This is a genomic window from Terriglobales bacterium (assembly GCA_035573675.1).
Classification (GTDB): domain Bacteria; phylum Acidobacteriota; class Terriglobia; order Terriglobales; family Acidobacteriaceae; genus DATMAB01.
On record DATMAB010000027.1, the window covers coordinates 1 to 55,996 of the forward strand.

General features: G+C 64.7%; 53 protein-coding genes and 1 pseudogene. 21 read left to right on the forward strand and 33 right to left on the reverse strand.

Annotated features, from left to right (window positions below; genetic code table 11):
• A pseudogene (locus VNK82_12505) lies at positions 1 to 140 on the reverse strand (transposase).
• A gap of 190 nt (positions 141 to 330) precedes the next feature.
• Here VNK82_12505 and VNK82_12510 point away from each other — a divergent pair.
• On the forward strand, positions 331 to 1,044 hold the full coding sequence (locus VNK82_12510; protein ID HXE91770.1) for a tetratricopeptide repeat protein: 714 nt from the start codon (positions 331 to 333) through the stop codon (positions 1,042 to 1,044).
• A 91-nt stretch (positions 1,045 to 1,135) separates the two neighbouring features.
• Here VNK82_12510 and VNK82_12515 read toward each other — a convergent pair whose 3' ends face one another.
• The gene (locus VNK82_12515; protein HXE91771.1) at positions 1,136 to 2,266 is read right to left on the reverse strand and encodes an aldo/keto reductase; all 1,131 of its coding nucleotides are present in this window, start codon (positions 2,264 to 2,266) and stop codon (positions 1,136 to 1,138) included.
• Positions 2,267 to 2,563: 297 nt separating this feature from the next.
• Between VNK82_12515 and VNK82_12520 the strand changes: the two genes are divergently transcribed.
• The 5 genes from VNK82_12520 to fabD all read left to right on the forward strand — a co-directional run bounded on the left by VNK82_12520 (position 2,564) and on the right by fabD (position 6,033).
• Positions 2,564 to 3,046 (forward strand): prepilin-type N-terminal cleavage/methylation domain-containing protein, encoded by a 483-nt coding sequence (locus tag VNK82_12520; GenBank protein HXE91772.1) that lies wholly within the window; start codon positions 2,564 to 2,566, stop codon positions 3,044 to 3,046.
• A gap of 119 nt (positions 3,047 to 3,165) precedes the next feature.
• Entirely contained in the window at positions 3,166 to 3,714 is a 549-nt protein-coding gene (locus VNK82_12525) for a DUF177 domain-containing protein (protein HXE91773.1), read from the forward strand.
• Between the two features lie 47 nt (positions 3,715 to 3,761).
• Positions 3,762 to 3,944 (forward strand): 50S ribosomal protein L32, encoded by a 183-nt coding sequence (gene rpmF / locus VNK82_12530; protein HXE91774.1) that lies wholly within the window; start codon positions 3,762 to 3,764, stop codon positions 3,942 to 3,944.
• A 21-nt stretch (positions 3,945 to 3,965) separates the two neighbouring features.
• Complete coding sequence (gene plsX, locus VNK82_12535; GenBank protein ID HXE91775.1) at positions 3,966 to 4,991, forward strand: phosphate acyltransferase PlsX; 1,026 nt, start codon at positions 3,966 to 3,968, stop codon at positions 4,989 to 4,991.
• A 100-nt stretch (positions 4,992 to 5,091) separates the two neighbouring features.
• Positions 5,092 to 6,033, forward strand: coding sequence for an ACP S-malonyltransferase (fabD, locus tag VNK82_12540; GenBank protein HXE91776.1), 942 nt, complete (start codon positions 5,092 to 5,094; stop codon positions 6,031 to 6,033).
• A gap of 16 nt (positions 6,034 to 6,049) precedes the next feature.
• Here the strand turns inward: fabD and VNK82_12545 are convergent, their stop codons facing one another.
• From VNK82_12545 to VNK82_12625, 17 genes are all read right to left on the reverse strand, one after another.
• A complete protein-coding gene (locus VNK82_12545; GenBank protein HXE91777.1) occupies positions 6,050 to 6,493 on the reverse strand; it encodes a hypothetical protein in 444 nt (147 codons plus the stop codon).
• A 128-nt stretch (positions 6,494 to 6,621) separates the two neighbouring features.
• Complete coding sequence (locus tag VNK82_12550) at positions 6,622 to 7,734, reverse strand: ABC transporter permease (protein HXE91778.1); 1,113 nt, start codon at positions 7,732 to 7,734, stop codon at positions 6,622 to 6,624.
• Between the two features lie 13 nt (positions 7,735 to 7,747).
• Entirely contained in the window at positions 7,748 to 8,785 is a 1,038-nt protein-coding gene (locus VNK82_12555; protein ID HXE91779.1) for an ATP-binding cassette domain-containing protein, read from the reverse strand.
• On the reverse strand, positions 8,782 to 9,861 hold the full coding sequence (locus VNK82_12560) for an efflux RND transporter periplasmic adaptor subunit (protein HXE91780.1): 1,080 nt from the start codon (positions 9,859 to 9,861) through the stop codon (positions 8,782 to 8,784). Before VNK82_12560 ends, VNK82_12555 begins: the two co-directional genes overlap by 4 nt.
• Positions 9,858 to 10,571 carry a TetR/AcrR family transcriptional regulator gene (locus tag VNK82_12565; GenBank protein HXE91781.1) on the reverse strand — a complete coding sequence of 238 codons (714 nt, stop codon included), beginning with the start codon at positions 10,569 to 10,571 and terminating at the stop codon, positions 9,858 to 9,860. Before VNK82_12565 ends, VNK82_12560 begins: the two co-directional genes overlap by 4 nt.
• Positions 10,572 to 10,648: 77 nt before the next feature.
• Positions 10,649 to 11,923: an anion transporter gene (locus tag VNK82_12570; GenBank protein ID HXE91782.1), complete on the reverse strand. Its 1,275-nt coding sequence runs from the start codon at positions 11,921 to 11,923 to the stop codon at positions 10,649 to 10,651.
• A gap of 3 nt (positions 11,924 to 11,926) precedes the next feature.
• Entirely contained in the window at positions 11,927 to 13,117 is a 1,191-nt protein-coding gene (locus VNK82_12575; protein HXE91783.1) for a D-alanine--D-alanine ligase family protein, read from the reverse strand.
• A gap of 149 nt (positions 13,118 to 13,266) precedes the next feature.
• Positions 13,267 to 14,964 (reverse strand): ATP-dependent DNA ligase, encoded by a 1,698-nt coding sequence (locus VNK82_12580; GenBank protein ID HXE91784.1) that lies wholly within the window; start codon positions 14,962 to 14,964, stop codon positions 13,267 to 13,269.
• 31 nt (positions 14,965 to 14,995) lie between these two features.
• Positions 14,996 to 15,946 (reverse strand): arginase, encoded by a 951-nt coding sequence (gene rocF / locus VNK82_12585; GenBank protein ID HXE91785.1) that lies wholly within the window; start codon positions 15,944 to 15,946, stop codon positions 14,996 to 14,998.
• A 12-nt stretch (positions 15,947 to 15,958) separates the two neighbouring features.
• On the reverse strand, positions 15,959 to 16,474 hold the full coding sequence (locus VNK82_12590) for a GxxExxY protein (GenBank protein ID HXE91786.1): 516 nt from the start codon (positions 16,472 to 16,474) through the stop codon (positions 15,959 to 15,961).
• Positions 16,422 to 17,777: an asparagine--tRNA ligase gene (gene asnS / locus VNK82_12595; GenBank protein HXE91787.1), complete on the reverse strand. Its 1,356-nt coding sequence runs from the start codon at positions 17,775 to 17,777 to the stop codon at positions 16,422 to 16,424. The genes VNK82_12590 and asnS overlap by 53 nt, the downstream gene beginning before the upstream one ends.
• 6 nt (positions 17,778 to 17,783) lie before the next feature.
• Positions 17,784 to 18,596, reverse strand: coding sequence for a sugar phosphate isomerase/epimerase (locus VNK82_12600; GenBank protein HXE91788.1), 813 nt, complete (start codon positions 18,594 to 18,596; stop codon positions 17,784 to 17,786).
• Positions 18,597 to 18,607: 11 nt separating this feature from the next.
• Positions 18,608 to 20,374, reverse strand: a complete 1,767-nt coding sequence (ggt, locus tag VNK82_12605) for a gamma-glutamyltransferase (GenBank protein HXE91789.1) — start codon at positions 20,372 to 20,374, stop codon at positions 18,608 to 18,610.
• A 101-nt stretch (positions 20,375 to 20,475) separates the two neighbouring features.
• Positions 20,476 to 22,137 carry a hypothetical protein gene (locus tag VNK82_12610; GenBank protein HXE91790.1) on the reverse strand — a complete coding sequence of 554 codons (1,662 nt, stop codon included), beginning with the start codon at positions 22,135 to 22,137 and terminating at the stop codon, positions 20,476 to 20,478.
• A 345-nt stretch (positions 22,138 to 22,482) separates the two neighbouring features.
• A complete protein-coding gene (locus tag VNK82_12615) occupies positions 22,483 to 23,634 on the reverse strand; it encodes a trypsin-like peptidase domain-containing protein (protein ID HXE91791.1) in 1,152 nt (383 codons plus the stop codon).
• Between the two features lie 98 nt (positions 23,635 to 23,732).
• Positions 23,733 to 24,440: a dephospho-CoA kinase gene (gene coaE / locus VNK82_12620; protein HXE91792.1), complete on the reverse strand. Its 708-nt coding sequence runs from the start codon at positions 24,438 to 24,440 to the stop codon at positions 23,733 to 23,735.
• 3 nt (positions 24,441 to 24,443) lie between these two features.
• Positions 24,444 to 25,385, reverse strand: coding sequence for a bifunctional 5,10-methylenetetrahydrofolate dehydrogenase/5,10-methenyltetrahydrofolate cyclohydrolase (locus VNK82_12625; GenBank protein HXE91793.1), 942 nt, complete (start codon positions 25,383 to 25,385; stop codon positions 24,444 to 24,446).
• Positions 25,386 to 25,504: 119 nt separating this feature from the next.
• Between VNK82_12625 and VNK82_12630 the strand changes: the two genes are divergently transcribed.
• Positions 25,505 to 25,672 (forward strand): Trm112 family protein, encoded by a 168-nt coding sequence (locus VNK82_12630; GenBank protein ID HXE91794.1) that lies wholly within the window; start codon positions 25,505 to 25,507, stop codon positions 25,670 to 25,672.
• 93 nt (positions 25,673 to 25,765) lie between these two features.
• On the opposite strand, the gene VNK82_12635 is transcribed toward VNK82_12630, so the two are convergent.
• Both VNK82_12635 and VNK82_12640 read right to left on the reverse strand, forming a co-directional pair.
• The gene (locus VNK82_12635) at positions 25,766 to 27,124 is read right to left on the reverse strand and encodes a zf-HC2 domain-containing protein (GenBank protein ID HXE91795.1); all 1,359 of its coding nucleotides are present in this window, start codon (positions 27,122 to 27,124) and stop codon (positions 25,766 to 25,768) included.
• A gap of 5 nt (positions 27,125 to 27,129) precedes the next feature.
• The gene (locus VNK82_12640; protein ID HXE91796.1) at positions 27,130 to 28,053 is read right to left on the reverse strand and encodes a sigma-70 family RNA polymerase sigma factor; all 924 of its coding nucleotides are present in this window, start codon (positions 28,051 to 28,053) and stop codon (positions 27,130 to 27,132) included.
• 257 nt (positions 28,054 to 28,310) lie between these two features.
• Between VNK82_12640 and VNK82_12645 the strand changes: the two genes are divergently transcribed.
• Both VNK82_12645 and VNK82_12650 read left to right on the forward strand, forming a co-directional pair.
• Entirely contained in the window at positions 28,311 to 29,459 is a 1,149-nt protein-coding gene (locus VNK82_12645; protein ID HXE91797.1) for a DUF6569 family protein, read from the forward strand.
• 649 nt (positions 29,460 to 30,108) lie between these two features.
• The gene (locus tag VNK82_12650) at positions 30,109 to 30,333 is read left to right on the forward strand and encodes a hypothetical protein (protein ID HXE91798.1); all 225 of its coding nucleotides are present in this window, start codon (positions 30,109 to 30,111) and stop codon (positions 30,331 to 30,333) included.
• A gap of 112 nt (positions 30,334 to 30,445) precedes the next feature.
• Here the strand turns inward: VNK82_12650 and VNK82_12655 are convergent, their stop codons facing one another.
• The 3 genes from VNK82_12655 to VNK82_12665 form a co-directional block, all read right to left on the reverse strand.
• Positions 30,446 to 31,126, reverse strand: coding sequence for a hypothetical protein (locus VNK82_12655; protein HXE91799.1), 681 nt, complete (start codon positions 31,124 to 31,126; stop codon positions 30,446 to 30,448).
• A gap of 19 nt (positions 31,127 to 31,145) precedes the next feature.
• Positions 31,146 to 31,685, reverse strand: a complete 540-nt coding sequence (locus tag VNK82_12660) for a hypothetical protein (GenBank protein HXE91800.1) — start codon at positions 31,683 to 31,685, stop codon at positions 31,146 to 31,148.
• Between the two features lie 615 nt (positions 31,686 to 32,300).
• Complete coding sequence (locus VNK82_12665; GenBank protein HXE91801.1) at positions 32,301 to 33,620, reverse strand: M20/M25/M40 family metallo-hydrolase; 1,320 nt, start codon at positions 33,618 to 33,620, stop codon at positions 32,301 to 32,303.
• 346 nt (positions 33,621 to 33,966) lie between these two features.
• On the opposite strand from VNK82_12665, the gene VNK82_12670 reads away from it, so the two are divergent.
• Positions 33,967 to 34,458, forward strand: a complete 492-nt coding sequence (locus VNK82_12670; protein HXE91802.1) for a methylated-DNA--[protein]-cysteine S-methyltransferase — start codon at positions 33,967 to 33,969, stop codon at positions 34,456 to 34,458.
• A 75-nt stretch (positions 34,459 to 34,533) separates the two neighbouring features.
• Positions 34,534 to 35,457 (forward strand): cation diffusion facilitator family transporter, encoded by a 924-nt coding sequence (locus tag VNK82_12675; protein HXE91803.1) that lies wholly within the window; start codon positions 34,534 to 34,536, stop codon positions 35,455 to 35,457.
• Between the two features lie 111 nt (positions 35,458 to 35,568).
• On the opposite strand, the gene VNK82_12680 is transcribed toward VNK82_12675, so the two are convergent.
• Together VNK82_12680 and VNK82_12685 are read right to left on the reverse strand one after the other, a co-directional pair.
• The gene (locus tag VNK82_12680) at positions 35,569 to 36,003 is read right to left on the reverse strand and encodes a hypothetical protein (protein ID HXE91804.1); all 435 of its coding nucleotides are present in this window, start codon (positions 36,001 to 36,003) and stop codon (positions 35,569 to 35,571) included.
• A 52-nt stretch (positions 36,004 to 36,055) separates the two neighbouring features.
• Positions 36,056 to 36,448 carry a hypothetical protein gene (locus VNK82_12685; GenBank protein ID HXE91805.1) on the reverse strand — a complete coding sequence of 131 codons (393 nt, stop codon included), beginning with the start codon at positions 36,446 to 36,448 and terminating at the stop codon, positions 36,056 to 36,058.
• Between the two features lie 109 nt (positions 36,449 to 36,557).
• Here VNK82_12685 and VNK82_12690 point away from each other — a divergent pair, with 109 nt between their 5' ends.
• From VNK82_12690 to prmC, 3 genes are all read left to right on the forward strand, one after another.
• Positions 36,558 to 37,541, forward strand: a complete 984-nt coding sequence (locus VNK82_12690) for a DUF1385 domain-containing protein (GenBank protein HXE91806.1) — start codon at positions 36,558 to 36,560, stop codon at positions 37,539 to 37,541.
• Positions 37,542 to 37,679: 138 nt separating this feature from the next.
• Positions 37,680 to 38,759: a peptide chain release factor 1 gene (prfA, locus tag VNK82_12695; protein ID HXE91807.1), complete on the forward strand. Its 1,080-nt coding sequence runs from the start codon at positions 37,680 to 37,682 to the stop codon at positions 38,757 to 38,759.
• 98 nt (positions 38,760 to 38,857) lie between these two features.
• Positions 38,858 to 39,697, forward strand: a complete 840-nt coding sequence (gene prmC / locus VNK82_12700) for a peptide chain release factor N(5)-glutamine methyltransferase (GenBank protein ID HXE91808.1) — start codon at positions 38,858 to 38,860, stop codon at positions 39,695 to 39,697.
• 148 nt (positions 39,698 to 39,845) lie between these two features.
• Here the strand turns inward: prmC and purF are convergent, their stop codons facing one another.
• The 6 genes from purF to VNK82_12730 all read right to left on the reverse strand — a co-directional run bounded on the left by purF (position 39,846) and on the right by VNK82_12730 (position 46,234).
• Positions 39,846 to 41,288, reverse strand: coding sequence for an amidophosphoribosyltransferase (gene purF / locus VNK82_12705; protein HXE91809.1), 1,443 nt, complete (start codon positions 41,286 to 41,288; stop codon positions 39,846 to 39,848).
• 16 nt (positions 41,289 to 41,304) lie between these two features.
• The gene (gene purL, locus VNK82_12710) at positions 41,305 to 43,611 is read right to left on the reverse strand and encodes a phosphoribosylformylglycinamidine synthase subunit PurL (protein ID HXE91810.1); all 2,307 of its coding nucleotides are present in this window, start codon (positions 43,609 to 43,611) and stop codon (positions 41,305 to 41,307) included.
• 71 nt (positions 43,612 to 43,682) lie between these two features.
• On the reverse strand, positions 43,683 to 43,931 hold the full coding sequence (locus tag VNK82_12715; protein ID HXE91811.1) for a GlsB/YeaQ/YmgE family stress response membrane protein: 249 nt from the start codon (positions 43,929 to 43,931) through the stop codon (positions 43,683 to 43,685).
• 41 nt (positions 43,932 to 43,972) lie between these two features.
• Positions 43,973 to 44,200: a hypothetical protein gene (locus VNK82_12720; protein HXE91812.1), complete on the reverse strand. Its 228-nt coding sequence runs from the start codon at positions 44,198 to 44,200 to the stop codon at positions 43,973 to 43,975.
• Positions 44,201 to 44,236: 36 nt separating this feature from the next.
• Positions 44,237 to 44,482 carry a GlsB/YeaQ/YmgE family stress response membrane protein gene (locus tag VNK82_12725; GenBank protein ID HXE91813.1) on the reverse strand — a complete coding sequence of 82 codons (246 nt, stop codon included), beginning with the start codon at positions 44,480 to 44,482 and terminating at the stop codon, positions 44,237 to 44,239.
• Between the two features lie 201 nt (positions 44,483 to 44,683).
• Positions 44,684 to 46,234: an MBL fold metallo-hydrolase gene (locus VNK82_12730; protein HXE91814.1), complete on the reverse strand. Its 1,551-nt coding sequence runs from the start codon at positions 46,232 to 46,234 to the stop codon at positions 44,684 to 44,686.
• A 127-nt stretch (positions 46,235 to 46,361) separates the two neighbouring features.
• Between VNK82_12730 and selB the strand changes: the two genes are divergently transcribed.
• From selB to VNK82_12745, 3 genes are all read left to right on the forward strand, one after another.
• A complete protein-coding gene (gene selB / locus VNK82_12735; protein ID HXE91815.1) occupies positions 46,362 to 48,260 on the forward strand; it encodes a selenocysteine-specific translation elongation factor in 1,899 nt (632 codons plus the stop codon).
• A gap of 100 nt (positions 48,261 to 48,360) precedes the next feature.
• Positions 48,361 to 49,707, forward strand: coding sequence for a methylenetetrahydrofolate--tRNA-(uracil(54)-C(5))-methyltransferase (FADH(2)-oxidizing) TrmFO (gene trmFO, locus VNK82_12740; GenBank protein HXE91816.1), 1,347 nt, complete (start codon positions 48,361 to 48,363; stop codon positions 49,705 to 49,707).
• 157 nt (positions 49,708 to 49,864) lie between these two features.
• Positions 49,865 to 50,935: a hypothetical protein gene (locus VNK82_12745; protein HXE91817.1), complete on the forward strand. Its 1,071-nt coding sequence runs from the start codon at positions 49,865 to 49,867 to the stop codon at positions 50,933 to 50,935.
• A 3-nt stretch (positions 50,936 to 50,938) separates the two neighbouring features.
• Here the strand turns inward: VNK82_12745 and der are convergent, their stop codons facing one another.
• A complete protein-coding gene (gene der, locus VNK82_12750; protein HXE91818.1) occupies positions 50,939 to 52,312 on the reverse strand; it encodes a ribosome biogenesis GTPase Der in 1,374 nt (457 codons plus the stop codon).
• Positions 52,313 to 52,350: 38 nt separating this feature from the next.
• Here der and VNK82_12755 point away from each other — a divergent pair, with 38 nt between their 5' ends.
• From VNK82_12755 to VNK82_12770, 4 genes are all read left to right on the forward strand, one after another.
• Positions 52,351 to 54,363 (forward strand): ATP-dependent DNA helicase, encoded by a 2,013-nt coding sequence (locus VNK82_12755; GenBank protein ID HXE91819.1) that lies wholly within the window; start codon positions 52,351 to 52,353, stop codon positions 54,361 to 54,363.
• Positions 54,364 to 54,463: 100 nt separating this feature from the next.
• Positions 54,464 to 54,841: a 6-carboxytetrahydropterin synthase QueD gene (gene queD / locus VNK82_12760; protein HXE91820.1), complete on the forward strand. Its 378-nt coding sequence runs from the start codon at positions 54,464 to 54,466 to the stop codon at positions 54,839 to 54,841.
• Positions 54,842 to 54,878: 37 nt separating this feature from the next.
• Complete coding sequence (locus tag VNK82_12765; GenBank protein HXE91821.1) at positions 54,879 to 55,148, forward strand: four helix bundle protein; 270 nt, start codon at positions 54,879 to 54,881, stop codon at positions 55,146 to 55,148.
• A gap of 143 nt (positions 55,149 to 55,291) precedes the next feature.
• The gene (locus VNK82_12770) at positions 55,292 to 55,972 is read left to right on the forward strand and encodes a radical SAM protein (protein HXE91822.1); all 681 of its coding nucleotides are present in this window, start codon (positions 55,292 to 55,294) and stop codon (positions 55,970 to 55,972) included.
• The last annotated feature ends 24 nt before the right edge of the window (positions 55,973 to 55,996 follow it).

Consider the following 55,996-nt stretch of genomic DNA (forward strand, 5'->3'; position numbering starts at 1 on the left):
AGACTGCTGTGCGGCCGTTGCTCGTTGTACTCCTTCCGCCAGGCCGCGATCTTCCGCCGCGCCTCGAACAGGTTCTGGAACCAGCTTAGGCGCAAGCACTCTTCCCGCAGGCGTCCGTGGAAGCTCTCCACCCGCGCGTTCCGAGCCAAGCGGCGAATCGGCGCAAGTTACCAAAGTGATGCGGCCTGTGGAAAAAGTTGCAGGCCTGCTGCTGCCGTTTTTGCCGAGCGTTGCGCGCAAGGCGCTTTGACGTCCGCAAAAAGCGCCTGTTAGACTAACTTTCTTGAGTTTCCTCCATTGTGAGTCACTGAAGCATCCCCAAGGACATTCGTGCCCGGGTACACACGACATCAACTGAAGCAAGACAAGTTTGCCGAAGCGGCGGCGGAGACGCTGCACTGGACGGTGGTGCATCGCAAGACCATCGTCACCGCCTCGGGCATTGCCGGCGTGGTTCTGGCCGCGGTGCTGGGAGGCTGGCTCTACCTGCGCCACCAGGACGGCAAGGCCTCGGAAGAACTGGGCGCGGCGGTGCGCACGCTTACGGCCCCGCTGGGCGCTCCTGATCCCAACGCGCCCGGCATCCAGACTTTCCCGACGGCCAAAGAGCGGGCGCAGGCGGCGCAGAAGAAGTTCCGCGAGATCGCGGAGAAATACCGTTTCACCAAGACGGCCGAGATCGCGCACTACCTGGCGGGGGTGACGGCGGGGGAGCTGGGCGACGTGGCCACGGCGGAGCAGGAGCTGGCCAAGGTGGCGGGCTCGCGCAACAAGGACCTGGCGCCGCTGGCGAAGCTGGCGATGGCGGCCATGTATCACGGCCAGGGCCGCGACGCCGACGCCATCAAAATCTACAAGGAACTCATCGACCATCCGACGCCGGCCGTGCCCAAGACCCTGGTGCAGCTCGAGCTGGCGGCCCTCTACGAGGAGAGCCAGCCAGCGGAAGCGGTGCGGCTCTACCAGCAGATCAAGATTGAGGACCCGAACGGGCCGGCGGGGCAGATTGCGTCTTCGCGGTTGGAATTGGTGATGCAGCCGTAGGGTTTTTGTACCGCCCCTCCGGGGCTCGCGTGCCCCTCGCCCTCGTCAACCCAGCGCTGCGCGGGCTCACACAAATTCCGCCCTTTCGGGCTTATTCGGCTTCCTCGCGGAAGAGGCTTTTCCACGTTTCGGCGGAAAGCGGCGGGTGGATCGCCACCTGCAGGTTGGCGGCGACGTGCTCCGGGGCGCTCATGCCGATGAGCGCGGTGAGGAGGCCGGGGGCGGAGCGCGCGAACTGCAGGGCGGCGTGGGTGTCTTCGGTCGCGCCCAGGCTCTGAACCAGCGACGCCGGCAGGCCGGCGGTGAGCTGTCCCTGATGCAGGGAGGCGCTGCCCACCACGGCCACGCCGAGTTGCTGCGCCAGCTCCAGCAGGGAGAGCGACCTCTCGCCGTCGCGCTGGTTGCGAAAGGCCCAGGCCTCGATCATGGCCAGGTTGAACGGCATCTGGACGAAGCGGAAGTGATGGGCGTCGCCGGCGACTTCGCGGGCGATGGCCACCGTCTCGGCCAAACTCATGCTGCCGTGCTCGGCGGGCGGCAGGCGGAAGGCGTTCCAGGTGGCGCAACCGTAGTAGCGGATGCTGCCGGCACGCACGGCGTCCTCGAGCATGGTGAAGGCGTCCTTCAGCCGCTGGCGGAAGGTGGAGCGATCGACGGCGCTGAGTTGCGTTTCCGGGTTGTGCAGGTAGAAGACGTCGAGGGTGGCCAGGCCGAGGTTGCGGCGGCTGCGTTCGAGCTGGTCGGCGAGATACGTGGGCGCCATGCAGTGCATGCCGCCGGCGATATCGGAGACGCGGAAGACGCCCCGGTCCAGGTATTCGCGCACGAAGTAGGCGCGCGGGTCGGCAGGCATCTCGGCGTCGAAAGGCAGGTAGCCGGCCTTGGTGCAGACGACGACTTCGTCGCGCTGCAGGCGCTCCTCCGCCACCAGCCTGGCCAGCGCCGCGCCCAGATTGCGCTCCGAACGCTGGTGGCGGTAGTTGATGGCGGTATCCAGCAGGTTGATGCCGGAGCCCAGAGCGTGCTCGGCGGATTCCGTGTAACGGCGGTCGGTGGCGGCATCGGGCTCGCCCAGGTAGGTGCCGAGGCCGAGGGAGGAGACCCAGAGTTCTCCGGCTCCGGGAACCGCATCCGCACGGCGGAAATGCGCGGCGTCTCTCAGGTTCGGGAAACGGTCGCGATAGCGGGCGGTTCCATCCAGGGTAGCGTAGCCGGGGAGCACAGCCCGAGTGTATCAGCCGCAGCGCGGACGGTTACCCAAGGCTGGCTGACCGGTGACCGCCGGACATGTCCCGACGGACATGGAGAGGCAAGGTTTCCTTGTTGCCGGGCGAGCCAGGTGTGCTATATTCAAGCCCTCCCTGAGCATCGCTGCATCTCTGCCCGTGAGGGGGATAGGGGTGAGTCGATCGAGCCAGCGCTGCGGTCGATGCGAACGCCGCCGATGTTCCCAAGTTCAGGTCGTACCCTCCCCAGGTGTCGCCGAAAACCGGTCCCATGGGACTTGAACGGGCGAACTATGCGAAAAGAACACGGGTTTTCGTTGATTGAGCTGCTGATCGTGGTAGCCATCATTCTGATTATCGCGGCCATCGCCATCCCCAACCTGCTGCGCTCGCGTATTTCCGCCAACGAAGCTTCGGCGGTGGCCTCCATTCGGGGCATCAACACGGCGCAGACCACCTACTCCATCAATTACCCGTCCATCGGCTATGCCGATACGCTGACCAAGCTGTCGCTCCCCCCACCGGGCACACCGGTGAGCCCGAACGCCGCCGGGCTGCTGGACTGGGTGCTGGGCTGCGCCGCGCAGCCCTGCCGCAAGAGCGGCTACGACTTCGAGATCATCAACGTGAGCGGAACCCCGGCCTACACCTACGACGTGACCGGCCGGCCGGCGGCGCCGGGCCAGACCGGAGTGCGCGGCTTCTGCTCCAACCAGTTGACGGTCATCACCTTCGACCCCAGCGGCGGCACGACCTGCACCGCCACCATTCAGTAGAGCGCATACGCACGCTGCGGTTGACACTGCGCGACGCGGGCCTTTATTCTTAAAATCTGCCCTGCCTGGAACAGGCCCTCCGGCGGTCCTGGAGGGCTTTTCAGCGACTGGATTCCAACATGCTCATCCGCATTGCAGACTTGGAAGTCCGGGAACTCGTGTTTCAGGAGGGGTTCCAGCCGGGCGCCATCGATCTGGGGCCTGAACTGGCCCAGCAGGGAGTACTGGAGACCTCCGGGCGCGCGGAACTGGTGGAGGAGCACCAGGGCCGGCAGGCTCCCATCCAGGACATCCGCGTCGTGGGCCAGTACGCGGCGCGCATCGGAGCGCACTGTGCCCGCTGCCTGGAGCCGGTGGAACACCGGCTGCAAGGCAGCTTCGACCTGCTGTACCGGCCCACGGGGTCGGACTTCCGGGCTCCGGAAGTCTCCATCAGCGAAGCCGAGACCGAGATCGGCTACTACCGGGGCGAGGGCTTGCTGCTGGAAGACGTGCTGCGGGAGCAGATCCTGCTGGCGCTGCCGGCGCGCTCCACGTGCTCGGACGGCTGCAAGGGGCTGTGCCCGCGCTGCGGGCGCAACCTGAACCTGGAACGCTGCGCCTGCCCGGAGCCTCCGCCGGATGCGCGCTGGGCGGCGCTGGAGGAGATCCGGCGCAAGCTGGAGTAGATTGCTGAGACCGGGAGCTGCGGCTCCCACGAACCGAGGGTTCTGCCATGGCCAATCCGAAACGGCGGCATTCCAAGTCGCGCTCCAGCAAGCGGCGCGCGCACGACTTTCTGCACGCGCACTCGCTCTCCGAGTGTCCCAACTGCCACGAGCGCAAGCTGCCCCATCGCGCCTGTCCCAAGTGCGGCTATTACAAGGGCCGCGAAGTGCTCGAGATCAAAGGCGAGTAGGGTCTCTGCTGACCACCCGCGATGCCGACGGTCATAGCCGTAGATGCGATGGGCTCGGACCGGGCGCCCAAGCCGGAAGTGGAAGGCGCCATCCTTGCCGTGCGCGAATATGACGTGCGTGTGCTGCTGGTAGGCCAGGAAGAGCGCCTGCGCGCCGAACTCTCTCTGCACCCGGCGGCGGGACGAATGCCCATCGAGGTGGTGCATGCCTCCGAGGTCATCTCCATGGACGAGAAGGCCTGGAAGGCGGTGCGCGGCAAGCGCGATACCTCCATGCGCGTAGGATTGCGCCTGGTGCGTGACGGCAAGGCCGCCGGCTTCGTCACCGCCGGCAACACCGGCGCCGCCATGGCACTGGCCAAGGTGGTGCTGGGCGCGCTGCCGGGCGTGGATCGTCCCGCCCTGGCGGGTGCATTCCCCACCGAGAAAGGCCACGCCGCGCTGCTGCTCGACGTGGGCGCCAACGTCGATTCCAAGCCCCACAACCTGGCCCAGTTCGCCATCATGGGCGAGATCTACGCGCGGGTGATCTTCGGCGTGCGCCGGCCCCGCGTCGGCTTGCTCTCCATCGGCGAAGAAGAAGTCAAGGGCAACGAGCTCACGCGCGAAACGCTGCCTCTGCTCAAGCAGCTTCCGCTGCACTTTGTGGGCAACGTCGAAGGACGTGACCTGTTCCGCGGCACGGTGGACGTCATGGTCTGCGACGGCTTCACCGGCAACGTGGCGCTGAAGATCTCCGAGGGCGTAGGACAGATGGTGCGCAGCATGCTGCGCGAGTCGCTGGAGTCCACGATTGCGTCGAAGGTCGGTTACCTGCTCTCGCGCCGCGCCTTCGAGGACTTCCGCCGGCGGCTCGACCACGCCGAGTACGGCGGCGCGCCCCTGCTGGGCGTGAAAGGCGCCTGCATCATCACCCACGGCTCGTCCAACAACAACGCCATCAAGAACGCCATCCGCGTGGCGGCGGAGTTCGTCAGCGGCGGCGTCAATGCTCGCATCGAACGCGAGATCGCGGCGATGGCGGGCAAGGCCGCGGTGACACATTGACGAATTGCCGGAGTTTCGAATTGTCGCATCTGAAGGGCACGTCCTGGGGCGTTTTCAATTCGGCAATTCTGCAATTCCCCAATCCACGAGGGACACTGATTTGAACCGGCGCATCGCCTTCCTCTTCCCCGGCCAGGGCTCGCAGCAGGCAGGCATGGGCAAAGACCTGGCCGAACGATATCCCGTGGCTCGACGCACGTTCGCGGAGGCCGACGACGCCCTGGGCTACGCGCTCTCCACGCTCTGCTGGGAGGGTCCGGAGGAAAAGCTGCGCATGACGGAGGTCACGCAGCCGGCCATCCTTACCGTCTCGGTTGCGGCGCTTCGCGTGCTGGCCGAGAAGGGCGTGCGCCCGGCGCTGGTCGCCGGGCACAGCCTGGGGGAGTACTCGGCGCACGTCGCCGCCGGGACGTTCTCCTTCGCGGACGCGGTGCGCACGGTGCGCAATCGCGGCCGCTACATGCAGGAGGCCGTGCCCGCCGGCAAGGGCGCTATGGCGGCCGTTCTGGGGATGCCGCTTGCGGCGCTGCAACAGGTCTGCGAGGAGGCCGCGCACGGCGAAGTCGTCTCGCCGGCCAACATCAACTCCCCGGAGCAGATTGTGATCTCCGGGGAAAAAGGTGCGGTGGAGCGCGCGGCCGAACTGGCCAGGCAACGCGGCGCCAAGCGCGCGGTCATGCTGCCCGTCTCCGCTCCCTTCCATTGTGCGCTCATGCAGCCGGCCCAGGACCGCCTGGCCGCTGACCTGAGGGCGCTGCACTTTTCTACCCCCGCCGTTCCAGTGGTGAACAACGTGGACGCCGCACTGACAACTTCGTCGGAAGCTGCGCGCGACACGCTCATCCGCCAGGTCACCGGGACCGTGCGTTGGGTGGGATGTATCGAGGCGCTGCGCGGCGCGGGCGCAGAACTCTACGTGGAAGTCGGTCCCGGCAAGGTGCTCACCGGCCTGCTGCGCCAGATCGATCGGGCGCTCGCGTGCGTCAACGTCGAGGACGAAGCGTCGCTGGGGAAGGCTCTGGAAAAACTTCCGTCGGCCTGATCCGCGACGAACAGTCCTAGAACGGCGAGAAGGTCAGGCTCTTGTCCTTCTTCTCCACCCAGATGCGGGCCTTGGCGCCCACACGTTCGTTCACTGTGACCTCGACCACCACGCCGGTGCCGCCGCGCGGGCTGTCCGAGCCTTCGATGCGGAAGCTCCGGACCAGGCCCCATTCCCCGCCGGGACCCCAGTCGCGGTAGAAATCCTCGTAGGGATAGCTGGCGTGGCGGTCCGGGTGCTGTTTCCACTCCGGGTCGGCCAGCCAGATGCCGTACGCGGTCTCGTAATCGCGCTGCTGGAGTGCCGTCATGAAGCGTGCGACCACGCGCTCCTCCGGCCAATTGCGGTAACTGTAGGCCACCGCCGCCAGTACGCCCACCAGCACCACGCCGCCCAGCGCCGCGAGCGCGCGCCGGCGTTCCCGCCGCGGGTCGTACTCGGGAGCGTTGAGCAGGGACATGGCAGAGGATATGGTACCGGGAGAATCGGGTAACTTGGTAATTGGTTAATTGGTAATTGAGCCGTTCTCTCCTCCCGGACACGCAGCGATCAATTACCCAATTACCAAACAACTCAATTACCCAATCCTCACAGCGTTCTCTTGAACAGCAGCACGGCTCCCGTGGTCATGATGAGAGTGAAAACGATCAGGAAGGCCAGGTCTCCCCAGATGGCCGCGAAGCCGGCCTCCTTCAGCAGCACGGATTTGAAGCCATGCACGGCGTAGGTGAACGGGTCGATCCAGGCGATGGCCTTCAGCCATCCCGGGAATGAATGGATGGGGTAGATGGCGCCCGAGGGAAAGAACAGCAGCGTGTTCAGAATGCCGAAGGTGGCGCGCGGTACCAGCGGATCCTCCACCCGGGCCATGAAGCAGAACATCATGGAAATGAAGGCGAACGAAGTGGATGCGATCAGGACCAGCAGCCAGAACATGGTCGCAGGCCGGAAGGCGGTGCCCACGCCCGCCAGCAGCGAGCCCAGGATGGTGAGCACCACGCCCGCAATGATGGCCTTCACCGCCCCCGCCAGGTTGAAGCCGAACACCAGTTCGAGCTTGGAGATGGGGGTGACCAGGTAGCCCTCGTGCACACCGCGGGCCTTGTCGTCGATATAGAGGATGCCGCCGCCGATCATCACGCTCACGAACATGGCCAGCGTGATGGAGCCCGGCAGCAGATATTTCATGTATTCCATGTACGGATAGAGTTCGACCAGTTCCAGCGTGATGCGGCCCACCAGGCGCGACTCGACCTCGGGCTGGTTCAGCGCCGCGACCAGCTCCTGCAGCTTCTCCGAGACCGCGCCGGACATGAAGTTATCGGTGTTGTCCACCACCAGCGCCACCCGCGGACGGTTCTGCTCGTACACGCGGCGGGAATATTGAGGTGGAATGATGACCGCAGCTTCCACCTTGCCGTTGCGCACGTCCTCCACCGCCTGCCGCTCGTCGCTGTAATAGACAGGGGTGAAGGTTTTCGCGGTGGCGCGGACCGAATCGAAGGCCTCGCGGATCTTCACCGCCTGCGGTCCGCCGTCCTCGTCTACCACCGCCACCCGGGCGCCCACTACCTTTCCGCCGAATGCGTTCCCCAGCACGATGAGCTGGATGAGCGGGAACACCATGGCCACCATCATGAGCGCGGGCGAACGGATGAACTTGCGCAGGTCGCGCTCCACCAGGGCCAGGACGCGGTTCATGGCATCGGCCTCCTCACCGGAAGATGGCTCCCGTGTAGGCGTAGGCCTTCACGGCCTCGTCGCGCAGCTGGCGGCCGGTGTAATGGACGAAGACGTCGTCGAGCGTGGTGTGCTGCACGGAAAGCGATTTCACCTCCACGCCCTCGGCCAGGGCCACGCTCACCAGTTCGGTCGTGGTCAGCGAGCCTTCGTCGGAATGGATGCGGAAGAAGCCGCCGCCCTCATGATGCACCGAGTGCACCTTGCCCAGCTTTTCCAGGCGCTGCTCGAAGCCGGCCGGCACGTGGCTGAACTGCACCTCGATGACGTCGGAGCCGGGTACGCTCTCCTTCAGACCTTGCGGCGTATCCAGTGCGACCAGCTTGCCGTGATCCACGATGGCGATGCGGTCGCACAGCCGGTCGGCTTCGTCCATGTAGTGGGTGGTGAGCAGCACCGTGAGCTGCTGCTCTTCCTTGATGCGGGTGATCATCTCCCAGACAGCTACACGTGAAACCGGGTCGAGGCCGGTGGTGGGCTCGTCGAGGAAGAAGATCTTGGGGCGATGGACCAGGCCGCGCGCGATCTCCAGCCGCCGCCGCATGCCGCCGGAAAGATTCTTAGCGGCATGGTGGCGCCACTTGGTGAGGTCCACCAGTTCCAGCAGCTCGTCGATCGAACGCCGGCGCTCCTCGGCGGGCACGCCGTAGAGCTTGGCGTAGATGCTCAGATTTTCTTCCACTGTGAGGTCGATGTCGCTGGTGGAGGCCTGCGGGATGACGCCGATGAGGCGCCGCGCCTGGTTGGCGTTCTTGCGAACGTCGTACCCGCCCACCCGCGCCGTGCCGGAGGTGATAGGCAGCAGCGTGGTCATCATGCGGATCAGGGTGGATTTCCCGGCCCCATTCGGGCCCAGCAGACCAAAAATCTCTCCCTGGCCCACGGAGAACGTCACGCCATCCACGGCGGCGAAGTCGCCGAACTTCTTGACGATGTTTTCCACCTCGATGGCGGGCGTCCGCTGGGCCTGGCCATTGGGCTTGCCGTTGCGCGGTTTGACGAAGGTGTTCATGGGCGGGCCAGGGTGTGGCCGGGCAGCTTGTCCATGGGAATCAGCACCTCGGCGGTCATGCCGGGCACCAGTGTCTTGCGGGAGTTGTCGACGCGGACCTTCAGCACCACGGTCTTGATGTCACGCTTGGAGCGGCTGACGTCGCGCTGGGTGGCGAAGTCGCTCTCCGCCGACTTGAAAATGACCCGGCCCTCGACCGTCTCGCCCGAGGGCAGCCGGACCTGGAGCGAGTCGCCGATGCCGATGCGCGTGGCCTGCGTCTCCGGGAGGCCGGCGCGCACCCAGGTGTCGTTCAGGTCCACGATGGTCACAATGGGCTGGCCGGCGCTGACGACTTCGCCTTCCCGAGCCACCCGCACGGAAACCGTCCCGTCGAGGGGCGCGGTCACCCGCGTGTAGCCCAGGCGCGTGCGCGTTTCCTGGGCCCGGGCTGCAGCCTGCTCCGCCTGCGCGCGGGTGGCATGGACGGTGGAGGTCGCGGCGTGGGCCTCGTGGGTGCGGGCCTGGGCGGCGTTCAGCTCAGCCTGGGCGGCACGCACCTGGTCCTCGAGCGCCGCCATCCTCGCCTGCGCCGCTTTCAGCGCCTGCACGGAACGATCGCGATCCTGCTCCGAGGCCACGCCGGCGTTTGCCAGAGCCACGATGCGTTCGTTGTCCAGACGGACGCGCTCGAAATCGGCGCGGGCTTCCGCCAGTTGCGCCCGGGCCGCATCGACTTGCGCCTGTGCCGCGCGCACGGCGCTGGAAGTCTCGCCTGAAGCCAGCTCTTCGCGTGCCTTCGAAGCGGAGACCTGCGAGCGCATGCTGGCCGTGCCGGCCTCGAAGGCGCGGAGCTGCGCTTCCAGTTCCGCCGTGTCGAGCTGTGCGATCAAATCGCCGGCCTTGACCGGCGTGCCTTCGTCCACGGGCAGCTTTTCGATGCGACCGCTGATGCGCGCGCTCACTACGACCTGGTTGGAGTCCACAGTGCCGATCAGGACCAGGTCTCGGGAACGCTCCGCAGTAACGACGTAGTAGACGATGGCGGCGGCAAGCAGAGCGCCCATAGCGATGGCGAATTTCTTGAACGTGCTCATGACTCGTCCTTCCCGTCGGTGGCTGATGGCTGCTCTGCGCGCGGAGCGGTGAAGAGCGCCGCCGCCACAAAATCGAGCACGGCCGCGCGGCGCGCCGCTACCCGCTCCGGCGCCAGCGGGTCTCCGTCCAGCAGCAGGCGGAGCATCGGCAGGCTGCTGAAATAGAAGACGTTCATCGCCACCATGGAGAAAAAGAAATGCAGGGGATGGACGGGCCGGAAGTCGCCCCGCGCCATGCCCTCGGCGAACAATCCCACGAGCCGGTCTTTGAGCGGCGCGAGGTAGCGCTGGTAGATGCGCTGGATGTGGGGCGAGCCGCTGCGCCCGGCGCGCATCAGCTCGCGCTGTACGACGCGCGGATAGATGGGCGAGGCTGCAATGTAATCGAAATGCGCTCCCGCCAGGGCGATGATCTTCTCGCGCGGCGGCAGGTCCTGCTCCAGGACGCCGCGCAGCCGGTCCGCCAAACCGGAGAAGACGTGCTCCAGGGTGGCGCCGTACAAAGCTTCCTTGTCCCGAAAGTAGTAGTAAAGCAGGGCCTTGTTGACGCGGGCGGCGCGGGCAATGTGGTCGATGCGGGCCCCGGCCAGACCTTCCTGAGCAAACTCCTCTAAGGCGGCCTTCAGGATGGCGGCGCGGGTCTGCTCGGAATCGCCGCGGGGGCCGGGGCGAGAGAGGCGGCGAGCCGCGGGTTGGCTGCGAGGCGCCATGTTAATTAACCAGTTAGTTAGATTAGCAGACTGAGCCTCGGGTTGCAAAATCAGGCCGGGGAAAATATTGGCCTCAGCTAGCCCACCAGCGTAAGCCAGGCCCAGCCCACCAACAAGGTCAGCACCGTGATGGGCAGGCCGACCTCGAAGTAGTCGCGGAAGCTGATTTCGACCTCCGGCTTGGCGCGTTCCACCATGATGATGTTGGCCACTGAGCCGGTGATGGTGAGGTTGCCGGCCAGGGTCGAGGCCATGGCCAGAACCAGCCAGCCGGTGTGTGGATTGGCGAAGCCGGGCACCAGGGATTTCATCAGCATGACCGCGGGTACATTGCTGACCAGGTTGGAGAGCACCGCGGCCACCACAGTGAAAGGCGCGGGATGCTCCAGGTTCCAACCGCGCGTGAACGAAAGCAGCCGGTCCACCAGACCGGAACGCTCGGCGCCGCCCACGATCAGGAACAGTCCGACGAAAAACACCAGCAGGCCCCAGTCCACCTTCTGATAGACCTCGCGCGGATAGCGTGTGCGAGTGATGAGCATGACGGCAGCTCCCACGGCGGCCATGATGGCGGGCGGCACGCCGGCGAGAAAGCCGATCATCACCGTCAGGATGACGGTGGCCGGCTTGCGCAGGCGGGCGGTCTCGATGTGCGCGACGGGAATCGCCGTCACCTCGGGGTCGCGCAAGCCGTGGCGCAGCGCCACGCGGTGCAGGATGGCCCAGTCCAGAAACAGGCCGATCAGGGCCACCGGCCCGAGGTGCGCAAGGAAATCGCGATAGGAGATGCCGGAAAAGGACCCGATCAGCATGTTCTGCGGGTTGCCGGTGATGGAGGCCACGCTGCCGATATTCGACGCCGTCGCGACCGCCAGCAGGTACGGTATGGGCTTTACTCCCATGCGGCGGCTGGCCGTGAGCGCGAAGGGCACCATCACCAGGCAGATGATGTCGTTCACGAAGAACGCCGAGAGCACCCCGCTGGTGAAGATGATGGTGGGCAGCAGATGGTGCGGCTCGAGGCGCGTCACCACCAGCTCCGTGATCCAGTCGAAGAAGCCGGCCACCTGCAGGTAGGCGACGATGAGCATCATGGAAAACAGCAGCACCAGGGTGGGGAAATCGATGAAGCGCAGGGCATCCTCGGAGGGCACGATGCGCAGCGCCACCATCAGCACCGCGCCGATGATGGCCGCACCCGGGCGGTCGATCTTCATCCCCGGGAACTTGCCCAGCGCGAACACCGTGTAGCTGGCAAAGAAGATGGCCCAGGCGGCCAGGATGCGGGCGTCGCTCAGCACCTCCGCCGAAGAATGCGAGAGCGAAGGGAGCGCCGGCGTGGCGAGCACCATGGCTTAACGGCTGTAGCGGTTCTGCTTCTTTTCGGCGTGGCGCTCCAGGCCGAGTTCGATCAGGCGGTTGATGAGGTCCGGGTAGCTCAGCCCGGTAGCCGCCCACAGCTTGGGATACATGCTGATGGAGGTGAACCCCGGCATGGTGTTGATCTCGTTGACGTAGATCTTCTGGCTCCGGGGATCCATGAGGAAGTCCACGCGCGCCAGGCCGGCGCAATCCACGGCGCGAAAGGCGCGCACCGCCAGTTGCTGCACCTGCTTCTGCTGGCGTTTGGAGATGCGCGCGGGAATCAACAGCTCCGAGCCCTCGTCGAGGTACTTGGCGTCGTAGTCGTAGAACTCCTTGCCGGGAACGACCTCGCCGGCGATGGAGGCCTGCGGGTGGTCATTGCCCAGCACCGAGCACTCGATCTCGCGCGCCTTGCCTTTCTTCCCGCCCACGCCCTGCTCGACGATGATCTTGCGGTCGAACGAGCCGGCCAGGTCGATGGCCCCCTTGAGTTCGGAGGCATCGTGCACCTTGGAGATGCCCACCGAGGAGCCCAAATTTGCCGGTTTCACGAACATCGGATACTTGAGCCGCTTTTCGATGATGCGGCGCACATGGTTGGGGGCGCGTTCCCAGTCGCCGCGCAGCAGGGTGACGTGAGGCACAATCGGCAGCTTGGCCGCGGCGAACAGGCGCTTCATCACGTCCTTGTCCATGCCGCAGGCCGAGCCCACCACACCCGCGCCGACGTAAGGGATGTCCGCCAGTTCGAGCAGGCCCTGCACCGTGCCATCCTCGCCGAAGGTGCCGTGCAGCACGGGGAAGATGATGTCCACGCTGACGGCGTGCGCGGCGGCGTGCGGCATATGCGCGTCACTTTCGAAGGGAACCAGCGAGCTCGAACGTTCGCCGGGCACAGGCGGCACAATGACGCCCTCGCCCTTGGCCAGCACCGCCGCCGGAGCGGTGGTTGCAGGATCGCCCGCGCGCAGGTGGCGCTCCTCGCCCGTGGCGGGCTTGCCGCGCAGCAGGCGCTCGGCGTGGGCCGCCGCCACCCAGCGGCCCTCCTTGGTGATGCCGATGGGGACGACCTCATACTTGGCCTTGTCGATAGCGTCGATGACTGACGCGGCCGAGAGCAGCGAGACCTCATGCTCGCCGCTGCGGCCTCCGAACAGGACTCCGACGCGCAGCTTCTTCATCGCACACCCATTGTACGAGTTGCGAGTACCGGGTACCGAGTTGCGAGTTGAGGAACTGGATACCGGGCGCTGCATCGAGCTTCGTAGAGACCTAGCTTGCTACGTCTCTCTATCCATCTTTCACGTCCGAGACGTTGCAAGCAACGTCTCTACACGCGCTGCTTCTCGAAGATCTCGCGCACCCGGTCGAGCGTGTCAATCTCCTCCGCCGATTTGTCTGTGCGGATGCGCAGGATGCGCGGAAAACGCAGGGCGTAGCCGCTTTCGTGGCGGTCCGAGCGCATCACCGCATTGAAAGCCACCTCGAGCACGATTTTCGGTTCGACCTGCCGCCGCCAGCCTTCGTCGGCGAGAGTGTGCTCCAGGAACCACTGCGTCAGCTCGGCGATCTCGCTGTCGGTGAGTCCGGAGTAGGCTTTGCCGACGTTGAGCAGACGGTCGCCTTCGCGCACGGCGAACGTCACGTCGCTCAGCACGCCGGCGCGCTTGCCGTGGCCATACTCGGCGGCGGTGACCACCACGTCGAGTGTGGCCAGCTCGCGCTTCAGCTTGAGCCACCATTTGCCCCGGCTACCCGGCTTATAGGGCGATTCCGGGTCCTTGATCATCAGTCCTTCATTGCCGCGAGCCAGCGACCGTTCGAAAAGTTGGTCGAGCTCAGTTGGTGTCGCAGCTTTCCACTGCGGAGCCCGCAGGACGCTGCCCACGGGCTCGCCTTCGCCGTCGAAATGCAGCTTGCCCTGGCCCTGGCGGACGCGACGAGACGGCGCGGGCCGGCGCTGGGTAAACAGGGCTTCAAGGAGCAGCGCTCGTTCGCGCAGCGGCCGGTCGAGCAGCAGTTCGCCGCCCGCGTACAGCAGGTCGAACGCAACGTAGGCCACGGGAATGCTGCGCAGTAGTTCGTCCGTGACTTTCTTGCGGCCCAACCGCTTCTGTAATTCTGTGAACGGGAGCGCGCGTTGCGCGGACGCGTCCCAGGCTACGATCTCGCCATCCAGCACGACTTCGCCGGGAAACTCGGCCAGAGGCTCCTCGAGTTCCGGAAACGACGCCGTGACGTCGTCGCGTGTGCGCGAGAACAGGCGTGCGCGCCGCGGCTCTCCGCCCACGTGCGCCTGGGCGCGGATGCCGTCGTACTTGTCCTCCACCACGGCCGCGGCGATGTACTCAAAGGCTTCCTCTGCCGAGGCCACCGGGCTGGCCAGCATGAAGCCGAGTGGATGAAACAATCGCATGGCCGCAGACGCGAGGCGGCCAGCGGCGGCAAGGCGAAGGGTCTCGGCAATATCGCCGAGCAGCATGTTGGCACGCCGGACGTCCTCCAGAGGCGCGTCGTACGCCCGTGCGATGGCTTCTTCCACCAGGCTCTCCTTCACCCCGATACGCAGGTCGCCGGTGATGATCTTGACGATGTACTTGGCCTCGAGCGCGGTGGCGTGTCGCAGCAGCTCGCGCAGCAGATTCGTCTTGGCGGATGAGCCACTCGTCTTCGCCGCGGCAAGAAAAACTTCGGCGGCATTCAGCACGTTCAGCGTGCTCTCGGCCGGAGCTATGCCGGCGAGCAATTCCTCGGCTGCGGCGCCAGTATCTCCATAACGCCGGTAGGCCGCGCTCATTTCCGCTTCGCTCTTGCCGGTGAGCTCCTGGAGCACGTTCCACACCAGGGCACCACCAATCTGTAGCGTCCTTTCACTCGACACCGGGAAAACATGTCCGGAGAAGAAAATCGCTGACGCCGCGGCTTCCTCCACGCTGCGCGACTTCAGATAGTCCGCCAGGATTTCGAGCTTTTGCGTCTTCCTGGTGGTAGAGGCGAGAGCCTCGGCGGCAGTGGCCAGAGCGTGCATGCCGAGAGTTTGCTACGCGCAGCAGTGGGCGCTATAAGATCTTCTTCCCGAACACGGAGAGCGCCAGCTCCACCGCCAGGTCGGCGGTGCGGTTGTGTTCGTCGATGACGGGATTAACCTCGACGATCTCGAAGCTGGTCATGCGGCCGTGGTCGGCGATGATCTCCATGGCCAGGTGCGCCTCGCGATAGGTGGCGCCGCCGCGCACCGGGGTGCCGACGCCGGGCGCGTCCTCGGGGTCGATCCAGTCCATGTCCAGCGAGACGTGGTAGCCGGCGGTCCCGCGGCCCGCCATGCGCAGCGCCTCCTCGATCACCGTACGCATGCCGCGCTCGTCGATGTCTCGCATAGTGAAGACTTCCACCCCGGCCTTGCGTACGTTCTCCTTCTCCACCTGATCGATGTCGCGCACGCCCACCAGCACGCAGTTTTCCGGCGCGACCTTGGGCGCGAAGCCGAGGATGTTGGCCATCTCCGGCGGACCCAGGCCCATGATGGCGGCCAGCGGCATGCCATGCACGTTGCCGCTGGGCGAGGTCTCAGGCGTGTTGATGTCGGTGTGCGCGTCGATCCACAGCAGGCCGATCTTCTGGTTCTGCCGCCGGTAGAACTCGGCCACGCCCGCCACCGTGCCCGCGGCCACGGAGTGGTCGCCGCCCAGCACCAGCGGCGTCTTCCCGGCTTCCAGCGTCTTCAGGACCAGTTCAGCGTGCTTGGTACAGGTGGCGGTGATCTCTTTCAGGTACTTGGCGCGGGGATCGCCTTCCTTCTTCTGCTCGGCGATGGCCACGGAGACGTTGCCGGCATCCTCCACCACGTGGCCGAGCGCTTCCAGGCGCGCCTCCAGGCCCGCCACCCGTACCGCCGAAGGCCCCATGTCCACGCCGCGTCGCGACTGCCCCAGATCCAGGGGCACGCCGATGACACGGATCTTCCGGGGCGTGATGCCTGCTGCCGTAGTGTTGACCGCTGGTGTCGCCATAGGACCTCGCCCCTACACGGTTAATCTCACCGGCGAGAACGCCGAGGACGCCGAGTCTGGAAAGCTGTTTACGATCCGGCGAAGACCCTGCTTCAAGACCCTGACGTTGAAGTTGATCAACAGGCCCACACTGAGACCTGAGAGCTTCAAGTAGGACGGCAACTGAGCTGCGTGAATCGGTGCAAGCTCGTCGACACTCTTGATCTCAACGATAATCGCCGACTCCACGACCAGGTCGAGGCGGTAACCGCAATCGAGGTGTACACCTCGATATACCACGGGAAGCGGCTTCTGCTGTTCCACCCTCAATCCCAACTCCCTTAGTTCGTAGACCAAACAAGCCTCGTATGCTGATTCGAGCAAGCCCGGTCCTAAGGCACGGTGCACGTTGATGGCCGCGCCAATGATCTTCCTGCTTATCCGGTCGAATTCTTGCTTCGTCCTTCCTCGGCGATCTCGGCGGTGGACGCAGTGTTTACGGATACAGCCGGTACAGCATCCTCGGGAATGGAATCGTCTCCCGCACATGTTCCAGCCCGCAGATCCACGCCACCACGCGCTCGATGCCCATGCCGAAGCCGCCGTGCGGCACGCCACCGTATTTGCGCAGGTCCAGGTACCATTTGAACGCCGCTTCCGGCAGGCCGTGCTCGCGAATGCGCTTCAGCAGCAGCTCGTAGGAGCCGATGCGCTGTGATCCGCCGATAATCTCGCCATAGCCCTCCGGCGCCAGCACATCCACGCACAGCGCCAACTCCGGCCGCTGCGGGTCGGGCTCCATGTAGAACGCTTTCACCTGCGCCGGATAACGATGCACCATCACCGGCCGCTCGAACTGCGCGGAAAGGTAGGTCTCATCGGGCGAACCCAGGTCGCCGCCCCACTCGAAGCGCTGCTCGAGCGCGCCCTTGGCGTGGCCCTCCTGCAGCATCTTCACGGCTTCGTCATAGGTGAGCCGCGGAAAGGGGACATCGATCTTCTCCAGCGGTTCGAGCTTCCGGCCTATCGCCTCCAGATCGGCGCGCCGCCGCTCCAGGCATCGCTTCACGATGAAGGTAATGAACTCTTCCGCCAGTTGCATCAGGTCATCAAGAGTGGCATAGGCGACTTCCGGCTCGACCATCCAGAACTCCGTCAGGTGGCGCCGCGTCTTCGATTTCTCTGCGCGGAACGTGGGGCCGAACGAGTACACCTTGCCCAGCGCCATGGCTGTGGCCTCGATGTAGAGCTGGCCGGACTGGGTGAGGAACGCTTCCTCGTCGAAGTAATTCACCGGGAACAACGTAGTCGTTCCCTCGCAGGCCGCGGGCGTGAGGATGGGCGGGTCCGTGAGGGTGAAGCCGCGCTCGTCGAAGAAGTCGCGCGCCGCCTTGATGATCTCCGCCCGCACCCGCAGGATGGCGCACTGCCGCGGCGAGCGCACCCACAGGTGCCGGTGGTCCATCAGGAACTCGACTCCGTGCTCCTTGAGCGAGATGGGATAGGGATCGGACTCGGGCACGCGCTGCACCACTTCGACCCCCACCACGTCGATCTCGTAGCCGCCGGGTGCGCGCTTGTCGGCGCGCACCTTGCCGCGTACGATCACGCTCGACTCCTGCGTCAATCCCTTCACCGCGTCGAACACTTCCGGGGTCACCGCGTTCTTGGCCACCACGCCCTGCAGCAGCCCGGTTCCGTCGCGGAAGATGGGGAACAGCAGCTTGCCGCTCTCCCGCAGGTTGTACAGCCAGCCGCGGATGGTGACCACCTCGCCCTCATGGCGGCCGATCTGCACGATGCTGGTGATGGGTGCCTGCACGGTCTGATTGGTTTGCGCTTCGGTTGCCATCGCTGCCTACTTCCCCGCCTCCTCCAGCTTGCGGAATGCCGCCGCCATGCGTTCCGGGATGCCCGTCTTGCCTTCGCCCTCGATCTCCATCAGCAGCGGCGGGGCCTGGGGCGCCGAGCGCAGCAGCGCCATCGCCTGGTTCCAGTCCACCGAACCCTCGCCCGGCCAGAGATGCGAATCGCGGTCGCGGGCGTTGTCGTGCACGTGCGTGGACTGGATGCGTGACTTCAGCATCTCGAAGGCCGCCTCGACGCCGTCCGCCAGATGCGCGTGGCCCACGTCGAAGCACACGCCCAGGTCGTCGAAGTGTCCCGCGGTTAGGAACTCCAGCAGGCGCGCCGGCGTCGACAGCTCGTTGGGGATGTTCTCCACCAGCAGCGTGACGCCCAGCGGCCTGGCGAAGGCGCGCAGGTGCTCGATGGAACTCAGCCCGGCCTCGAATTTGCGCGCGTCGTAGGCTTCGCCCCCTATGCCCATGTGCTGCACCATGAAGCGGAACGGGATCTGCTCGGCCACTTCGAGCGCCCGCTTGATCTCGTCCATGGCCTCGACGCGGCGCTTGCGATCCGGGTCCACCGGATTGATGGGCGGCGCGCCCGAGCGTCCCCACTCGTAATCGCAGAACATGGGCGAGTGCATGGAGTTCAGCGGAACCCCGCTGGACCAGAACCAGGAGGCGATCTCCCGCACGTGGGCGCGGTTGGTGTAGTCCAGATGCCCGCGGGCGCAGAAGATCTCGATGGCCTCGGCGCCGCCGCGCACCAGGCTGTCCAGCAGCCCGGGGTGCAGCCGCTGCGTCACGTAGACATAGGTGGACATCGCCCGCCGCATCAGTAGCCCACCGCCTTCCCGTTGTTGCGCATGTCGCTGGCGCCCAGCCGCTCACCGGTGGCGAGGTCGATGGCGATGCATTCGCCGTCGCTCCAATAGCCCGACGCGTACACCGGATCCTTTTCCATGAACTTGTGGCCGCGTTCCTCCAGCAGACGCCGCGTGTCTGGAGAAAAGCCGCTCTTCTCCATATAGATGGCATCCGGCAGCCACTGATGGTGGAAACGCGGCGCGTTCACCGCTTCCTGGATGTTCAGGCCATAGTCCACCACGCCCATCAGGATGTTGGCCACCGTGGTGATGATGCGCGGGCCGCCCGGCGATCCCAGCACCAGGAACAGCTTGCCGTTCTTCAGCACGATGGTCGGCGTCATGGCGGAAAGCGGACGCTTTCCCGGCCCGATGGCGTTGGCTTCGCCCTGAATCAGCCCGTACAGGTTGGGAACGCCGGGCTTGGTTGCGAAGTCGTCCATCTGGTCGTTCAGCAGGAAGCCCAAGCCTTCTGCCGTCACTCGCGAGCCCAGCGAATCATTCAGCGTGGTGGTCACAGCGACGGCGTTGCCTTCGGGATCGACCACGGAGTAGTGCGTGGTGTGTTCCGGCTCGGGAATGAACGAGGGCGGGTGCAACGCTGCTATCCGGTCCAGCTCGTGGAAGACACCCGCCGGGCGCTTCAGCTCTGCGCTTGCGCTGGCGTGCGCCGGATTCACCGACTCGCGCCAGGCCGCGGCGTAGCGCTTGTCAATGAGCTGCGCCACCGGCAGGGCGGAAAAATCCGGATCGCCGAGAAACTGCGCGCGATCGAAGAACGCCCGCCGGAATGCCTCCACGGTGAGATGGATGGAATCCGCCGAGCGATTGCCGAGCTTCGCCAGGTTATAGCCTTCCAAAACGTTCAGCGCTTCGATCAGCACGATTCCGCCCGAAGACGGCGGCGGCGCGCCGATGATCTCGTAGCCGCGATACCAGCCCCGCACCGGCTCGCGTTCCTTCACCGCGTAGGCGGCAAGGTCTGCGAGCGTGATCAGCCCGCCGCCTTTTTCCAGCGCTGCCACCAGTTCGCGCGCCATGGCGCCGCGGTAGAAGTCTTCCGGGTCGGCGGCGATGCGCTCCAGCGTGCGTGCCAGCTCCGGCTGGCGGAAGATCTCGCCGGCCTTGTACAGGTCGCCGTTGCGCAGGAAGATGCGCCGTGTCTCGGCGAAGCGAGAAAGGGTTTCCTCTTCGTCTTTGAAGTCCTGGGCGTCCTCGTAGCTGAGCGCGAAGCCCTCGCGCGCCAGGCGGATGGCCGGCTCCATCACGCGTTTCAGCGGCAGCTTGCCCCACTTCTTCTGCGCGTACGCCAGACCCTTGACCGAGCCGGGCACGGCGATGGCGCGGTAGCCCACCACCGATGCGTCCTTGACTACGTTGCCCTGCGCGTCCAGATACATGTCCCGCTGCGCCTTGGCCGGAGCCTTCTCGCGGAAGTCGAGGAAGTGCGTCTTGCCGTCCGCCCAGCGCACCAGCAGGAATCCGCCGCCGCCCAGGTTGCCGGCTTGCGGATGCACCACCGCCAGAGCGAACCCGGTGGCCACGGCGGCATCCACGGCGTTGCCGCCCGCCTGCATCATCTCTACGCCCGCTTGCGAAGCCGCCTCGTGGACGCTCGCCACCATCGCCTTGGGGGCGCGCACCGGGCTGCGGCCCGCCCCGCTGACATTGGCCGGAAGCCCCGCGAAAATCGCAGCAACCGCCAGCAATATCAATGACTTACGATGGATTGGCATGGAAGGCTCCGGAAGGCCCTACGGAGTGGGGCCCGCCGCACCGGCAAGCTAACGAGGCTAGCCCACCGGCTGGGGAGGAGTCAAATCGTGTACGCCCTGCCCTATTTGGGCTTGTCCGCTATCTTCCAGACCCCGTTGAGGAGCACGGTGTCGACCTTGAGGGGTTCTTTGACGGTCGCCGATTCCGCCTCCACCACGGCGGTGTCGCCGGTCTGGGTGACGCGCGTGATCCTCAGGTCCCAGGGGAACATCTTGGAAAGGATGTCCAGCGCCATTTCGCCGAAGGGACCTTCCATGTCCTTGAACGACTCCGGGTTGGCGGAGAGCGCCTTCAGCTTGGCGACGTTCTTCTCATGAATCGCATCTGCGAACTCGAGCAGCAGCTTCCCGGGCCCGGTCTGGGCGGCGGCGATCTGCTCCGGCGTGGGAGGATCGCGCGGCTTGGGAGGCTCGGCGCCTTCCTCCTGCCCCACCCTCCACTCGCCGCCCATCTTCACCGTGTGCAGCTTGATGGTCTCCTTCCCGCTCTTGGTCGCCTTCATGGCGATGACTTCAGCGCGGTCCCCCTTCTCCGTGACTTCCACCACCTTCAGGCCGACCGGGAATGTGGCCTTGATCATCTTCATCATCATGGCGCCGTCGGGGCCGTCGAGTTGCGCCGCCATTTCCGGGGCCACCAGCTTCTTGAGCGCCAGCTTGTTGCCCAGCCGCGCGGCGCTCATGAACGCGGTTACCGTCTTGCCCGGGCCGCTCAGGGCGGCCTTCGTGCCCTCATAGGTCGGCGGAGGCTTGCGCAGCACCGTGGCCCGGAACGTGGCCCCGTAGTGGTACTCGGTGCCCATGAAGTCGTCCATCTCCTTCATGAACAGCTTGCCGGCCACGGTGTTGGCGTCGAACGTCTCCGGCAGGAAAATGTGCATGCCGGAAACTGACACGGAAGCCGATTCCCCTTCTTCCTTGGCGAAGCCGCGGTGGTAGATCTGTCCTCCCTTGGGCTCGCGGTCGGCGCCGATCTCCACCTCGACCGCGTGGACCTTGCCCTCGCGCGCCAGCTCTTGCATCCCGAAGCTCCCCAGCAGTACGTCTTCCGGGATAGGCCCGTCGCTCAGCACCACGGAGAGTTTCTCCGGGTCGCCGGGAAAATCCCGGCGCCCGACCACGTACGCATGCGTCAGCTGGGTCGCCTGGTCCTTGACGATGAATTCGCCGGCGGCGGTACCCGGCTGCTGCCCGGCGATCGCCGCCTTGTCGGCTTCACTCAGGCTCAAGGGGTACGGAGCCACGGCCGCGCGGAATGTGATGTCGAACTCGAAACGGTCCTCGAAGAAGCTGCCCTCTTCTTCCGTGAACACCCGGCCCGCAACTGCGTTGCCGTCGACGACCTGTGGCTCGAACTTCTCCTTAAAGCCTACCGGCACATAGCCGTCTGCGATCGCCGGATCGTAGATGGTCGCCCCCAGGGTGTCCTTGTCCTGAGTGACCGAGACCTCCAGCGCGTGGAGCTTGCCCTCCTTGGCCATTTTCTTCAGCGCGCTGGACCCCCTCCTCAGCGGCGGGACAGGCACGTCGCTCAGGAGGACATGAATGAACTCCTGTTCGTCTTCCGGGCTGTTCTTGGAGATCTGCGCATAGGCGTAGTTGAGTTGCGTGGTCTTGCCGTTGACAGTCAACTGGCCCGAGGCCTTGCCCGCTTCCTCGCCGGCCGCAGCCAACATGGAGACTGCAAGCAAGAGGGAGACGCAGAGGACGTCGCGCAGCTTCACCTTCCACCCCCTGACTGACCAGGGGGAAAGGTACGCTACTGGCTGGTCCCGGTCAATCTGAGTCGAGAGCGTTTCCAGCCCACGACGATGAGAGGGCATTTACCTACGGAAGAGCTTGGAGAACAACACCGGAAAGGGTCTTGCCCAAAGATGGTCGCCGGTTCCGTCGCACTCCGGACACGTTCCTGTACCTTTGCAGAGCGGGCATTTCGGTTCCACGGAACTGACGTGGACATTCACACGCGTGCCCTGACACTCGGCACACTGACCTGTGCCCTCGCAGTCATAACACTCCCACGAATAGAGCCGGTTCTTCTTTGCGCCCTTGTTCATGATTCAATTCTTCTAGAGCGCCTCGCGCACCTCGCTCAGCGGCACGTCAATCTCCAGGCGTCGTTTGCCGCGATACACGGCCACGCGTACCGTATCGCCGGCCTTGCGGTTGTTCATTACGCGCGCGATGTCGCTCTGGTCGGTGACTTCTTCGCCGTCGATGGCCACGATGAGGTCGCCGCCGATCATGATGGGCATGTTGCCCAGGTACGCCCGCCGAGTCCCGCCCTTGAGTCCCGCCTTCTCGGCCGGACCTCCCGGCACCACCTGCAGGATGAGCACGCCCGCATCCGCCGGCAGACCCATTTCCGCCGCCAGCTCCGGCCCGATGGGCAGCGTCCGGATGCCGAGCACCGGCCGCCGCACGCGCCCGAAGGTGACCAGGTCGTTGAGCACCGCTTTGGCCACGTTGATGGGGATGGCGAAGCCGATGCCCGCGCTTTGTCCGACCTGGCTGAGAATGAACGTGTTGATGCCGATCACTTCGCCCTGAGAATTCAGCAGCGGCCCGCCCGAATTTCCCGGATTGATGGCCGCATCTGTCTGGATGGCTTCATCCACGAACAGGCCGGGCTCCGGCCCCCGCACCGGGCGCAGCGCACTCACGATACCGCGCGTCATTGTCCCACTCAGTCCGAACGGATTGCCGATGGCGTACACCTTCTGCCCCACCACCAGCGCCCGCGAGTCCCCCAGCGTCGCCGGCTTCAGGTTCTCCGCGGCCGGGATGCGGATGACCGCCAGGTCGTTGGGCCGGTCGAAGCCGATCACTTCCGCGCGGAACTTGCGCTTGTCCGAAAGCGTCACCTCCACCTGCCGCGCGTTCCGCACCACGTGATAGTTGGTGAGGATGTGGCCCTGCTTGTCCAGGATGAACCCCGAGCCCTGGCCCTGCTCCGGCACCGGCCCGTAAAAAAAGTCGAAGGCCACCGTCGTGGAGGTGATGTTGACCACCGAGGGCAGCGCCTTGCGATACACCTCGATGTTGGTCTGCTCGTCGGCGTCGAGCGCCGGCGCCGCTGCGGCTTCCGTGATCTCCAGGGTCGCCGGGCGCATGCGCCCGGTTTCGTCGGACGCCGAGCGCACGCCGCGGTAGTGCGTGGTCAGGTAGTAGAAGCTGGCCGCCAGCAACAGCGCCAGCAGGACTGGTCGCAGGGATTTCATGACATACCTCGATGAGTTCCGCGCGCAGAATGCCGCACCGGACACAACACTTAAGGATAGCGCGCCGACCGTGTAGCCTGCAGCGGAAGCAGGCGCGTCTACCGCCTTGCGATTCTCGTTGCGCGCGTCCTTTCCCTTTTTGCCTTTTTCATTTTCCCTTCTGCATTCCGCCGTTCTCTTCGCCTCTGTATCTCTGTGGCTATTTCGAGCAGTTCCGCAAACACTTTCTCCACCTGGCTGTCCGTCTGCTCCAGCGTTCCGGAATTGTCGATGACGTAGTCCGCCCGCGCCACCTTTTCCTTGTCCGGCATCTGTGCGGCCAGGCGCCGGGCGGCTTCCGCGCGTCCCGCCTCGACGCCCAGCGGATAGCGTGCGGCGAAGCGCTCCACCTTCTGCGCCTGCCGGCAGGTCACCACCACCAGCTTGTCGAAACGCGGTGCCGCGCCCGCCTCCAGGATCAGCGCTGCCTCCACCACCGCCAGGGCCTGCGGTTCTTCGCGCTCCAGGTCGTCCATCCACGCGTCCTGCATCGCGATTACCGCCGGATGCACGATGCGGTTCAGCTCCGCGATGCGTCCGCCACCGAACGCCGCGTCGGCCAGCTTCTTGCGGTCGATGGACTTGTCGGCAGCCAGAATGTCGCTACCGAACCGCCGCACGATCTCCTGGTACACAGGGAGACCCGGGCGCATGAGTTCGTGTACCAGGCGGTCGGCATCGAGCACGCGCGCGCCGCGCCGCGCCAGCATCTGGGCTACGGTGGACTTGCCGCTGGAAAGACCGCCGGTCAGCCCCACCCGCAGCACGTGCTACTCCACCACTGCCGCAGGTATCCGCGCGCCGCGCCGCATCTTGGCCGCGCGCAGCGTATTCTGCATCAGGAGTGCGATCGTCAACGGGCCCACGCCGCCGGGCACCGGCGTCAGCTTGCCCGCCACCTCGGCCACTTCGGGATGCACGTCGCCCATCAGCGTCGAGCCTTTCTCCGCGAACGTCTTTTCCCGCTTCTCATCGCCTTTGAAGAATCGGTCGAACTCGGCGCGGTCGGTGATCTTGTTCATGCCCACGTCGATGACGGTTGCGCCCGGCTTCACGAACTCGCGCGTCACCAGCCCCGCCTTGCCGATGGCCGCAATCAGGATGTCCGCCCGGCGGCACACACCCGCCAGGTCCCGGGTCTTCGAGTGACAGATGGTCACGGTGGCGTTGGCGTTGAGCAGCAGCATGGCCATGGGCTTGCCCACGATGTCGCTGCGGCCCACCACCACCGCCTCCGCCCCGGCAATCTCCACTCCACTGCGCCGCAACATCTCCATGATGCCCAGCGGCGTGCACGGCACCAGGCCCGGCCGCTGCGTCGAGAGGAACCCCACATTCATGGGATGGAAGCCGTCCACGTCCTTGGCCGGGTCCACTGCCAGCAGGACCTTCTTCGCATCCACCTGCCTGGGCAGCGGCAACTGCACCAGGATGCCGTCGATCTCCTCGCGCTGGTTCAGGTCCTCCACCAGCGCCAGCATCTCGTGCGTGGTCACCGTCTCCGAAGGCGTGATGCGCTCGCTGTAAATGCCCAGTTCTTCGCAGGCCTTGATCTTGCTGCGGACGTAGATCTCCGACGCCGGGTTGTTGCCCACCAGCACCGCCGCCAGCCCGGGCCGCAACCCGGTTTCCGCCAGCGCCTTCACTTCCGCCGCGACTTCCGCCTTGATCTCCGCCGCGATCTTGTTGCCATCCAGCAGTTGAGCCGACATGAGGCCTCGATTCGAATTGCATCATGGAATCATGGCTTCATTCAATCATGCGTCGCACCTCCAGGCAACGTCGCGCCGCACTTGACACCGTGACGCAATCCTTCAATGATTCAAGATCGATGATTGCCCAGGACCTGCTTGATATCCTCGTCTGCCCGGCCTGCAAGCAGCCGCTCGCCTATAACCAGCAGGCGGAGACGCTGAAGTGCGCCGCCTGCCGCCGCGTCTATCCCATCGTGGACGATATTCCGGTGCTGCTGGTCGATGAGGCCAAGATCGAAGACTAGCGCCTCTGGTTTCTCCAATCGTCTTTCGGAGGGCACGGCCAGCCATGCCGTCACCGCTGAATAGGCACAGGGGCTTCAGCCCCGGAGTGAACCCTACTTCCGCCTCCACGTCTTCCCGCCATCCTCCGTGATCCAGACAATGCCGTCGGAGGTCTCAACCGTCCCGTGCTGCAGGTCGCGGAAGTCGATGCGCACGATGTCGGGAAGCTCGGCCACTTCGGCGGGCGTCATGAGCGACGTCCGGGGAGGCACCAGCGAGCGCGGCTGCCACGTTTCCCCGCCGTCGGCGGAGTAGTACAAGCCCAGGTGTGATCCGCCGGCCCACACGTTTGCGCCCATCACCGCCACTGCCCGGAACCGCATCGGCGAAGCGATCCTCACGTCCTGCCAGGTCTTTCCGCCATCCAGCGAGCGTTGCACCTGTCCTTCCGAAGTGACCGTCCAGCGCGCCATCGCTGTCCTGGCGCTGACCTGGTAGTTCGTCACGTTCCCCGCCGCGGCGTGCTTCTTCATCGGCAGCGCGGCAGGAGGCTGATAGGCGGCTTCCGTCTTGGTCTTCGCGGCGGCTTCTTTCTCGTCGCTGGCCGGGCGATCGGCGCGTGACTCCGCGATGACCATCTCGTTCTCGCGGCTCTGGGCAACCTCACCCTTGTCCCGCGGCGGGGGCGCCGCGGCCGGAGCCTGCGGCGCGATCTGCGAACTCAGAGCGCCTCCGACCACGCCCGCCCGTGTCCCAGGCCCCACGCCCGCACCGCTGCCTGAGCCGATTCCTCCGCCCGTGTCGGGACCAACGCCTTCCCGTCCCGCAGCGGGCGCGCTCGCCGCCCGCTCCCGGGCGCGGCTGTCGTCCTTGCTCTCCGGAGCCGCAGCCGCCAGGCGCGGGGCTTCTTCCTGCGCCACTTTTCGCTGCGCTTCCGCGGGCTTGATTCGATCGAATTCCCGGTCTTGCAGGTCTGCGAGCTTGCCCGGCTCGCTCGCGGCGGTTTGCGATTCCACCCGGCCATTGACGGCGACACTGCTCGGCTTGGCCGCCTCTTCCTGGCGCTCAGGCTGCGCCGGCACGGGCGCTTCGCTCTGCGCCACTTGCACTTCCGGCGGCACATCCCGCCGCATCCACGGCGCACGGACCAGCACCGCCGCCCCCACGATCAGCACCGCCGCCAGCGCGCCCCATTGCAGGTGCTCCCAGCGCAGCCAGCGCGAGCGCTCCGCCGGCGTAACGGCATGCGTTTCCAGTTCGGCTTCCGCTGGTTGCGCCCGCGCCAGTACGTCGCGGCATTCGGCGCATACGCCCAGATGCGCCAGCACCTGCTCGCGCTCGCGCGCGCGCAGCTTGCGTTCCGCGAACGCCGCCAGCAGGTCGGCATCCGGATGCGCCTCACCCGCAGCCCCCAGCGCCGCCAGGCGCTCGCGCACCGCGTTCGGGATCTCCGGCTTGGGCGTCTCCGCCATCGTGACTACTCCCGCTCCTTCTTAAGAGAGAACGTTTTCGCCGGCGCTTCTTGCGCCAGATGCTTTCGGACATCCACCGTCAGGTCGCGCACGTCGGCTTCCAGCGCTTCTTCGGCCTGCCGGCGGCTCATGCCGCGTTTTCCCAGCCCGTCCAGAATCTTCTTCTTCAGCCCGCTTGCGAGTTTTTCCACCCGGCGGCTGATGGTGGACTCGTGTACGCCCAGCATACGCCCCACTTCCGCCAGCGTGCGCCCGTCGAGGAAGTAGGCGGCCAGGATGAAGCGCTCTTCGGCGCCGAGACCCGCCAGCGCCTCGTCGGTTGCGGCCCCGATGCGCGGATCGGGATCGGCGGCCGCCGCTTGCGCCCGTGCTTCAAACTGCGTGCCCTGTTCTTGCTGCTCTTCCAGGCTCACCAGCCGACGCGACTTGCGATACCGGTTGACGTATTCCTGCGCCAGCACGGTGCGCAGCCAGCCCTCCAGCGACCCTCGGCCCGTATAGGAGGCCAGTTTCGAAACCCGCGGGCCGCCGTCGGCGTTCGAGGCGTAGAGGTCGCCGTAAAGCGAATCAGCCAGCTCGTGGCCGCTGGCGTCGTCGCGCGTGATGCCGCGCGCCGCGTCATACAGCTTCTCCCGGTAGCGCGTCAGCAAGACTTCCCAGGCCTTCTCGCTGCCCGCGGCGCAAGCCCGCGCCAGCGCCAGCTCTTCCACCCGCAGGCTGCCGTAGAACTCGGTGGCCTCTTTCTCGCCCGCATCGGGCGGCAAATAGCGTGCCCCGACCTCGGCCAGGATGCGCAGGAACTGGCCCGCCTCCAGACCATACTGTTCGCCGCCGCTCTTGACGTACAGTTCGGCGAACAGGCGGGTCAGGCGCTCGGCCACCGCGGTGCCCCCGCGCGACCTCCCGCCGTCCTGTCCCTCAGAACCCATCGATTGGGTGGATGGTATCAAGTTTTGGGATGCAAGAACCCGCAGCCGCGGCGTTCTACCGGCGGAGGAGCAGCGACTGGCTTTTGGCTTTTGGCTTTTGGCTTTTGGCTTTTGGCTTTTGGCTCTTGGCTCTTGGCTCTTGGCCCCTGGCCTTCAGCGTGGACTGGGTACTCGGTACTCGGTACTCGCAACCCGGTACTCGCCATTCGCTTATCGCTAATCGCTTATCGCTTATTGCTGCTCCAAAGGAGCTACCCATGACCGCCCTGCGCGCCCTTCTTGCCCTGGCCGTGTTCGCCGCCATGTTCTGGTCGGCCGTCCCGCAATCCGCTGACGCCGGATTGCCGCCGCAAGCTTCCGGCTACCGCGTACTCGAACCCATCAGCCACGGCAACCTGACCATTTTCCCGGTCGCGGCCTCCACTACCTTTGACACCAGCCGCTTCCTCACTCTGGATGAGGGTTTGGCTTCGGGCGAAGTGGTGGTGACCGAAGCCGGGCAGGTCCGCCCGCTGATTCGCGGGCCGCGAACGCGTCCCGTTCCCCAGCCCGGAGGCGGCGACGTCAACCGCCTGGTGCTGGTCAACAACTCCAGCCGTCCACTGCTGCTGTTGGCCGGCGAGATCGTCACCGGCGGCAAGCAGGACCGCGTGGTGGGCAAGGACCGCATCATCCCCGCACACGGCGACGCCGACCTCAGCGTCTTCTGCGTCGAGCCCGGCCGCTGGACCGCCACCAGCGACCGCTTCCAGGCCTACGACGGAAACATGGCCCAGCCCAGCGTCCGCGCCAAGGCCATGGGCGACAAGGACCAGCAGAAAGTCTGGGAGGAGGTTCATAAGTCCAACCAGGGCATGGCGGAGGTCGTGGCCGCTTCGCCCGCCGGTATCGGCGCCGGCTCGGGAAGCGGTATCGGCTCCAGCGAAGGCCAGCGCCGCGCTGCCGCGGAGATCGCTTCCACCAGTTCCTACGCTCGCGTCATGGCCAACGACGAAGTCAAGAAGCGCATGGACGAGGCGGTGGCTCCCATCGCCGGGCCGCGCAGCGACGTCCTGCGCCGCCTCCGTGCCCAGAAGGCCATCGGGGTGGTGGTAGCCGTGAACGGCCGCATCATCTGGGCTGACCTGTTCGCCTCCACCGACCTGCTCAGCGCCTACTGGGAGAAACTGGTGCGCTCCTACGCCGCCGAGGCGCTCACCGATTCACGCACCCGCTTTGCCGGCGTCTCGATGAAGGCCGCGCAAGCTTTCCTGGACGACTTCGAGGGCACGCGCCAGGTGGTCGAAACCGAACCCGGCGTCTTTCGTCATACCGAGATCTCGGGCTCCGGCTTTCGGGCCTTCGAGCTGACTTCGCTGCTGCCCAAGACCGGCTTCGACCTGCACCTGAGCAAGATGGCGGAATAGGTGGTGGGAGAGCGGGTCTTTAGGCCCGCTTTAGACGCAGCTTGGAAAGGGGCTTTGGCCCTGGCGGTCTCGTTTCGTAACAGGGCACGGTTTCAACCGTGCCGTTCGGGTCCGCGGGATGAGCGTGGGCTTTAGCCCCTGCGGCAATCTGTTCTGCACCCTCGCGCAGTTCCGTAGAGACGCAGCTTGCTGCGTCTCGGAGACGTTGCGAGTAACGTCTCTACAACGCATTTGGGCTTTCGGTGGGAGAGCCGGGCTCGGCAGGTCGGGCCTTCAGGTCGGACTCGCGCAGCGACCCCGTGCCAACGTCCGGCCTCACCAGGGCTTTAGCCCCGGCGCATTCTTTGTATCAGGGCACGGTTTTAGCCGTGCCGCGCCCGTCCGCCGAAAACGGGGCTTTAGCCACGGGCGCCCAACCACCCCAGTCGCGAAGCGACGGAAACTCGATAGCCCAGCACGTGAGTGCTGGGTGGAACGGCGGGAAAAACCCGAGTCCCGCAGGGACGGCACCACGGAACTTCCTCCGCCCGTCCAACGTAACCTTAGGTGGTTACCGGCGATGCGAAAAGCAAACGAGACATGCAACGAAATCCGGCAACCGGCGTCTAATCGTACAGGAGGAAGAAGGGCACGGGATCGGAGGTGGGCGATGCTGAACAAGTTCTCCATGTCGGAAGTATCGACCCTGTGTTCGGAGCTGCGGGGTAGCGCGCTGGACGCGCTGCAGGCAGCCGAGGTTCTCCAGATGTTCATGACGCGGCATGGCTACGGAGTGTCGCCGGAATCGGCGCGCGCCGCCATCGGCCGCATCATCGCGGGGGCGAGCGAAGACGCCATCCGCAGCGAGCTCGACAATCTGGCTTTGGTGATGTAACCGCATCCCGGCGCCCGCAAGGGCGCGTACTCTAAACCAATTGTCGCTAACAAAGGCCGGGCGAATCTGCCCGGCCTTTTCGTTTAGTCGCGCTCAGCAGGACAAGCTGCTACTAATCCACGTTGGCATCATATTCAGCTTGAAGGTAGGCCTTGTATTCCTCATTCTGATGGTACATCTCCTCTAGATACGTACGAATACCCTCAAGTACTTGGTAGACATGATCCATAATCTCTCCGAGCCACACGAAGTTCACGTTTAGTTTCTCAACTCCGTGCCCCGCATATCGAAACGCGAACCCACGTGGGTCGATTCTTTCGAACTCCAGGATGCAGCGCTCGACAAACTGAGTATCGTAGCCCTGCCAGACTTCGTCGCGAATCTTGGCCCTTGCATCCTGCAACACAAGTCCCCACAATTCTCCCAAGTTGTGAATCCGCTTGACTTGAGTGACTTCTTCCCTGGCTGCGTTTTCTCCCTCGCCCTTCACCCACCGACCCGCCACAATGATGTGCTTAAGTGCCAACTCTAAGTAGTGCCGGAATAAAAAGACCCCAGCAATGCCTTCGACTTCCTCATTGACCTTTCGTTCAGCCGTGGCAGCTATGAGCATTGCGGCGGACCGATAGAAGCTCTCGGCGAGGTCGAGCCACAACTTCGGGTGTTCTTCTTCATAGAAGACGCGGTCGTATCTCCACTCCTGAAAGGCAGTGTATTGGTCTCCTTCTCCATCCAACGTGGAGCCCTCGCCCGCTTGCGAGCTCAACAAATCGCCATTTTCTGTCACATCCATCTCCCTCCACTCATCGATCTCAGTTCACCAGGAAAAACTCGTGCACGAATTCCATGTCTTCCATGAATAGCTTTAGGCCCTCGAGTGTAAAAACGTCCTTTCCCTTGTAAATCGGCTTCGAACCTCTTAGGTTTTCAGGAAAGAATGCATGAGCCAAGCCGTTTCTAAGGCCGTTGACTCTCTCTATCGCCGACGCAACTCCTCTGGGCACGTTCTTGATTGCCTTGACAAGTCGCAACTTTTCCATGAGGCTGAGCGGTTCAATAACGTAGTAGTTGAAGTTTCGGAATTTCTTGGTCCTCCACAGCTTCACAAAGCTCCTTCGAGGGAAAAAATATCGACAAATCAAACCTCCGAGATGCTCGTCAATCAGAGTGTACTGCGTGATGACCTCGCCCCTGATTAGGTGATCCTTCATTCGCTCCAAGTGGGGAGTTCTCGAAGCCTTCTCGTATGACTTGATGTTCCCCCAATCCAAACCCAGGAGCTCTGAGATTTCCTCTAGTTCCCGAACTAGAGTCCGCTGCTTCCTTGTCAGTCGATCGGCTGTCGGAACCATGACATCTATTCTCGCGATACAGGGCGTGTCACACCAAATTCGAGAACCGCACGTAGCACTCTGCAACATCAATCGTACACATACGCCGATGCTTCACCCTTCATGGCTAGCGAAGGTCGGAAATGGGCTACCTCAATCCGCTGTCACATTCATTTCTCATTGCTACTCACATCAAGAATCGCTTGACAATTCTGCAATGTGTTGATATTTTTTAATCTGGCTACATAGCCAGCTAGAATACCTACACACAGGCATTCTGGCCTAAGTTCTTTGAAAACGAGACTTTGCAAACCACGCGCCCGTAACTCGTTGATCTTATTGGGGAGCCTGTTGCAGGGAATGAGGTAAGTCCTTTGTTTACGAGACTTTGCCTCTAACTCCTCTAGATCCCGGGACTCGGCGGGATTTTCCCCGCAACCTGATGATTCCATTAGAGGGATACCCGGGGGGAGGGGTGACTAGCGCGACCTTAACCGCCGAGTTAATCTAGGCGACGGGCTCGCAACCCTTGGATGGTTTGTCTGGGTACTGAGTACTGGGTACTGAGTACTGGGTACTGGGTACTCGCACCCTGCCTCCTGCTTTCTCCGTGTCTCCGTGCCTCCGTGGTGTCCTTTACCTGGTCGCCGCCACGCCGACCACCACGTCAAACAAGACGCGGAACCCGCGCCGCACTTCTTCCACGCGGATGCGTTCGTTGTCGCCGTGGGCGGTGCGCGATTCTTCGTCGGTCGAGGCGTGGGGTGAGAAGCCGTAGCACACGATGCCCAGCGGCCGGTAGCGTTGATTTTCGGTGTAGCCCGAGGTCAGCCGCGGCGCGACCGGAGCCTGGGGAAAGTAGCGCGCCGAGACGCGTTCGATCTCGGCCCAGAGTTCCGTGTTCGTGGGCGATTCGTTGGCCACGCGGAATTCCCCGTCCAGCGGCTCCACAGAAACGTTCGAGTCCGCCACCACGCGGCGCATGGTTTCCAGAAACGCCTTGGGGTCTTCGCCCGGAAGCAGGCGGACGTCGAGGTTGGCCCAGGCCTCGCCGGGGATGACGTTGGTCTGCTGCGAGCCGCCCAGCATGGTCACCGAGATGGTGTTCTGGAGCAGCGGGCGCAGGAACTCGTCCTGCTCCACCTCAGCGCGGAAGCGGCGATTCTTGAGCGCCCGCCGGATGTCGCGGAACTTGGCGGCGCGCTCCGGAGTTTCGTAGCGCGCCATGGCGGCCAGGAACTGCTCCGCCACCGGCAGCACCTTGAGCGGAGGCCGGTAGTCGAGGATGCGTCCCAGCGCGCGCACCAGCCGGTTGGGCGCCGAGGCGTCCAGGGGCCGGGAGCCGTGTCCCGGGCGGCCGTGCGCCGTCACCCGCAGCCAGAACGTGGTTTTTTCCGCCACGTCCACGCCCACGTATTTCACCTGGCCGTTCTCCAGGCGATTGGAGCCGCCCTCGGTGATGAGGTATTCGGCGTCGGCCAGCCAGTCTTTCTTGTTGGCGATGACCCAGTCGGTGCCCGAGCCCTCGGCTTCTTCGTCGGCGGTGGCCAGGAAGATGACGTCGCGGTCGAGCGCGACCTTTTCGCGCTGGAGCATCACCATGACCAGGAGCTGCGCCAGCCCTTCGTCCTTCATGTCCTGGGCGCCACGGCCGTACAGCGCGCCCTCGACCACCTCGCCCGCGAACGGCGGCACGCGCCAGCGCGCCGGGTCGCTGGTGACCACGTCGGTGTGGTTCAACAGGATGAGGGGCCGCCGCGCTCCCGAGCCCTTGATGCGCGCCCACAGGTTGGCGCGCCCGGGCGCGTATTCGATCACCCGGTTCTCGATGCCCTCGGCGTCCAGGACCTTTTTGAAGAAGGCCGCGGCGCGGGCTTCGTTGCCCGGCGGGTTGGTGGTGTCCACGCGCAGGTATTCCGTCATCCAGGTGACGGCCTGCTCTGCGTACGCGTTCATGCGCACGGCCGGAATGGCATCCGAAGGGAGCGCGTTTTGCGCGGCGGAAGATGCGGCAACAAGCAGCGTCAGCAAGATGGCTGTCAATCGGGGACGAGTCGTGAGCATGGGAGGAAGGTGCAGGATACGACCCGGAAGGTCATGGTGTCACCCTGAGGAGCGATAGCGACGAGGGATCTGTGCATCTGGCGATGGGCGCACCGGCTTACCTCAGGGGCGAAAGCCCGGTGTTGATGCCTTCATAGCGGCACGGCTGAAGCCGCCCCTCCGAAGGAATGGGGATGACGGCGGAAAGAAAGGCAAGAAAGCGCAACCGCGCAGGAGCAGTTTCGGCGAAAATCGAGGCATGGAAACGCTCTACTATTCGCACGTTCGCTCGCCCATCGGCCCGCTGACCGTAGCGGTTTCCGGGCGCGGATTGGTCGCGCTCGAGTTCGGCGCCGAGCCTCCCGCGAAGCATCGGCGCGCCTGGCGCGACGTCGAGTGGAAGGAATCGGCCGAGAAGACCGCGCCCTACGTGAAGCAACTCGAAGAATATTTCGCCGGCGTGCGGAGGGAGTTCACGCTGCCGCTCGACCTGCGCGGTACCGAGTTCCAGAAGCGCTGCTGGCAGGCGCTGCTCGAGATTCCCTACGGGCGCACACGCTCCTATGCGGAGGTGGCCCGCGCCGTGGGCAAGCCGCGCGCCTTCCGCGCCGTCGGCCTGGCCAACAACCGCAATCCCATCGCCATCGTGGTGCCCTGCCATCGCGTGATCGGCAAGGACGGCTCGCTCACCGGTTACGGCGGCGGACTGGATGTGAAGGAGGAACTGCTGCGGTTGGAAGGGGCGCTGTAAGTTTCAGGTCCCAGGTCTCAGGGTTGCAGTTCGCAGATCAAAGTTCGCAGTTCGCAGATACGATAGACTTTCGTTATGCACGCGCACGCTGAACAACGCGCCTCGCGGGTGCTCGAACTCTCGCTCCTGGCCACGTTGGCTTACATCGTGGTGTGCATCGTGGTGGGCATCCAGGCGAAGAGCCTGGCGCTCATCTCCGAAGCCGGGCACAACGTCACCGATTTGCTGGCGCTGCTGCTCTCGCTGGTGGCGGTGTACCTGCACGCGCGGCCGCCAAGCTCCTCCAAGACCTACGGATACCAGCGGGCGGGCGTGCTGGCGGCGTTCGTCAACGCGCTGCTGCTGGCCGGGCTGACGTTCTATCTTTTCTACGAAGCGGCGCACCGCCTGTACGCGCCGGTGGAAGTGCACGCGCGGCCGATGATCGCCGTGGCCGGCGCAGGCATCGTGATGAACGCCGCCATCGCGCTGGCCGTCTATCGCACCGGCAGCGACGTGAACCTGCGCAGCGTGCTGTTGCACGAGCTGGGCGATACGCTCTCCACCGCCGCCGTGGTCGCGGGCGGCTGGGGCATCCTGACGACCGGCCAGAACTGGATCGATCCGGCGCTGTCGTTCGGCATCGGCGCGCTGATCCTGTGGTCCTCGTTCGGCATCCTGCGCGAGACGCTGAACATTCTGCTGGAGGGTGCGCCGGCGGGCATGGAACTGGACCGCATCGCGCGCGACCTGGGTTCCATTGACGGAGTCGAGGGCGTGCACGATCTGCACGTGTGGAGCCTGGGCTCGGAGCAGCACGCGCTTTCCTGTCACATCCGCATTCCCGACATTCCGCCTTCCGCCAGCGAGCGCATCCTGCGCGAAGTGAACGAGCGGCTGCGCGAGCGCTTCCGCATCCAGCACACTACCATCCAGTTCGAGCACGCGGCCTGCGAAGTGCCGCACGGATGCGCCGCACCTGCGGTGGAAACGCGCGCGCACACGCACTACGGGCCATAGGGATTCCTGGCTTCGCTCGGAATCTCAACACGCAACCCGGTAAAGACCGTGCTTGCAACGTCGCGAAGACGCAGCAAGCTGCGTCTCTACGCGAAGGCAGGTTTCTTGCGGCTAACGCGGGCGGCGGAGCTTGGAATCGCCGCCGATCGGCGTCATGTGGCGGTCCACGGTCGATTGCGTGAACGAGCTCAGTTCTTCCAGCAGCGTGCGCGCTTCCGGCGATCTGCGAACCTCGGGGAGCGTAAGCTGCTCGCGCAGGTGACGCATCATCTCCGTGACGCGGCGCATGCGCGAGGCCTGCAGCATCTGATCCACGCCCACGCCGCTCTGCTCGCCGCTGGCCTGCAAGTAGGCCCAGAGCAGGTGGCGCAGGTGGTCTACGGCGGCGCGGAAGTCTTCCATCAGGCCCTGGTCGAGCAGCTCGTCGAGCTTGCGGGCCTGTTCCGCGTCCGGGCCGCTCTGCGCCACAGCGCCTTCCAGTTCCTGGTGGAACTGGCGCAGGTCCTCGGTGACACGACGGACGCGGTCGGCGAGGCTCTCCGCCATGCGTAGACCTTACCACAGGCGCGCGAGAGCACGCCGTCGGCCACGTCGCCGGCTAGACCTGACGAACCGTGACGCCGGTGGCGACAGCGATCTCATTCAGCAGAGCGCGGGCTTCGCTGGTGGCGGCGACGGGCGGCGTGCGAAGCTCTTCGCGCAACAGCCGCAGCATCTCCGTCACGCGCTCCATGCGGGCCTTCAGCAGAAGGTCTTGCGCATCGACCCCGGTATGTTTTCCGGCGGCTTCCAAATGGGCCCAAAGTACGAGGCGCGTGTGGTCCACGGCAGACTTGAATGCCGCGATCAACGTCCGGTCGAGCATCTGATCCAGCGTCTGAGTGCGGACCGCTTCGGCTGGATCTCCGATGGCGGCTCTGTTGATCTCGTCCTGTACTTTTTTCAGGTCCGCAGTGAGCCGCCGGATGTGATCCGTTAACTCCTGGGACATGCTGGGCCCAACTTAGCACGGATTCCCGGTTTGACACTCGCATTTTCGGATGGCTAAGCTCATACAGGTGGGTTGCACCGGCAGGCGGTTACACGACATCTAATTGACGATGAAGTTACTGCGACAATCGGCGCGTATGCAGGCCATGGCCCAACTCCTTCCGGCGCTGGAGGGAGGGGATGAGACCCTGGTGGGCGGGCAGGCTGTGCTGGAAGGCGTGATGATGCGCACGCCACATGCCTATGCTATCTCCGTGCGCAGGCCCTCGGGCGAGGTCGTGACCCACGCCGAGGGCATGGAGAAGCTTTCGGAGCAGCACCGCTGGATGGGATGGCCGCTGGTGCGCGGCGTGGCCACTCTGGCGCAGGCGATGGCGCTCGGCTATCGTGCCCTGCGCTACTCCGCCAACGTGGCCCTGGAGGAGACCGCACCGCCCGAGGGCAAGAAGCTGGAGATCAGCGGCTGGCTGATGGCGCTGAACGTGCTTTTCTCGCTGGGCTTCTTCATCTTCTTCTACAAGTTTGTGCCGCTGGCGGCAACCACCGGCCTGCAGCGGGTCTCGCCGGTGTTCGAGCAGCCGCTGTTGTTCAACCTGGTGGACGGGCTGATCCGCATCGTGCTGTTCGTACTCTTCATTTGGGGCGTGTCGCGCTGGAAGGACATCCATCGGGTGTTCCAGTACCACGGCGCGGAGCACAAGACAGTGTTCGCCTTCGAAGCCAAGGAGCCGCTGGAGGTCGAGCGCGCGCAGAGGTTCTCCACCTGGCATCCGCGCTGCGGCACCAGCTTTTTGATGACGGTGATGCTGATCGCCATCCTCTTCTACGCGCTGGTTCCGGTAGAGACGTTCTGGGCGCGGTTCGCAGTACGCATCGCGCTGTTGCCGCTGATCGCCGGGGTCTCGTTCGAGATCATCCGCTACGCCGCCAGGCACCGCAAGTCGCTGTTCTCGCTCATGACGCTGCCCGGACTCTGGCTGCAACGCATCACTACGCAGCCGCCGGACGACGGCATGGTGGAGTGCGCCATCACTTCGCTCAACCGCGCCATGGAGCTGGAACAGCAGCGCGGCGGCGAGATGGTGATTGCCTAGCGGCCGCAGGCCGCGCCCTCCGCTCTCCGCTATCCGCTTTCCGACAAACGAAACCTCAAGCCTGCGCTTACAATTGAGCTGGTGGAAGCGCGGGCCCGCAATCACTGACAACTGCCCACTGGCTACTGGCAACTGAGCATGTTCGAGCGTTTGGAACAAATCGAAAGCAAGTACGAGGAGCTGACGCAGGCCCTGGCGTCGCCGGAAGTCATCGCCGACTCGGCGCGATACCAGAAGACCGCCAAGGCGCACAGCGAGATCGCGGCTGTAGTGGAAAAATATCGCGAGTACAAGGACCTGAAACGTGGCATCGCGGAGAGCAAGGCCGTGCTGGCCGAGGAGCACGACCCGGAGATGCGCGCCTACGCCCAGGAAGAACTGGCACACCTGGAGGCACGAGTCGGGCGGGTGGAAGAAGAGCTGAAACTGCTGCTGGTTCCCAAGGACCCGAACGACGAGAAGAACGTGGTGCTGGAGATTCGCGCGGGAACCGGGGGCGACGAGGCCTCGCTGTTCGCGGCTGAGCTGTTCCGCATGTACACGCGCTACGCGGAGAGCCAGGGCTGGAAGGTGGAGGTGCTTTCCTCATCGGAATCGTCCGTGGGAGGGTTGAAGGAAGTCATCGCGCTGATCGAAGGCAAGGGCGCGTACTCGCGCCTGAAGTACGAAAGCGGCGTGCACCGTGTGCAACGCGTCCCGGAGACCGAGCAGAAAGGGCGCATCCACACCTCGGCGGTCACGGCGGCCGTGCTTCCGGAAGCGGAGGAGGTGGACGTCAAGATCGACCCCAAGGACCTGCGCATCGATACGTTCTGCTCTTCGGGTCCCGGGGGGCAATCGGTGAACACCACCTATTCGGCGGTGCGCGTGACGCACATCCCGACCGGCACGGTGGTCTCCATGCAGGACGAGAAGTCGCAGATCAAGAACCGCGAGAAAGCCATGCGCGTGCTGCGCTCCCGGCTCTACGAGATGGAACTGGAAAAGCAGCAGCGGGCGCTGGCCAAGGAGCGCCGGGCCATGGTCGGCACCGGGGATCGCAGCGAGAAGATCCGCACTTACAACTTTCCGCAGAACCGCGTGACCGACCACCGCATCGGGCTCGACCTGCATCAACTGCCGGAAGTGCTCGACGGCAGGATCGGCCCGCTGATCGACGCGCTCGTGACCCACTACCAGGCGGAAAAGCTGAAGCAGGAAGCGTCGGTGACGACGTAATCTAGCCACGGATTAACACGGATCAACACCGATAAAGCTTAGCCTTCTGTGAAACCGCTTTCTGATCCGTGGTCATCCGTGGAAATCCGTGGCTGACAATGCAGTTGCGGAACGCCCTCAATTCGGCAATCCAGCAGCTGGAAGCGGCAAACATAGGGTCGCCGCGCCTGAATGCGGAAGTGCTGCTCATGTTCGTGCTGGGCGCGAACCGCGCTCATCTGTACGCCTACCCCGAGCGCGAACTTACCCCTGAGGAACTTGCGCGATACGACGAAGCGCTCGCCGAGCGAGCTCGCGGCAAGCCCTCGCAGTACATCACCGGACACCAGGAGTTCTGGGGCCTGGACTTCGTGGTGACGCCGGCGGTGCTGATTCCGCGGCCAGAGACGGAGCACGTGGTCGAAACCGTGCTCGAACTGGCGCGCGGCGTCGAGCGACCGCGGATTGTGGACGTGGGCACAGGGTCGGGCTGCATCGCACTGGCGCTGGCCAAGGAGCTGCCGCAGTCGAAGATTCATGCCTGTGACATCTCCTCCGAGGCGCTGGAAGTGGCACGCGCGAACGCTGCGCGTTTGGAGCTGGCCGGCCGCGTGTCGTTCCATCAGAGTGACCTGCTGGCCGCGTTGCCCGTTGAGCCCGCATTCGACTTCGTGGTCTCTAATCCCCCCTATGTCGGGGAGAGCGAACCGGAGCAGGTGCAGCGCGAAGTGCGCGAGTTCGAGCCTAAGGTGGCGGTGTTCGCCGGGGAAAAAGGGCTGGAGGTCTACGAGCGGCTCATCCCACAGGTGCGCGCCGTGCTGAAGCCGGGGGGATGGTTGGTAGTCGAGATCGGTTACTCGATGGAGAATGCCGTGCGTAAGTTGCTTGCGGGCTGGAGCGAGGTCCGTGTGACCAACGACCTGCAGGGGATTCCACGGGTAGTGGCGGCCCGCAAGTAGCGGAACCTCGCCGCCCTGGGCTACTTTCATTCCGCGCCCGCGGCGCTGGGACTGTGGCAGCACAAGCTACAGGTAATCACCGGTCGACCAACCAAAGGATGACTAGCGGGCTGAAGCCCGAGCTATCCAGGCCCGGCACTTCCAAGCCTTAGTCTTTCTTCGTGATCGCGATTGACGGCGCGGCCTGCACGTCTTCCAGCAGCACGTCCACCCATCCGGTGGGGTACTGGCCGGTGTAGCAGGCGGTGCAGTAGGTGGTTTTTTCGCCTTCGCCGCAGGCGCGCTTGAGGCCTTCGAGCGAGAGGTAGGCGAGGGAATCGGCGCCGATGTACTCGCGGATCTCCTCCACGCTCTTGTTGGCGGCGATGAGCTGCCGCTTCGAAGGCGTGTCCACGCCATAGAAACAGGGCGAGATGGTGGGCGGGCAGGAGATGCGGACGTGCACTTCGCGGGCGCCGGCATCGCGCACCATGCGCACGATCTTGCGGCTGGTGGTGCCGCGCACGATGGAGTCGTCGATCAGCACCACGCGCTTGCCGTTGAGCACGCTGCGCACCGGGTTCAGCTTCAGGCGCACGCCGAAGTCGCGCACCGACTGTTCCGGCTCAATAAAGGTGCGGCCGATGTAGTGGTTGCGGATGAGGCCCATGCGGAAGGGGATGCCGCTCTCGTCGGAGAAGCCCATGGCGGCCGCGACGCCGGAATCGGGCACGGGGACGACGATATCGGCCTCCACCGGTGCCTCGCGCGCCAGTTGGCGGCCGAGCTGCTCGCGGCTCTCGTTCACCGGGCGCCCGAACACCTTGCTATCCGGCCGCGAGAAATAGACGTGCTCGAAGATGCAACTGGTGTGCGGCTGCTCGGGCGCGAAGAAGCGCGAGGAGATGCCTTCCGGGCCAACCACGACAATCTCGCCCGGCTTGACGTCGCGCTCGAAGTTGGCGCCCACCAGGTCGAAGGCGCAGGTCTCGGAAGCGAAGACGATGGTGTCCTCGCGCTGGCCATCGGGCTGCGCAATGCGCCCCATGGAGAGCGGGCGGAAGCCGTGCGGGTCGCGGGCGGCGAACAGGCGGTCGCGGGTGAGCAGGACGAGGGAGAACGCGCCCTCGACGCGGCGGAGCGCGTCGGCGATGGCTTCCGGCAGGGTCTGCTCTTTCGATTGCGCGATGAGGTGCACGATGACTTCGGTATCGGAAGTGGTCTGGAAGATGGAGCCGGCTTTTTCCAGCCGGGAGCGGATGTCGTGGGCGTTGACCAGGTTGCCGTTGTGCGCCAGCGCGATGAGTCCCTTGTTGCAATCGACCACGATGGGTTGAGCATTGCGCAAGGCAGAGTCGCCCGCAGTGGAGTAGCGCGTATGCCCGATGGCCTGGGTGCCGGCCAGCTTGGCCAGCACATCTTGAGTGAAGATATCGACCACCAGGCCCATGGCCTTGTGCGGGTGCATGAGGTGGCCGTCGGAGCTGACGATGCCCGCCGACTCCTGTCCGCGATGCTGCAAGGCATGCAGCCCGAGGTAGGCCAGCGTGGACGCCTCGGGATGCGCGTAGATGCCGACTACGCCGCACTCGTCGTGGAATTTGTCGAACATCGTGGCTCCCTCTTGTTCACACCGTGGTCGGCGCCATGGCGGAAACATCCAGCGCTTGTTCCAGCGCCTGCGACCACGCCCGCTTCAGTTCCGACACGGCTGCGGACACGACTGGCTTGCCGTCCACCACAATCTGCAATTGTTCGGGAAGCGTCCGCCCGACCGCGTCTGCCGCTACGCCGTATGTTAACCCTATTTGTTGGATTCGCTGGACATTCTTTTCGTCGCAGGAAACCAGGACGCGGCTGGCATCCTCGCCGAACAGGACGACTTCGGCGGGAAGGCCGCCGGAAGCCAATTCCATCCGCGCGCCCATTCCTTGAGCGAAGCCACACTCCGCCAGGGCCACGGCCAGGCCACCCTCAGAGCAATCGTGTGCAGATTCAACCAGCCCTTCGCGGATGAGCTCGAGCAGGCACTTCTGCAGCGCGGCTTCCTGCGCCAGCTCGAGCGCCGGAGGGAAGCCCCAGAGGGTTCCGAGGACCTGGCTGGCGTACTCCGAGGAACCGAACTCGGCCTGAGCGTCGGTGAGGTCGCCGGGTTCGGAGCCGCGCAGCAGCACCAGGCTTCGGCTCGGGCCGCGGAAGTGCATGGTCATCATCTTCTCGGCGTCCTCGAGGATGCCGACTACGCCGACGACAGGAGTGGGATAGATGCCCTCGCCCAGGGTCTCGTTGTAAAAGCTGACGTTGCCGCCGGTGATGGGCGTGCCCAGGGCTTCGCAGGCGCGGGCCATGCCGTCCACGACCTGGGAGAACTGCCACATGATCTGGGGCTTTTCCGGATTGCCGAAGTTCAGGCAATTGGTGGCGGCCACAGGCTGGGCGCCCACGCAGGCCACGTTGCGCGCGGCCTCGGCCACGGCGTGCATGGCTCCCAGGCGCGGATCGAGATAGCACCAGCGGCCGTTGCCATCGAGCGACATGGCCACGGCGCGCGCGGTCTCCTTCACGCGGATGACGCCTGCGTCGCCGCCCGGGCCCTGGATGGTATTGGTGCGCACCATGGATTCGTACTGCTCGTGGATCCAGCGCTTGGAACAGATGTTGGGCGAGGCGAGCAGCTTCCTGAAGTTGGAGGTCAGGTCGGCGGTCGCGCCCAGGCGGATGCGCGACGGCATCTCGCGCTCGACGGGCGCTTCCCAGCGCGCGAGCGGCCGGTGATAGACGGGAGCTTCCTCGGTGAGCGCGGTGTTGGGGATTTCGGCTACAACCTGTCCGTGCTCGAGGACGCGCAACGTGCCGCCGCGGGTGACGCGGCCCACGGTCACGGCATCCAGGCCCCACTTTTCAAAGATGCGGAAGACTTCCGCCTCGCGGCCCTTCTCGGCCACCAGCAGCATGCGCTCCTGTGACTCCGAGAGCATGATCTCGTAGGCGTTCATGCCGGTTTCGCGCTGCGGGACCTTGTCGAGATCGATCTCGAGGCCCACGCCGCCGCGTGCGCCCATCTCGCAACTGGAGCAGGTGAGGCCGGCCGCGCCCATATCCTGGATTCCGATCACGGCGCCGGTTTGCATGGCCTCCAGGCAAGCTTCCAGCAGCAACTTTTCCAGGAAGGGGTCGCCCACTTGCACGTTGGGACGCTTCTGCTCGCTGGCTTCGCTGAATTCTTCGCTGGCCATGGTGGCGCCATGGATGCCGTCGCGCCCGGTCTTGGCGCCGACATAAATGACCGGGTTGCCTTCACCCGCGGCACGTGCGTAGAAGATCTGGTCGCGCTTCACCAGGCCGAGGGCAAAAGCGTTGACCAGGGGATTCTGCGAGTAGCAGGGCTCGAATTTCGTTTCGCCGCCCAGGTTGGGCACGCCGAAACAGTTGCCGTAGAAGGCGATGCCGCTGACCACGCCTTCGAGCAGCGCATGGTTCTTGCGAATGGCGGCCGCATCGGCCGCACTGCCGCCGACGATGGGCCCGAAGCGCAGGGAATCCATGACCGCCAGCGGCCGCGCTCCCATGGTGAAGATGTCGCGCAGGATGCCGCCGACGCCGGTGGCCGCGCCCTGAAACGGTTCGATAAACGACGGGTGATTGTGCGACTCGATCTTGAAGGCGCAGGCCCAGCCGTCGCCGATATCGATGATGCCGGCGTTCTCGCCGGGGCCCTGCACTACGCGTGAACTCTTCGTCGGCAGGCGCTTGAGGTGCACCTTCGAGGACTTGTAGGAGCAGTGCTCGCTCCACATCACGCTGAAGATGCCGAGTTCGGTGAGGGTGGGTTCGCGCCCCAGCAGCCGGACGATCTTCTGATATTCCTCCGGGGTCAGGCCGTGCTCTTCCACGACTTCGGGAGTAATGGCAGCACGCTCAGCGGCGGTGGACATGAGGGGAAGATTCATTTTCGCATGGCGAGACCATGCTTGCTACCACCCGCGGGAGAACCCCTAGGCAGCGGTCAGGCCCTGGCAACCAGCCGCGCTGCGCCCACCAGAGTCACCGCTCCCACCGTGGCCGCGGCCAGGCTGCCAATAAAACCGCCGTACGCGATGCCCAGCTTGCTGAAAATCCAGCCGCCCAGGACGGCGCCGATGAGGCCTAAGAACAGGTCCGCAATAAGCCCGAAGCCGCCCCCACGAGTGACAGTTCCTGCCAACCAGCCGGCGATGATCCCAATGAGAATCCATCCCAGTAATGAATGCTCCATGATGTGACCTCGCTTTCTTCTCCCAACTCATTCCCGGGCAGTCAGGTTTGGGATTTCTTTCTACCCGCCACCACCAGGGCGGCGCCAACAGCCATCGTGAGACCACTGAGAATCGGTGGAATGGATATTTTCTTCTCCTCTTTCACCGTTGCCTGCACCGGGCCCACGCTCACCGAGTTTCGCTCGGTCTTGTAGGTGAACTCGCCGATCATCAAGCCGGCGGCTCCCATCACGATGAGCACAATGCCGATGAGGGTGACAGGTCTCATAGTCACGACCTCCACAGATGGCGGCGGCCGAACTTGCTAGGCCGTCCTTCGAACCAAGCCGATCAGGAACAACAAGGCCATGGAACCAACCAGCGCCATGAGCAACTGCGCGACCAGTCCGTACGCCGCCAAGCCCACAATGCGAAACAGAAAGCCTCCCAGCAAGGCCCCGATCACCCCGACAATCAGGTTACCCAACAGTCCAAAGCCGCGCCCGCGACTGATTTTTCCGGCTAGCCAGCCGGCTATCAAGCCAAGGACCAGGATTGAAAGTATGTCCATCTCTTCCTCCCACTCTCTGCTTCACGGGAGACAATGAGGACCCGGACCCGCGGGGCTCGGGGGAGCCGCTGGTTTGCGGCTCGCCTGAGCGGTCCAGATGCATGAATCAGGACGTTTCCTGCGTACCTTGAATTCGATGCGCGCAGAGCAGCCAGGGTTATCCCTGTGAGCCGGAACTACCGTTCATCAGCGCGCTGCTTTTCACTGAACGTACTTGGCGCGGACAGCCAGGCCGCTCTTCAAGGCTTCGATGGTGGCGGGGATGCCATGCACCGGAATGATGCGCTCCACCTTCAGCCCCAGCTCCGTGATCTTCCTAGCCATGTTCACCGTGTCTGGCCCGGCGATAACGAGCTCGAGCGAAATGGGATCCCAGACATCGGCTTGAAACAGCACCTTCTCTTTCGGGAAGTAGGCCACGAGCATTTGGGTGATGTGGCCGGTGGGGCCGAAGTCGTAGAGCTCGACGCGGTTGGCGCCGTCCTCCAGCACTCGGAACCTTTCCACGGTTTCGATGCTTGGCGCCCGCGGATGGCGGGTGAGCGCGTCGGGATACATGGTGCGGCGGCTGGACGCGACTTGCTCGATGATGCCTTTCGCGTCCGGGGTCGTAAGTATGGAAACTCCTTCGGCGATATAGGGCCGCACGCCAGCCACGTGGTCGTAGTGGAAGTGGGTGGCCACCAGGTAGCGGATGGGTTTGTCGGGAACCGTGGCACGGATCAGCTCGAGGCAGGTCTCCGAATAGCGGCTGTGGAGCGGCGCTTCGAAGACGACGACGTGGTCGCGAAAGACGGCGAACATGATGTTGTAGGGGCCGCGGATCATGAACAGGTTCTCGCCCAGCTTCTGGACGGAGGGTTCCGCGGGATCCTGCGCCATGGGCACTACGTCCTGCTGCGGCGGCGGCTGGAAACTCCCTTCAGCCAGCGATATGTCGAGTTCGATGGAACTGGCGCGCATCTCCTGCGTGGGTACGCCCGCCACACGGTCGATGTAACGGAAAGGGAGCTGCAGCCGACCCACGCGACGGTAATCGTCGTAGACCACTTCCTGGTAGCTATCACCGGCGAGCGCGTGTTCGCGCAGGAATTCGGACTTCGAGAGTAAGCCGGTCTTGGCGTCGAAATAGAGCAGCACGCGGGTTCCGAGGACATCGGTGAAAGAGATGACCTTGTGGGTCCTTCCAAATTCCTGGCCTTCGCCCACCCAGGCAAGCGTCTCCGGCCGGTTCAGAGCCATGCGGAGCGCGCCTTCCGGGTAGCGCCGGAACCTGCGGACGTGGGAGGAGCGCGCATCGTCGGCGGAGAATGCGCGGTAATAGGACTTTTCCTGCCCGAAGGTGATGGTTTCGAAACCGGAGTTCTCGGTGCCCACATTCTTGCGCGTGATGAAGTCTTCGCGCTTGACGTCGGCCTCGACCATCTCCTCAAGCCAGCGATTCCCGCCGTAGTCGAGGAAGCCGACGCCCTGGTCGCGTCCGTTCGGAGGCGGAGCGGCCAGCGTCGGTGCGGCAACGGCATAGGGTCGCGGGTGCTGGCCGGAGCCGATCCACTCGCCGGACAGTTGCCGGCGAACAGTCCTCAGGTCGCGAAGGGCTTCGAGCCCGCCGATTGCGTCGACGCCGGAATCGATCACTTCTCTCGCCTTGAAGTAGGAACTCAAGCCCGGGGTCGAAGGCTCCTGGGCGCAGGTCAAGGCCGTGCAGAAGACAGTCAGCAGGCAGGAGTTTGCGACACCGGCAAGCGTCATCGGTGTTCCTCCAAGTTCCCCTTTTCACGAACCTTGAGTGAGACGAGTGGCGGCCAGGATTCCTTCCATGTTTTGCCGGCATGGCGCGGATGAACGTCGCTCATGATCCGCGGGATACACTAGGAGAATGAAGTCGGTCATCGTCGGCACGGCCGGGCACATCGACCACGGGAAAACCGCTCTGGTCAAGGCCCTCACGGGTATCGATGCCGACCGCCTGGACGAAGAAAAGCGGCGTGGCATCACCATCGACCTGGGCTTCGCCCACCTGGAGCTGGCCGCGCCCGACGGCGCGCCGCTGCGCCTGAGCTTCGTCGACGTTCCCGGGCACGAGCGCTTCGTGCGTAATATGCTGGCGGGGGTGGGCGGCATCGACCTGGTGCTGTTCGTGATCGCGGCGGACGAGTCCATCAAGCCGCAAACCCGCGAACATTTCGACATCTGCCGCCTGCTCAACATCCCACGCGGCATCACGGTGCTGACCAAGTGCGACCTGGTGGACCGCGACACGCTGGAAGTGGTGCGCCTGGAAGTGGAGGACTTCGTGCGCGGCTCGTTCCTTGACGCCGGGCGCGCGCCGATCATCCCGGTAAGTTCGCGGACTGAAGAGGGCATTCCGGAACTCAAGCAGGCGCTGGCGCGCTCGGCCGCTGAAGTCCGGCAAAAAGAGAGCGCGGCGCTTTTCCGGCTGCCCATCGACCGTGTCTTCGTGATGAAGGGATTCGGGACGGTCGTAACCGGCACGCTGGTGGCGGGCTCGATCGGCAAGGAGGAAGAAGTCGAGGTCTATCCCAGTGGGCGGCGCGTACGCGTACGCGGCGTCCAGGTGCATGGCCAGCCCGCCGCGCGCGCGCGAGCCGGGGAGCGCACCGCGCTGAACCTGGCCGGCGTAGCCAAGGAGGAGCTGGCGCGCGGCATGACCCTGGCGCCTCCCGGCGTGCTGCGTTCCACCGAGCGCGCCGACGTTTCTCTCACGTTGCTGGACGGCGCCAGGCCGCTGCGGGATCGGAGCCGTGTGCATCTGCACGTGTTCTCCGCCGAGACAGTTGCCGAAGTGCTGCTCTACGACGACAAGCAGCTCAGCCCCGGTACTACGGCGTTCGCGCAATTGCGTCTGGCCGATGCCATGTTGCTGCTGCCCGGCGACCGGTTTATCGTCCGCCAGTTCTCGCCGGTAGTCACCATCGGGGGTGGCGTCGTGCTGGATATCGCACCGCCGCTGCGCAAGCAGGATTACACGCCGGGCTTCCTCTCCATCCTGGCAACCGGTGACGGCGATTCCGCCTTCAAAGCGCGCGTGGCGCGGCGCGGGCACAACGGACTTTCTTTGAACGAGGCCGTAGCGGAAACCGGGTGGACGCGGGAGACCGTGGAGAAGCACGCTGCCTCGCCGGTGCACGCGGGCCTGGCTCGGCGCGTCGGCGATGTTTTTGTTCACGGTCCGGCGCTGGACGCTCTGCAAAAAGTCCTGTTGGAGGCAGTCAAGGGTTTCCACGACAGGAATCCCCTGGTTCCGGGAATGGGCAAGGAGGAGCTTCGCGAAGAGCTCCACTTGCGCCCGGAGATTCTTGACGCGGTGCTGGCAACCCTGACCGCCGACAACAACCTGGAAGTCCTGGGCGAACAGGTGCGACTGCCGGGACGGGGCGTCGTGCTGAGCGACGAGGAAGCCGCCGCGCGGAGCACAATCGAGCAAGCCTTCGTCGCCGCCGGCCTGAAGGTTCCCGCGCTGAAAGAGGTGCTGGCCGCTCTGCCGGTGGACAAGACACGGGCGCAGAAGATCGTGACCTTGCTGCTGCGGGACAAAGTGCTGGTCAAGCTCTCCGACGATTTGGTCTTCCACTCCGCCGCGTTGGCGGAACTGCGACGGCGGGTCGCAGAACACAAACACACATCCGCCAAAATCGACGTGGCCCGCTTCAAGGACCTGGCCGGGGTGAGCCGCAAGTACGCCATCCCGCTGCTTGAGTACCTGGACCGCGAGCGCGTTACGCGGCGCGTGGGTGATGACCGCGTGATTCTTTAACCGCGGATCCCGCGGATAGACGCGGATCAACGGAAGGACTGATTGTGGAACGTATAATCAGGGCTTCTCTCGGCGTTGTTTGCGATCTCGGCGGTGAGAGTTGACGGCTCCCATTCGCATCATCGGCGGCGGGCTGGCGGGCTGCGAGGCGGCGTGGCAGTGCGCGCGCCGCGGTCTGGAGGTCGAGCTGTTCGAGATGCGCCCGGTGCGCTCGACGCCTGCCCATCAAACCGGCGACCTCGCTGAACTGGTGTGCTCGAACTCGCTCAAGAGCGATATGGAAAATACCGCGCCCTGGCTGCTGAAGGAGGAAATGCGCCGCGCCGGGTCGCTGCTGCTGGAGTGTGCGCGCGAAGTAGCCGTGCCGGCGGGCCACGCGCTGGCCGTGGACCGCGCGGCCTTCGCCGCGCGCGTCACCCGTGCCATCGAAGCCGAGCCCCTCATCCGCTTGCGGCGCGAGGAAGTCACGCGCATCGAGGAAGACGATGGCTTTTGGATCATCGCCAGCGGCCCGCTCACCTCGGACGCGCTTTCGGCTGAAATCGGGCGGCTTAGCGGCGCGTCGCACCTGGCTTTTTACGATTCCATCAGCCCCATCGTGGAAGCCGACTCCATCGACATGGAACGCGTTTATTTCGCGGCGCGCTACGACAAGGGCACACCTGATTACATCAACTGTCCGTTCACCAGGGAAGAGTATGACCGCTTCTATGACGCGCTGATCGCCGCCCAATCCGTGGACGGCCACGACTGGGAGAAGCTCAACTACTTCGAGGGCTGCCTGCCCATTGAGGAGCTCGCGCGGCGCGGCCGCGACACGCTGCGCTTCGGGCCGATGAAGCCGGTGGGGCTGCGCGACCCGCGCACCGGGAGGCAGCCGTACGCGGTGGTGCAGCTCCGCCGCGAGAGCCTGCGCGCCGATTCCTACAACCTGGTCGGCTTCCAGAACCACCTTAAGTTCGGGGAACAGGCGCGCGTCCTGCGGCTTATCCCCGGGCTGGAAAACGCGCGCTTCCTGCGCTACGGCCAGATCCATCGCAACACCTACATCAACGCGCCGGCGCTGCTCGCGGAGACGCTGGCGCTGCGCGCGCACCCGCGCGTCTTCTTCGCCGGGCAGATTTGCGGCGTCGAGGGGTACGTGGAATCGATTGCCGCAGGGCTGATGGCCGGACTGCACGTTGCAGCCCTTGCGGGCGGCGTAGCGCCGCTGCCTCCGCCGCGTGAAACGGCGCTGGGCTCACTCGTTCACTACATCACGCACTCCGACGCGCGTGACTTTCAGCCGGCGAACATCACGTTCGATCTGCTGCCGCCGCTGGAGAGGAGAGTCCACGATCGCGCCGAGCGCCACCGCCTCCAATGCGAGCGGGCGCTTCACGCCTTCGACCGCTGGCGGGACACAGCCCAAGCCCTCGGGTGCGTCCGCACGGAAGCGGCCTCCTGATTCAAATCCAGCCGGACCACAGACTCCGCCCAAACGCTGCAAGCCACATCACAACGAACAGTGTGTTCAGCCAGAAGCTGTCGCCGCCCCGGCACTTACCTCAGGCCCCTCCCCGTTGACGTTGCAGACCGATGGCGCTAACGTTGCGCTTGTCGTCATGACGACTCCTTCCCTCTCGGCGGTCGACGCGGTCACGCCCGCCTTCGACCATGCGCGCCGTGCCCTGTTGCAGCCCTTTCGTTTCGCCTTGTGGTGGCGGCTTTCCCTCGTGGGCTTGCTGAGCGGAGAGTTTGTCAGCGGAGGCGGGGGCGGGGGCACGAACTGGCAAGTGCCGGCTCAGCGGCGCGGCAATGAAGACCTGATCGGGTATTTCGCTGAACCGGATTTCTCCCGGATCATGGAGTTTCTGCCACTGATCCTGTTCCTGGTTGCGGTGCTGATCGTGCTGGGCATCGTCATGCTGTACATCAGCAGCGTGTTCCGGTTCATCCTGTTGGAGACGGTGCTGCACGACCGCTGCGAGATCGGCGCGGGATGGAATCGGTGGCAGCGGCAAGGCTGGAGCTACTTCCTGTGGCAGCTCGGTTTCAACCTGGCCGTCCTGTTGATGATGGGGCTGGTAGTCGGTCTGGCGCTGGCGGTCGCCGCCGCCACTGGCGCTCTGAGCGCCCCGCGTGAGCATGTAGCGTTGCTGGTAGCGGGCGGTGTGGTCCTGTTTTTCGTGTTGATGGCGATGCTGCTGGTCAACCTTGTGATCTGGCTGTTCACCAAGGACTTCGTCGTGCCCATGATGGCGCTCGATGATGTGGGCGCGGTGGAGGGCTGGCGCCGTCTCCTGCCGCTGTTGAGCGCGGACAAGGGCGGCTACGCCGTCTACGTGATCATGAAGGCCATCCTGGCGGTGGGGGCCGCGCTGGTGTTCGGCATCGCGCAGTTGATCGTCACTCTGATTCTGCTGGTGCCTGTGGGCCTGGTTGCCGCCGGTGCCATCCTGGGCGGCAAGGCCGCCGGACTGACGTGGAACGCGGCGACCATCGCCCTGGCCGTCGTGGTGGGAACCGTCCTGCTGCTCCTGCTGATCTGGCTATGGGCGCTGATCTCCGTGCCCGCCGTCTTCTTTTTCCAGTCGTACACGCTGCGGTTTTTCGGCGGGCGCTACGCGCGGCTGGGCGCGCTGATGGGGCCGGTTCCGCCGCCGATTCCCGTCGTCCCGGCTGCGGGCGTCTAGCGTTTATCTCCGGGCCCGGTTCTTGATCCAGATGGGTGTGCCCGCAAATCCGAACGCACGCCGGATCTGATTCTCCAGAAAACGCTGATAGGCGAAGTGCAGCTTGACCGGCCGGTCGGTGAACAGGATGAATGTCGGCGGAGAGGTAGCGGCCTGCGTCATGTAGTAGATCTTCACTTTTTTTGCGGCCGGCACGCCAGCGCGCTCGAAGTCCACGGTCTTGAGGAAGCGATTGATCTCGCCGGTGGAGACTCGCTTTCTGCGCTCCGCCGCTACCTGCTCGACCGTGGCGAAGACCTTCTCCACCCCACGTCCATCGAGCGCGGAGATGAACAGCACCGGCGCGTAGGACAGGAATTTTAGCTTGCGTCTCAGACGCTGCTCATATTCGTGCGGCGTCACGGGTCGTGTGGCCCGGCTACGCTCGGTCGCGACCTTCACCTGGTCCCACTTGTTCACCACCACGATGACCGAGCGCCCGCTCTCGTGCGCGTAGCCGGCGATGTTGGCGTCGAGCGCGGTCACGCCTTCGACGGCATCGATCATCAGCAGGGCGACGTCGGCTGACTCCAGATGCTTGCGCGCCATGACGACCGAAAGCTTTTCCGCCATCAGTTTGGTCTTGCCTTTGCGGCGGATGCCGGCGGTGTCGATGAAGCGGTACCAGTGGCCATCGCGTTCCACCGCTTCATCCACAGCGTCGCGCGTGGTGCCGGGAATCTCGGAGACGATAGCGCGCGGAACTCCGGTGAGCCGGTTCAGCAACGTGGATTTGCCGACGTTCGGCCGCCCGATGATCGCCACCTTGATTTCGCCGGTCTCGCTGACCGCAGCCGGCTGCTCGCCTTCTGTGCCAAGCCGTCCTTCCGCGGCAGGCGAGATCCTCTCCAGAATCGCCTCCAGCAGTTCGGCGACGCCAGTGCCGTGCTCCGCCGAGACCGGGAACATCTCGCGTATGCCCAGACGCCGGAAGTCTTCGACTTGGGCTTCGAGCTTGGGAGTGTCGATCTTGTTGACCGCTAGGAACAGGGGCTTGCCGGTGCGCAGCAGGAGACGCGCCAGCTCGATATCCGGCGCCGCCAGTTCGGTGCGTCCGTCGACCACCAGGATCACGGCTAAACTCTCTTCCAGCGCAACTCTCGCCTGGCGGAAGATCTCGGCCGGGATGAGCTCTTTTTCGTGCGGGATGATGCCCCCGGTGTCCACCACGCGCAGCTTTCGCCCAAGCCATTCGGCCTCGCCATAGATGCGGTCACGGGTGATGCCGGGCTCGTCGCCCACGATGGCCCTCCGTATCCCAAGAATGCGGTTGAAGAGCGTGGACTTGCCGACGTTGGGCCGGCCCACGATGGCAATGGTTGGCGTCTGGTTGGTCATCGCAAGCGCGGCCCGCGGCTATTATAGAGACGCTCTCCGTGACTACCGCCACGCAGCCTTCGCTCTACGCCTTCTTCGGTCCCGGGGGACTGCTGGCCAAAACGCATCCCGCCTACGAATTTCGCCGCGGACAACTGGAAATGGCGCAGGCGGTCGAGCAGGCGCTGACCGAGAAGCGGCACCTCATCGTCGAAGCCGGCACCGGCACGGGCAAAACGCTGGCCTACCTGCTGCCCGTCATCCGCGCGGGCAAGCGCGTCGTGATCTCCACCGGGACCAAGACTCTGCAGGAACAACTTTTCTACAAGGACATTCCGTTCCTGGAGCGTGAAGCCGGCCTGGGCAAGCTGCGTGTCTGCTACATGAAAGGGCGGAACAACTACCTTTGCCGGCAGAAGCTGTACGACCTCACCGACCGGCCCGTGCTCACCGGCCTGGAACAGGTGGAGCACTATCAGCTCATTGCGGCCTGGGAGAAGACCACGGAGACCGGCGACCGCGCCGAACTGGCCGCGCTGCCGGAAGCGAGTGTGCTGTGGCCGCGTCTCGACGCCCGCGCCGAGGCCTGCTCCGGGCAGAAGTGCCCGCAGTTCGACCGTTGCTTCATCACGGAGATGCACCGCCGCGCCGCCGAAAGCGACATCATCATCGTGAATCATCACTTGTTCTTCGCCGATCTCGCCATCCGCCAGATTCCCGATCGCGCCTCGGACGTCGGCATCCTGCCGGAATTCGCTGCGGTCATCTTCGACGAAGCCCATGAGCTGGAAGACGTGGCGTCCAGCTACTTCGGGGTGACGGTCAGCGACCTGCGCTTCGCCGATCTGGTGCGCGACATCGAGAACACGGCCAAGCTGAAGCAGGCCTTCACGCCGGACGTCAAGGCGGCTGCCCAGAGCCTGCGCGATCGCGCACAATTCTTCTTCGCCCTGCTGCCGCCGGGCGAAGGGCGCTTTGCCTTCGAGAACCGCCGCGAATTCCTGGAGGAGAACGGCGACGACTACCTGGCCCTGTTGAACGCCCTGGGCGGGATGGCTTCGACGCTCGAGGCCCTGCCCGAGCGGCCGGAGGAGATCGTCCGCCTGGCGCGCCGGGCGCAGGAACTGCGGGTGCAGACCAGCTTCCTGCTGGAATCGGCCGACCGCAACACGGTGTTTTGGATCGACCGGCGAAGCCGAAGCGAAGACCGGAGGGGCCGTGGCGACGAGAAACGCTCCCGCGGCGCCCGCGAATCGGCGAGCCACGTCTTTATACAAGCGACTCCCATCGACGTCTCCCAGATCCTTCGCGATTGCCTGTGGCAGGACCTCGAAACCAGCGTGCTCACCTCGGCCACGCTGGCCGTGAGCGGCAACTTCCAATATCTCCGGCGGAGACTGGGGCTCGAGCACGTGCGCGAACTGGTCGTACCGTCACATTTCGACTACGCCAGCCAGGCGCTGCTCTACATCCCGCCTTCGCTGCCCGACCCGCGCGTGCCGCAGTTTGCGCCACGCGCTGCCGAACTGATCCGCCGCACGCTCGAGGTGACTCAAGGCCGCGCCTTCTGCCTATTCACCAGCTACGCCCAGATGCGCGACTTCCACCAGCGCCTGGAAGACCAGCTCGACTTCCCGCTGTTGCTGCAGGGCACGGCTCCCAAGAACGCGCTGCTGGAAGAGTTCCGCCAGACCCCGGGGGCGGTGTTGTTCGCCACCTCCAGCTTCTGGCAGGGAGTGGACGTGCAGGGCGAGCAGCTCAGTTGCGTCATCATCGACCGGTTGCCCTTCGCCGTGCCGGCTGACCCGGTGGTGGCCGCACGCATCCACGCTATCGACGAAGAAGGCGGCAACGCCTTCTTCGACTACCAGGTTCCCTCCGCCGTCATCACCCTCAAGCAGGGCTTCGGCCGCCTGATTCGCTCGCTCGACGACCGCGGCCTGCTGGTGTTGCTGGACAACCGCGTGCTGCGCCAGCGCTACGGCCGCATTTTCCTCGAAAGCCTGCCTCCCTACCGCCGTACCACCGAGTTTGCCGACGTGGAGGCGTTCTTCCGGGAGCGCTCCGGCTGAGAAGTGACGGAAGGGAGCGGTCTCCAGGGACAGGTCCGCCCGCTCACGCTACAATGTCCAGGCTGAACGGCTGAAACCGGATGGCTGAAGGCTGGTGTTCATGTTCCAGGTGAGCGTGGAAGAGAGCTTCGCGGCAGGCCACTACCTGCGCAACTACCGGGGGAAGTGCGAGAAGCCGCATGGACACAACTACCGGGTGCGCATCACGCTGGAAGGCAAGGACCTCGACCAGGCCGGCCTGCTGCTGGACTTCAAGGACCTGAAAGAGGTTCTTAAGAACACCATCGAACGCCTCGACCATCAGATGATGAACGACCTCGAGCCCTTCAAGACTCTCAATCCCTCCGCCGAGAACCTGGCCAAATACTTCTACGAGTGCGCCCGTACCCGCCTGAGCATGGCCACCGACAACCGCATCCGGGTGAAGGAAGTCACGGTGTGGGAGACGGATAGCACGACAGCTACCTACTTCGAGTAGCGAGTACCGAGTTGCAAGTCCAGCATCATGACACAAGATGGCTCAGTCCTATCGAGATCTCATAGCGTGGAAGCACGCGATGGCACCGGCACGCTTGGTGTATCAGACCACTGAGAATCTTCGCCAGAACGAGACCTTTGGCCTTACGGCTCAGAAGCGGCGTGCAGCCGTCTCGATACCCAGCAACATTGCTGAAGGCCAGGCTCGTTTCTCCAAACGGGAGTTCGCGCACTTCCTTTGTAGTGCGCGTGGCTCGCTCGCCGAGCTTGAGACGCAGGTCATTCTGCCAGAGACCTGGATTACCTGAAGGAGGAACATGCCACCAAGGTCCTCAAGGCAACCGATGAGTTGAGCCGTTTTCTGAGCGGCCGAATCTCTTTCTGCGTGAGGGCTAGCGCCCGCAACTCGCAACTCGGTACTCTGTACTCGGTACTCTTAGGCGCACCGCGCATGCAAATCACCGAGATCTACGCCTCCCTGCAGGGCGAGTCCTCCTACACCGGGCTGCCGTGCATCTTCGTGCGCCTGACGGGATGTAATTTGCGGTGTACCTGGTGCGACAGCGAGTACACCTTCACGGGCGGACGTCGCATGACGGTGGAGGAGGTGGAAGCCGAAGTCCGCCGCCTCTCGCCGGTCCGGCTGGTCGAGATCACCGGCGGCGAACCGATGCTGCAGGAAAAGGAAGTCCTGGAACTCATGCGTCGCCTGCTGGCATCCGGGTACACGGTCCTGCTCGAGACCAGCGGTGAGCGCCCGCTGGCCAGCGTGCCCAAGGAAGTGGTGAAGGTGGTGGACGTGAAGTGCCCGCACTCCGGGGAGCCGGACACCTTCCGCATGGAGAATCTGGATGCGCTCACGATTCGCGACGAGGTGAAGTTCGTCCTTACCGACCGTGCGGATTACGAGTTCGCCCGTGATTTCATCCGTCGCCATGACCTTCCCGCGAAGGCCGGCTCGGTGATCCTTTCTCCCGCTTTCCGCAAGGACGCGGCCGGGCCGCGCGATGCCTCCCACTGCCTCCTCGATCCCCGCGAATTGGCCGAGTGGATGCTTGCCGACGGCCTCAACGTGCGCCTGGGCCTGCAGGCCCACAAGTTCATCTGGCCGCCGGAAACCAAGGGTGTCTAGTGCAGTAACGTTACTTCGCACTCG

Bases quoted from the DNA above. Each gene is read 5' to 3' on its own strand.
- queD (HXE91820.1), top strand. From the start codon at position 54,464: ATGTTCCAGGTGAGCGTGGAAGAGAGCTTCGCGGCAGGCCACTACCTG.
- VNK82_12670 (HXE91802.1), top strand. From the start codon at position 33,967: ATGGAAACGCTCTACTATTCGCACGTTCGCTCGCCCATCGGCCCGCTG.
- VNK82_12640 (HXE91796.1), bottom strand. From the start codon at position 28,053: ATGGGTTCTGAGGGACAGGACGGCGGGAGGTCGCGCGGGGGCACCGCG.
- VNK82_12545 (HXE91777.1), bottom strand. From the start codon at position 6,493: ATGTCCCTGCTCAACGCTCCCGAGTACGACCCGCGGCGGGAACGCCGG.
- VNK82_12660 (HXE91800.1), bottom strand. From the start codon at position 31,685: ATGGTTCCGACAGCCGATCGACTGACAAGGAAGCAGCGGACTCTAGTT.
- VNK82_12715 (HXE91811.1), bottom strand. From the start codon at position 43,931: ATGGAGCATTCATTACTGGGATGGATTCTCATTGGGATCATCGCCGGC.
- VNK82_12690 (HXE91806.1), top strand. From the start codon at position 36,558: ATGAAGTTACTGCGACAATCGGCGCGTATGCAGGCCATGGCCCAACTC.
- ggt (HXE91789.1), bottom strand. From the start codon at position 20,374: ATGCCAATCCATCGTAAGTCATTGATATTGCTGGCGGTTGCTGCGATT.
- VNK82_12770 (HXE91822.1), top strand. From the start codon at position 55,292: ATGCAAATCACCGAGATCTACGCCTCCCTGCAGGGCGAGTCCTCCTAC.
- rpmF (HXE91774.1), top strand. From the start codon at position 3,762: ATGGCCAATCCGAAACGGCGGCATTCCAAGTCGCGCTCCAGCAAGCGG.
- der (HXE91818.1), bottom strand. From the start codon at position 52,312: ATGACCAACCAGACGCCAACCATTGCCATCGTGGGCCGGCCCAACGTC.
- VNK82_12725 (HXE91813.1), bottom strand. From the start codon at position 44,482: ATGGACATACTTTCAATCCTGGTCCTTGGCTTGATAGCCGGCTGGCTA.
- VNK82_12655 (HXE91799.1), bottom strand. From the start codon at position 31,126: ATGGATGTGACAGAAAATGGCGATTTGTTGAGCTCGCAAGCGGGCGAG.
- VNK82_12680 (HXE91804.1), bottom strand. From the start codon at position 36,003: ATGGCGGAGAGCCTCGCCGACCGCGTCCGTCGTGTCACCGAGGACCTG.
- VNK82_12625 (HXE91793.1), bottom strand. From the start codon at position 25,385: ATGTCGGCTCAACTGCTGGATGGCAACAAGATCGCGGCGGAGATCAAG.
- VNK82_12600 (HXE91788.1), bottom strand. From the start codon at position 18,596: ATGTCCACCTATGTCTACGTGACGCAGCGGCTGCACCCCGGGCTGCTG.
- prmC (HXE91808.1), top strand. From the start codon at position 38,858: ATGCAGTTGCGGAACGCCCTCAATTCGGCAATCCAGCAGCTGGAAGCG.
- VNK82_12665 (HXE91801.1), bottom strand. From the start codon at position 33,620: ATGAACGCGTACGCAGAGCAGGCCGTCACCTGGATGACGGAATACCTG.
- VNK82_12720 (HXE91812.1), bottom strand. From the start codon at position 44,200: ATGAGACCTGTCACCCTCATCGGCATTGTGCTCATCGTGATGGGAGCC.
- VNK82_12765 (HXE91821.1), top strand. From the start codon at position 54,879: ATGGCTCAGTCCTATCGAGATCTCATAGCGTGGAAGCACGCGATGGCA.
- VNK82_12685 (HXE91805.1), bottom strand. From the start codon at position 36,448: ATGTCCCAGGAGTTAACGGATCACATCCGGCGGCTCACTGCGGACCTG.
- VNK82_12565 (HXE91781.1), bottom strand. From the start codon at position 10,571: ATGGCGCCTCGCAGCCAACCCGCGGCTCGCCGCCTCTCTCGCCCCGGC.
- plsX (HXE91775.1), top strand. From the start codon at position 3,966: ATGCCGACGGTCATAGCCGTAGATGCGATGGGCTCGGACCGGGCGCCC.
- VNK82_12675 (HXE91803.1), top strand. From the start codon at position 34,534: ATGCACGCGCACGCTGAACAACGCGCCTCGCGGGTGCTCGAACTCTCG.
- VNK82_12645 (HXE91797.1), top strand. From the start codon at position 28,311: ATGACCGCCCTGCGCGCCCTTCTTGCCCTGGCCGTGTTCGCCGCCATG.
- VNK82_12635 (HXE91795.1), bottom strand. From the start codon at position 27,124: ATGGCGGAGACGCCCAAGCCGGAGATCCCGAACGCGGTGCGCGAGCGC.
- selB (HXE91815.1), top strand. From the start codon at position 46,362: ATGAAGTCGGTCATCGTCGGCACGGCCGGGCACATCGACCACGGGAAA.
- VNK82_12555 (HXE91779.1), bottom strand. From the start codon at position 8,785: ATGAACACCTTCGTCAAACCGCGCAACGGCAAGCCCAATGGCCAGGCC.
- VNK82_12730 (HXE91814.1), bottom strand. From the start codon at position 46,234: ATGACGCTTGCCGGTGTCGCAAACTCCTGCCTGCTGACTGTCTTCTGC.
- VNK82_12745 (HXE91817.1), top strand. From the start codon at position 49,865: ATGACGACTCCTTCCCTCTCGGCGGTCGACGCGGTCACGCCCGCCTTC.
- prfA (HXE91807.1), top strand. From the start codon at position 37,680: ATGTTCGAGCGTTTGGAACAAATCGAAAGCAAGTACGAGGAGCTGACG.
- asnS (HXE91787.1), bottom strand. From the start codon at position 17,777: ATGGCAACCGAAGCGCAAACCAATCAGACCGTGCAGGCACCCATCACC.
- purF (HXE91809.1), bottom strand. From the start codon at position 41,288: ATGTTCGACAAATTCCACGACGAGTGCGGCGTAGTCGGCATCTACGCG.
- VNK82_12560 (HXE91780.1), bottom strand. From the start codon at position 9,861: ATGAGCACGTTCAAGAAATTCGCCATCGCTATGGGCGCTCTGCTTGCC.
- VNK82_12520 (HXE91772.1), top strand. From the start codon at position 2,564: ATGCGAAAAGAACACGGGTTTTCGTTGATTGAGCTGCTGATCGTGGTA.
- VNK82_12570 (HXE91782.1), bottom strand. From the start codon at position 11,923: ATGGTGCTCGCCACGCCGGCGCTCCCTTCGCTCTCGCATTCTTCGGCG.
- VNK82_12525 (HXE91773.1), top strand. From the start codon at position 3,166: ATGCTCATCCGCATTGCAGACTTGGAAGTCCGGGAACTCGTGTTTCAG.
- VNK82_12550 (HXE91778.1), bottom strand. From the start codon at position 7,734: ATGAACCGCGTCCTGGCCCTGGTGGAGCGCGACCTGCGCAAGTTCATC.
- VNK82_12580 (HXE91784.1), bottom strand. From the start codon at position 14,964: ATGCACGCTCTGGCCACTGCCGCCGAGGCTCTCGCCTCTACCACCAGG.
- purL (HXE91810.1), bottom strand. From the start codon at position 43,611: ATGTCCACCGCCGCTGAGCGTGCTGCCATTACTCCCGAAGTCGTGGAA.
- VNK82_12590 (HXE91786.1), bottom strand. From the start codon at position 16,474: ATGTGCGGGAGACGATTCCATTCCCGAGGATGCTGTACCGGCTGTATC.
- VNK82_12575 (HXE91783.1), bottom strand. From the start codon at position 13,117: ATGAAGAAGCTGCGCGTCGGAGTCCTGTTCGGAGGCCGCAGCGGCGAG.
- rocF (HXE91785.1), bottom strand. From the start codon at position 15,946: ATGGCGACACCAGCGGTCAACACTACGGCAGCAGGCATCACGCCCCGG.
- VNK82_12650 (HXE91798.1), top strand. From the start codon at position 30,109: ATGCTGAACAAGTTCTCCATGTCGGAAGTATCGACCCTGTGTTCGGAG.
- VNK82_12615 (HXE91791.1), bottom strand. From the start codon at position 23,634: ATGAAATCCCTGCGACCAGTCCTGCTGGCGCTGTTGCTGGCGGCCAGC.
- VNK82_12630 (HXE91794.1), top strand. From the start codon at position 25,505: ATGATTGCCCAGGACCTGCTTGATATCCTCGTCTGCCCGGCCTGCAAG.